The sequence below is a fragment of the Cryobacterium sp. W22_MBD10_FK3 genome (assembly GCF_052113745.1).
Lineage (GTDB): Bacteria > Actinomycetota > Actinomycetes > Actinomycetales > Microbacteriaceae > Cryobacterium.
In genome coordinates this window covers 1-56,257 of sequence record NZ_JBGQOH010000019.1, presented here as the reverse complement: position 1 = coordinate 56,257, position 56,257 = coordinate 1, and the positions used below count along the sequence as shown (strand labels likewise).

Below are 56,257 nucleotides of genomic sequence, written 5' to 3'. Positions count from 1 at the left end.
TGTGTCAGATCGAGTTGCTCCTGCCGCAGCGTCATGTGGTCTGCTGGAAGCACGTCCCGTTCTAATCCGAGAGGTTTGCCATGCACCCGTTCCCTACCCCGCCCCGAGAGGTCCTGATCGGCGGCGCCGCGGCGTTTGTCGGCATCACTCCGCGGACGATCCGCCACTACCACCAGGTCGGCCTGCTGCCTGAGCGCGAGCGGGGCAGCGACGGCCGCCGCCGGTACGGCTACGCGGAGATCATCCGGCTGCTCTGGATCCGCCGTATGGCCGACGCCGGGATCGCCCTCGACGACATCCGCGACGCCTTCGACGGCGCCGCACCGAGCGGCGCCGACGGCGAGGACGAGATCGCAGGCGTCCTCGCGCGACTGGAGGACACCCTCGCCGCGCAGGAGGCCGAGCTGCAGCGGAAACGCGCCTCGGTGCAGCGCATGCGGACCCTCGGCAGCCGACTGGGACTGCTCGACGATCTCGTCTCCAACCGCCTCGCGGGCGTGCCCGAGGGCTCGCTGCGCCAGGACGACCTGGACGTCCTGCTGGTCAACGAACGAACCTTCGGTCCCCTCGGCGCCGTCATGCTGGCGGGCCGCTTCCTCGCTTTGGCCCTCGATCCCGAGCTGCGGGCCGAGTCCGACCGCGTCGACGCCCTTGAGGACGCCCTGGACGACACTGTCGCCGTCGACGACCCCCGGGTGGCGCAGGTGGCGGCCGAGCGGCACGCCTTCGAGACCGCGCTGCTGCGCGTCATCGAGGAGTCCGGTCAGCTGGAGGAGGACGACGCTATCTTCAACGCCTGGGACGAGCTGCACCCGCCCGAGGACGCCGACCCGGCGCCCGACCCCGACCCGGCAAAGGGCTCACGCGCGAAGAGCGCGGCGGAGATCATCTGGAGCATGCCCTACGACTTCTCCCCGGCCCGATGGCGAAGCATGGAGCTGGCGGTGCAACTCGTCGCGGCGGCGCCGGCACCCTAAGTGGGCCTGCAGCCTCGGCAAGGTAGTCGGAGGCCTTGCCGAGCGCGACGGGCATCCGCCAGAGTGGGAGCACGCCCGCGTCCCCGAGGAGTCCCCGTTATGAGCACAGCACCAGGACCCATCGATCTCGAATTCACCGGCCCCATCGGGGTGGTGATCAAAGGCGACACCTGGTCGTGCGTGGAGGTGCCGGACTCGGTGGAGTTCTTCGGCACCGGCAAGGCGGTGAAGGTGGTGGCCACGGTGGATGACCAACCGCTCACGCTGGGCCTGATGCCCACCGGCTCGGGTGGGCACATGCTCTCGATCAGTGCCAAGCTGCGCAAGACGCTCGGCAAAGAGCTCGGGGACGACGTCACCGTGCACCTGACCGAACGACTCACCTAGGCGTTACCGGGCACGCAGTTCGGCCTGCTGGTTGCGGGCGCGATGCTCGACCCACACCATCACGCTGCTGTCGCGGCGGTCGAAGAGCTGCGCCCCCACATCCAGCTCGGCAGTGCGCCACTGCACCGGGGTCGGCTGGTCTGGCCAAACCCGCTCGGGCGCCCCGAGCAGGTCGCTGAGCGCGGCCAGCAAGGCCCGATACGTGGCGGCGGTGACCACGCTCTGCGGTTCGGGCACGGATGCGAGGAGAAAGATGACGCTGACGGGCTCGCCGGCCGCGGTCGTGAGGGAGGCGTGATCGATCCCCGCCGGATGCTCCAGATCGTGTTGCACCGAACCGCCGGTGAGCTGCCGGCCCGCCCCGGCCGGCACCGCGAAGCCCAGCCCCCGCAGCGCTTCGGCCGCTGCCTCTTCGCTATCGAGCCACCGGCCATCGAGTAGCGACGAGACGATCCCCACACTCTGCTCCACGGTCATGTCCCCAAGCATCCACCCAGGGGGCGTCGTTGCGACCTAAGGTGAGGCCTGGTTTCACCAGTCGGGCACCCTCTAGGGTCGGTTCGGGGCGGGGAGGGCACACGGTCTTGCTCCGGTCGACGACCGGGGGCACACTGACCGGATGACTCACATCGTGCTGTTTCCGTCGGTCCTCGGTGTGCGCCAGGGCGTGCTCGATGCCGCCGATCTGCTCCGGGACGACGGGCACGAGGTTCTCGTCGCCGACCCGTACGACGGCCGGGTCTTCGACGACTACGACGAGGCCAGCGAATACGAAGACACCATCGGTTACCCCGAACTGATGCGGCGCGCGGTCGACGTGGTGAAAGACATACCCGACGGGTTTCTCACGGCCGGCTTCTCGAATGGCGCGGCAATGGCCGAGCATGTGGCCACCCAGCGCAAGGTCAACGGCGTGGTGATGCTCTCGGGCGCCCTCGACATCACGATCCTGGGTGCGGAGTCCTGGCCGGCCGGCACGAACGCCCAGATCCACACCGCCGTCGATGATCCTTTTCGAGATCAGGCCGGGATCGACGCGGTCATCGCCCAGGTGCGCGCCGCCGGCGGCACCGTGGAGGCTTTCGACTATCCAGGCGCCGGGCACCTGTTCACCGACCGGTCGCGGGCGGCGGAGTATGACCCGTCCGCGGCCGAACTGCTGTGGTCACGGGTGCGGCAGTTTTGCGCGGCCCAAGTGGCCGCGTAGGCATCCGTTGGCCCGCGTGGGCGGTCGGTGGTTGCCTCGTGCGCGGTGAGGTCACCACACGACCGCTCACGCGGGCCGATGGGCGCGGCGCCCGATGACCGGTGCGGCCGGGCGCGGTGGAGCTACACCTCGATCGACTTGGCCGCATCCGTCTTGGACGCGGTGTCGATCTGGATCTTGCGCGGCTTGGCCTTCTCGCTCACCGGAATGAACACCGACAGCACGCCGTTGTCGTAGCTGGCCGAGATGCGGCTGGAGTCCACGCCGTCACCGAGGCTGAACTGCCGCAGGTAGGTGCCGCTCGGGCGCTCCTGCACCAGCCACTTCGCGTTCTCGCGTGCGGCGGCGGTGCGGGTGGCCCGCACGGTGAGCAGCTGGCCGTCCACATCCACGTCTACCGAGCCGGGGTCGACGCCCGGGAGGTCGGCGGCGAGGATGTACTGGTCCTGCTCACGGTACAGATCAACGGGCATGAAACGCGGGCCCGGGCGGAACTGCAGGAGGTCGCCGGTGAGGCGGTCGAGCTCGCCGAAAGGATCGAAAGACATTGCCATAATGAGGATTCCCCTTCCTGATTAGTGAGCCTGGGTGGCTCCTTTTCTGCAAAAAATGTTAGCACTCTGGAGTGAGGAGTGCCAAGTGTGGTGGGGCTGGGCATAGTGCCGCGGATGCGTTTTTCGGCGCTTTGCGGGCAAGGCGCCGCAGTGCGCGTGGCGCGCCACCCGCCTACCGGCGCCTGCCCCGCGCACGTCAAAAGTGCCGTGGCGCACGCCCCGCATAACGGCGCCTGACCCGCACACCTCGGGCGGATGGCCTGGGCTACGTTTGCGGGGCGGGTCGCGGGGTCTCGACAAGCTCGACCAGCGGGAGGGGCTCTTGGGCTGGCGGGGTGCGGGTCGCCGGGACGGCTAGGCGGGCACGACCACGTTGTGCCGGCCGATGGGGAGCATCATGGGGCGGCCGGAGGTGGGGTCGAGAAGCACCTGGCTGGAGAGGCCGAAGACCGCCTGCACGGTCTCCTCGGTGAGCACCTCGTGCGGGGTGCCGGCGGCGTGCACGACCCCGCCGGCCAGGGCGATGAGGTGGTCGGCGTAGCGGGCGGCGAGGTTGAGGTCGTGCAGCACCATCACGATGGTGGTGCCCCGGCTGTGGTTGAGGTCGGTGAGCAGGTCGAGCACCTCGATCTGGTGGCTCACGTCGAGAAACGTGGTCGGCTCGTCGAGTAGCAGCAGGTCGGTCTGTTGGGCCAGCGCCATCGCGATCCACACCCGCTGGCGTTGCCCACCGGAGAGCTCGTCCACGGCCCGGTCGGCCAGCGACGCGGTGTCGGTGGCATCCAGCGCCGCCGCCACGGCGTCGTCGTCGGCCGCGCTCCAGCGGGAGAACATCCGTTGGTGCGGGTTGCGGCCGCGGCCCACCAGGTCGGCCACGGTGATGCCCTCGGGCGCGATCGGCGACTGGGGGAGCAGGCCTAGCGTGCGGGCCAGCTCCTTGGCGGGCATCCGGTGCACCTGCTTGCCGTCGAGCAGCACCTGGCCGGCCCTCGGCGGCAGCAGCCGCGACATCGAGCGCAGCAGGGTGGACTTGCCGCAGGCGTTCGCGCCCACGATCGCGGTGATCTGCCCGGCCGGCAGCACCAGGTCCAGGCCCTCGATCACGGTGCGGTCGCCGTAGCCCAGGGTGAGGTTCTCCACCGTGAGGGTATGAATGAGTGTCACAGGGAGCCTCCGGCGCGGTTGGTGCGGATGATGAGGTAGATCAGGTACGGCGCGCCGAGCACACCGGTGATGACACCCACCGGCATGCGGGTGCCGAAGGCGAACTGGCCGAGGAAGTCACCCACGAGCACGAGCAGCGCACCCACGAGCGCGGCCGGCACGAGCAGCGAGACGCCCGGGCCCACGATGCGGGCGGCGATCGGGCCGGAGAGGAACGCCACGAACGCGATCGGCCCGGCCGCGGCGGTGGCGAACGCGATGAGGCCCACGGCGGCGATGATCAGAATCAGCCGGGAGCGCTCCACGCGCACCCCCAGAGCGGATGCCGTGTCGTCGCCCAGCTGGCTCATCGACAGGTTGCGCGACTGCCCGAGCAGCACCGGCGCGAGCACCACCAGCGCGATCAGCACCGGTAGGGTCTGCGCCCAGGAGACCCCGTTGAGGTTGCCGGTGAGCCAGCGGGTGGCCTCCTGCAGGTCCCACATCGCGGCCCGGGAGAGCACGTAGGCGGTGAGGCTGTCGAGCATCGCGGCGATGCCGATGCCGATCAGGATGAGCCGGGTGCCGAGCACGCCGCTCTTGAACGACAGGGCGTAGATCAGCAGCGCCACGCCCAGGCCGGCGCCGATGGCGAGCACCGACACCGCGGTGCCGCTGATCGACAGGGTGACGATGGCGAACGCCGCCGCGGCGCTGGCGCCGGAGCTGATGCCGATGATGTCGGGGCTGGCCAGCGGGTTGCGCAGCATGGTCTGAAAGGTCACGCCGCCCATGCCGAAGCAGAGCCCGGCGAGCACGGCCAGGGTGGCCCGCGGCAGCCGCAGCCGGCCCACGGTGAAGCCGGCACCGGGCACGTCCTGGCCCAGGATGACGCCGAGCACCTCGGCGGGGGAGTAGAAGGTCTGGCCCACCAGCAGGCTCACGATGTAGCCGAGCACGATGAGCCCGGCGAGTACGCCGATCACCCAGCGGCGGCGGGCGGTGCGGCGCACCCGGCTGCGCGCCACGACCTGCCTGGTCGACAGCGGCGGCGCATCCGCCACCGAGCGTTCGAGGGTCACAGCTCACGCACCTTGCGTCGGCGCACGATGTAGATGAAGAAGGGGGCGCCGATGAGGGCGGTGATGATGCCCACGTCGATCTCGCTGGGCCGCGCCACGATGCGGCCGAGCACGTCGGCGCCGGTGAGCAGCGCGGCGCCGAGCACGGCGGAGAACGGCAGCAGCCAGCGGTGGTCCACGCCCACGATCAGGCGGCAGGCGTGCGGAACGACCAGGCCGACGAAGCCGATCGGTCCGGCCACGGCGGTGATGGCACCGCAGAGCACCACGGCGCCGATCGCGGCGGCGGCGCGGGCGATGGCCACGCGTTCGCCGAGGCCGGCCGCGAGGTCGTCGCCGAGGGCGAGTGAGTTGAGCGACCGGGCGGAGAGCAGGCTCACGATCAGGCCCGCGAGGAGGAAGGGCGCCACGACACGGATGCTCTCGAGGGTGGCGCCGCCCACGCCGCCGATCTGCCAGGAGCGCACGCCCTCGGCGATGTCGTTGCGGGGGAGCACCACGGCGGTGACGAACGAGGCCAGTGCGGCCGAGGTGGCCGCGCCCGCCAGGGCGAGCTTGAGCGGGGTGGAGCCGCCGCGGCCGAGCGACCCAATCGTGTAGACGAACAGGGCGGTGGCGCCGGCGCCCACGATGGCGACCCAGATCATCTCGCTGGCGCTGGTGAGACCGAAGTAGGCCATGCCGCAGACCACGGCGAGGGATGCGCCCACGTTGACCCCGAGGATGCCCGGGTCGGCCAGCGGGTTGCGGGTGACGCCCTGCATCACCGCGCCGGACAGACCCAGGGCCGCCCCGGCGACCACGGCGAGCAGGGTGCGCGGAATGCGGGTGGCCACGGCAGCCGGGCCGAACCCGTCGATCGAGCCGCCGAGCGCGGCGACGATCTCAGCCCAGCTCACCTCGCGGGAGCCGATCATCACCGAGGCCAGCATCAGACCGGCAAGCACACCGAGGGAGACCAGCAACCACAACGACCGAAGCCGCTTCGGGCGGCGCACGGTGGCGACGCTCGAAGCGGCTGGGTTCAGCGTGGTGGAAGTGGTCACTTAGCGTTGGCGGCCGCGGCTGCGAGCAGCTTGGTGTAGTCGCCGAGCACGTAGGAGATCGACAGCGCGGTGGGGTTCGCCGCGGTGCCCATCGGGCCGGAGCCGGAGAGCGCCACGATGGACTTGTTGGCCACGGCGGGGATCTGCGAGAGCAGCGGGTCGCCCTCGAGGGTCGCGACCAGTTCGTCGCCGCCGTAGGTGACGATCACGTCGACGTCGTTGAAGGCATCCGCCTGCTCGGCGCTCTGCGTGAGGGAGTACTCCTTGGTGGCGCTGGATGCCTCGATGATGCTCGGCGCGCTGACCATGCCCAGGTCGTCGAAGAACATGGTGCGGGTGTCGTGCGTGGTGTAGAAGCTCACCTGGCTGAGGTCGGCTTCGTCGACGTGGGTGAGGAACATGACCGAGGTGTCGGCCAGCTCCGGGTAATCGGCGGCGGTGTCGGCGATCTCTTTTTCGAGCTCGGCGATGAGGTCGTCGCCCTCGGCGGCCATGCCCATGCCGAGCGCATTCTGGGTGATGGTGTCTTGCCACGAGGTGCCCCAGGCGACCTCGGGGTAGGCCACGACCGGAGCGATCTGGCTCAGCGTGTCGTAGTCCTCCTGGGTGAGTCCGGAGTAGCCGGCCAGAATGACGTCGGGGTTCGTGTCGGCCACGCCCTCGAAGTCGATGCCCGCGGTCTCGTCGAACAGCACCGGGGTCTCGGCGCCGAGCTCGTCGAGCTTGTCCTTCACCCAGGGCAGCAGGCCGTCGGTGTCGTCGTCACCCCAGGTGACGCCGGCCATGCCCACCGGCACAACGCCGAGGGCCAGCGGCACTTCCTGGTTCTCCCAGGAAACCGTGGCGATGCGTTCGGGCTTGGTTTCGATCACGGTTTCGCCGAAGGCGTGCTCGATGGTGATCGGCGTGAAGTCGCCGTCAGTGGCTGCGGCGGTGTCTGCGGCGGGGGAGGAGGAGCAAGCGGCGAGGCCGAGCGTGAGCACGGCGGCGGCCGAGAAGGCAATGAGTGTGGATGCGCGGGGCATGGTTTTCCTCGTGATCGTGGTGCAGGGGGTCGGGGACGGACCGGCGGCAGCTGTGATGCCGCAACCCTCGGCCGCGCGCAGAGGTCCAGGCCAGGCGCATCCGTAAGGGTTGCCTAACCTTACCAGTGCGTTCGCATACAAAAGCAAGTCCCTCCACCCAATCTCGACGGCGCCCCCGCCCGCCGGTCGAGCTTGTCGAGACCCCGCAACTCGTCCTCTCGGACCCGCCCCGGCGCATCCGCCCGAGCTGCGCGGGTCGGGCGCCGTTATGCGGGGCGTGCGCCAGGGCCCTTTTGAGGCATGCGGGGTAGGCGCCGTTATGCGGGTGGCGCGCCAGGCGCATAGCGGCGCCTTGCCCGCACGAGGAGAATCGCCCATCCGTCGGGCAGCGGCGGCAGGCAACATCGCCGCCCTGTATTACCCACTTGACACACCTGCTACTGTATCGATGACTTGATACAGAAGGGTGCCTGTCATGGGTCTCATCCCGCTCGCCATCATCACCGCCGCGCTCGCCCTCGTCTGGCTGGCGGTCGTGCGGCTCCGTCACACTGAGGCGTTCCGTCGCGTCACGGTGCCGGCCCACCTGGCGCCCAGCCTGCACGCCGCCCGGCACGCCTTCCGACGCCGAGGTGCCCTCGTCGCTGCGGCCGCCGTCGCGGTAGCCGGACTGGCCGTTGGGCTCGACCAAGCAATGCCCGACCCCTACGGTCTGCTCCTCATCCTCACCCCTGCCCTGATGAACCTGGCCGGCCTGATCGTCATCGCCGCCCTCCCGCGAGTGCCGGTGGCCGAATCCGGCAGCCAACGCAGCGCCGACCTAGCGCCGCGGCGGCCTTGGACCTTCGCCCCCACCTGGGCGCGGCTGCTGCCGACCACGGCCGGGCTGCTGTTACTCGCGGTGATAGTCGGCTTCGGGCTCACCGCCTCCGGGTCGGAAGACGGCCTGTCCCGCGCCATCCGCATCGACAGCGGCGCCTACAGCAGCACGGCGACCCCGTACCCCGGCTGGTTCTACGGCCTGCCCGTGCTGCTCCTCGCCGTGGCCCTCGCGGTGACGGCGGCTACGGCGCTGGCGCGGGTCGCCGCATCCGCCCGCCCCACCGACGCCACCTTGCGCGAGGCCGACCAGGTGATGCGGATGCTGATCACCCGGGTGATCGTGAAACTCACCACCGGCACGTTCGTCGTTTATCTGGGTGGCCTGATGTTCATGGGCGGCATCGCGTTGAGCGCGGCGAGCGGCCAATGGTTCGACGGCAGCTACGCGCAGATCGAGCCCTGGGCCGCGGTGGCAATCACCCTGTTCTGCGTCGGGCTCATCGCGGTGGGCATCGGTGTGGCGCTGGTGCTGCTTGCCGTGCTGGATGCCCTGACACCGCCGTTCACCATGCTCCCCGCGCCCGTGGCTGCCGAGCGGAACCGCGCATGATCACCATCGACGAGGCCAGCCCCACCCCGCCGTTCGAGCAGATCCGGCAGCAGCTCACCGATGAGATCCTCTCCGGCAACCTCACGCCCGGCGACAAGCTGGCCTCGGTGCGCCAACTGGCCGGCGACCTGCGGCTGGCGCCCGGAACGGTGGCGCGCGCCTACTCGGAACTGGAATCCGACGGACTGCTGATCTCCAACCGCTCGGGCACCCGCGTGCGCGCCGTCACCCCGCTGCCCGCTGCGGCACGCGCTGCCGCTCGCGACTACATCGCCGCGCTCGGCGGGCTCACCCTCGCCGACGCCATCCGCGCCGTGCGGGTGGAGTGGACCGACCCGGCGGTGTGAGGGCGAGCGTGTCACTCGAGTGGCCGACCCCTGTCGGCGTGCAGAAACCGCACCTCGAAAAGAGGAAGAAGTGAGCTCAAAAGGACGGAATCGGACATACGGTCCGTAATTCGGACCTTTGTCCTTTTTAGCGTTCGTTGCACCCCGACCTACTCCACCCCCAGCGCCGACGCAATGGCTTGCACCGGCGCATCCGCCTGCGTAGCGTCGAGGGATGAAAATCGGATACAAGCTGATCGCCGAGAGCTTCGGACCCCAGGAACTTGTTCGCCAGGCCGTGCGCGCCGAACGGGCCGGCTTCGACTTCGTGGAGATGAGCGACCACTTCCATCCCTGGGTGGAGGCGCAGGGCCATTCGCCGTTCGTCTGGAATGTGCTCAGCGCCATCGCCGCGAAGACCAGCACCCTGGAGCTCGCCACAGGCGTCACCTGCCCGAGCGTGCGCTACCACCCGGCCATCATCGCGCAGGCCGCCGCCACCCTGGCGCTGCTCTCCGACGGCCGGTTCACCCTCGGCGTGGGCTCGGGCGAGCGCCTCAACGAGCACATCGTGGGCCGCGGCTTCCCCGGCATCCATGAGCGGCACGCCACCTTCAACGAGGCGCTCGACATCATCCGGCTGCTCTGGCAGGGCGGCTACCAGAACTACAACGGCACCTACCTCAAGCTTGAGGATGCCCGCATCTTCGACCTGCCCGACGAACTGCCCACCATGGCCGTGGCCGTGAGCGGGCCCAAGTCCGTGGCCCTCGCCGCCGAGCACGGCGACGGCCTGTTCGCCACCGAGCCCAAGGCCGACCTGGTCACCGGCTACCGCGATGCCGGCGGCACCGGCCCGCTCTACGCCGAGGCACCGTTGGCCTGGGCGCCCACCGCAGACATCGCCGTGCGGGCGGCCCTCCGCACCAACGCGTGGGCGCTGAGCGGCTGGAAGGTGATGAGCGAGCTGCCGAACCCGGTGAACTTCGAGGCCGCCGCGGCCACGGTGCGCGAGGACGACATCCGCGGCCAGTTCGCCTGGCCCCGACGTGGAGCGGCACCTCGAGGTGATCGGCCAGTACACGGATGCCGGTTTCGACCACATCGCGCTCATGAACGCCGGCCCCGACCAAGACGGTTTCTTCGACTTCTTCGAAAACGACCTGCGCCCCCGACTGCTCGACGAGAGCACCCGATGACCTCGCGCACGCCCGTGCCCCGGGCGGTGCTCTTCGACATCGACGGCACCCTGGTCGACTCCAACTACCTGCACGTCGACGCCTGGCACCAGGCCTTCCAGACCTTGGACGTCGAGGTCGAGGCCTGGCGCATCCATCGCTCCATCGGGCAGGATGCCGGCACACTGCTGACCTCGCTGGTGGGGGAGAAAGACGAAGCCTGGGTCAGCCGCGCCAAAGACCTGCACGCCGAGAACTACAAGGCTCTCGCGCCGCGGCTCAGGCTGCTCCCGCAGGCCCGGCAACTGCTCGAAGCGGTTCACGGCCTGGGCATCAAGGTGGTGCTCGCCACCTCCGCGCCCCAGGCAGAGTTGGACATCCTGCTCGACCTGCTCAGCGCCGATGAGGCCATCCACGCCGCCACCAACGCCGACGACGTGGATGTGGCCAAGCCCGACCCCGACATCGTGCGGGTGGCCCTCGACCGGGCCGGTGTCGCACCCAATGAGGCCGTCTTCGTGGGTGACTCGGAGTGGGACATCGAGGCGGCGTCCCGGGCGGGTGTGCGCTCGTTCGGGGTGCTCACCGGCGGCATCGCCGGGGACCTGCTCATGCAGGCCGGTGCCGAGAGGGTTTTCGCCGGCCCGGCCGACTTCCTCGACCGGCTCAACGAGCTGGGCTGGCTCGAGTAAGACGAAGGTGCCGCCAACGCCAAACGGCCGGCCCTTTCGGGACCGGCCGCTCGTGCATCCGCCGAAGCGAACGTGTTACTTGATCATCACCTTGCCCTCGAGGGCGGTGTCGTCAGACGCCGTGCCGACGTGGATCGGCACGTTGCCGGTGGGGGTGACCCAGGCGTCGGCCTTACTGTCCCAGTAGGCGAACGCCCGCGGGTCGAGCTCGACAGTGACCTTGGACGACGCCCCGGCGGCCAGGTCGACCTTGGCGAAGCCGGCGAGCCGACGCTCGGGAGTGGCAACATCCGTGGCGAGTTCGCCCACGTAGACCTGCACGGTCTCGGTGCCGGCGACCGCCCCGGTGTTGGCCACGTCAACGGTCACGCTCACGGCGGGGGTGCCGCCGTTCTTCACCGGCTTGCCGGTCTGCTTGGCCTTGAGGCCGTCGAAGCCGAACGAGGTGTAGCTCAGGCCGTGACCGAACGCGAACTGCGGCGCGATGTCGTTGGCCAGGTAGCCGCGGTAGCCGATGTTGACGCCCTCGGCGACCGTGGCGGTGCCGTTCACGCCGGGGAACGACGCGGTAGCCGCGGTGGGCGTGGCGTCATCAGCGGTGGCGAAGGTGACGGGCAGCTTGCCCGACGGGTTCACGTCGCCGAAGAGCACGCCGGCGATCGCGGCGCCCTGCTCCTGGCCGCCATACCAAGCCTCGAGCACCGCCGGAACGTCGCTGAGCCACGGCATATTCACCGAGCCGGCGGTGGTGAGCACCACAACCGTGTTCGGGTTCGCAGCGGTGACCGCGCTGATCAGGGCATCCTGCTCGTTGGCGAGGGTGAGGGTGCTCTTGTCGCGTCCTTCACCCACGTAGTCGCGGGCGAAGACCACGGCCACGTCCGAGGCCGCAGCGGCCTCGGCGGCAGCGGTCACGGCCGGTGCCACGGCGTCGTCGGGGTGCTCCCAAGTCAGCACCAGGTCGGCGGCGCTTTCCTGGTTGGCGTCGCCGGAGTTGTTCACGTACTCGACGCGGATGTCGTGTGCTTCGCCGGCCTTGAGCTGCAGGGCTGCTCCGGTGTCGGTGCGCACCGCGTGCGGGTCGGAGCCGTCGATGATCTCTTCACCGTCGATGAACAGCTGGGCGCTGCCGAAACCGGTCAGCGACAGGGTGTACTCGCCGTCGGCCGGAGCGGTGATGCTGCCGGTCCAACGGGCCGAGAGCGGGCCGCCGAACGCGTAGCCCGGAACCTTGGGGACCGACGAGCCGTACAGCCCGTCGAGCGCAAGGAACCCGGCGCTGAGCGCGACCTGGTCCTCGGTGCGCACGGCGTTCGGCTCTCCGGAGGTGTCATTGCTGAACCAGTATTCGGCGGTGAGGCCGGTGGTCGACGGGTCGCCGGCCGGGGTGAGCACCGAGGAGGGTACCGCGGCGCCCTTCAGCGAGTGCGCGGGACCGACCGAGTCCGTGCCCTCGGCGTAGGTCACGTTCACGCCGTCTCCGACCTTGGCGCGGATCGCGTCGAGGGGAGTGGAGGTGGCGGTGGGCTTGACCACGGAGCTGCCGCCGCCGGTGGCGAGGGCGTCGGCGTCGGCACCGATCACTGCGATCGAGTCGAGGCTCGCGGCATCCAGCGGCAGGGCCGCGGTGCCGGCGTCGGCCGGGGCGTCGTTCTTGAGCAGCACGGCGGCGTTCTCGGCGACCTCGCGGGCCACGGCGGCGCTGGCGGCCTCGGGGAACTCGGTGACGGCGACGGGCACGTCGAAGGAGCCGAACTCGAACATGGTGCGCAGGATGCGGTGCACCTTGTCGTCGATGGTGGCCTCGCTGACCTCACCGTTGTTCACGGCGTCAATGAGCGGCTGACCGAAGTACGACGCGGCCGGGAACTCGACATCCAGGCCGCTGTTGGCGGCGAGCCCGGTGCTGTGGGTGGCGCCATAGTCCGTCTGAATGAAGCCCTTGAAGCCGTAGTCCTTCTTCAGGATGTCGAAGACTTCGGAGCTCTCGCAGGCGTAAACGCTGTTCACCTTGTTGAACGAGCACATCGCCGAGCCCACGCCGGCGTCGATGGCCGCTTCGATCGGGGCGAGGTAGACCTCGCGCAGCGCGCGTTCGGAGACGTCGATGTTGCCGCCGTTGAGGCGGGCGAATTCCTGGGTGTACGCGGCCGGATGCTTGATGGTGGCGACCACATCGTGGTCCTGCACGGCCGTGATCTCGTCGGCGACGAGCTTGCCGGCCAGCAGCGGGTCTTCGCCGAGGGACTCGAAGGCGCGGCCCCAGCGGGGGTCGCGCACCAGGTCGCCGGTCGGGCCCAGCAGACCGTTCTGGCCGGCGGCGCGGGTCTCCGCGCCGAGCACGTCACCGTAGGCCGTGGCCAGGGCGGTGTCCCAGGTGGCGCCGAGGGCGAGGGGTGCCGGCAGGGCGGTGGCCTCGCCGTTGTTGGTGGCCTGGTTGGTCACGCGCACGCCGGCACCGGCATCCGTGAGCAGCAGCCCCGGAATGCCCAGGCGCTCGAGCGGTGCGATGAAGAACGCGGTCTCGCCGCTGAACTCGCCGTGCAGGCGGGTGACCTTCTCGTCGAGGGTCATCTCCTTCAGCAGCAGGTCGGCGCGGGCGTCGGAGTCGAGCTTGGTGTTCATCCAGGCCGAGCCCGCGATCGGGGCCGCGGTCTTGGCCCGGCCGCGGTTGTTGGCGATGGCTTCCCGGGCACGGTCGGCGTTCGCCGCCTGGCCGGGCTTTATGCGGTCCGGGTCGGGTGCGGCCGAGGCCGCGAGGCCGCCGCCGAGGACGGTGCAGAGGGTGAGGGCGCCGGCAAGCGTGACGAGTGCCACGCGCCGGGAGCGCCGTTGTTGTCTGTTCATCAAGGGGTTCCTAGGGTTGGTATCAAATGCGCGAACGCAGGCTTGAGCCAACCCGCTACCGAAGATGCGGGTCGGATCGAACCCGCATCGGTTCAGAGCGCGCTGAGAGATCCCCGGGCCGTGATCGGCCAGCGGGGTGGGCAGCGCTAGTGCGGCAGTAAATGCGCGCGAGCGGGAGCGTCGACAGACGCTCCGGTGAGACCGGTGAGCGGCCTCAGGGGCAGGGGATTCGGACATTTTGACCCCCCAATGGGGGGCGTAGAAAATAACCTACCAGTATTTAGTTTTGCTGAGAAATCCACAAGAGCACGCCATGAGTCCACGCCCCGCGCCGTTGGTCGAGCGTGTCGAGACCTCCCCCCGCGGGCATGCTCCTGCGCGAGCGCGTCACCACCGCCCGCATAGGCGAGACTTGCCTGATGAACACCGCCTTTCCGCTCGATGTACCCCAGAACGACGTCGATGACCTGCGCGACCGACTGCGGCGCACCCGCTGGTCACCCGAGTGGCCGGTCACCGGCTGGACCGCGGGCACGGACCAGGCCGAACTGCGCCGCCTGGTCGCGTATTGGGCCGACGGCTTCGACTGGACCGCCCAGCAGACCCAGATCAACACCCTGCCCTGGCACCGCGCCACCGTCGCGGGCACCCCGCTGAGCTACCTCCGCTTCGAGGCCGAGACCCCCGGCGCCCTGCCGCTCGTTCTCACCAACGGCTGGCCGAGCACCGCCATCGAACTCGTCGACCTGGCCCGCCGCCTGGCGACCCCATCCGAGCACGGGGGAGCGGCGACGGATGCGTTCACGGTCATCATCCCGGCCCTGCCCGGGTTCCCGTTCTCCCCGCAGCGCCCCACCCATGCCGAGCAGACCCACGAGCTCTGGCACCAGCTCATGACCGAGGAGCTCGGCTTCGAGCGCTACGCCGCGCACGGCGGCGACCTGGGCGCCGGCATCACGTCACGCCTGGCCGAGGCGCATCCCGAAGCGGTGGTGGGCATCCACCTGCTCGCCGTGGCCGCACCCGGTCACGCCGACCCGGTCACGTTCACCGCGGCCGAGCAGGCCTACCTGGCCGCGGCGCAACAGTGGGTGGCCGACGAGGGCGGCTATCAGCACGAGCAGCAGACCCGGCCGCTCAGCCTCGCCCCGGCGCTCTCGGACTCGCCGGCCGGTCTGCTGGCCTGGATCGTGGAGAAGTACCGCGCCTGGAGCGACTGCGGCGGCGACCTGTCCACCCGCTTCAGCGACGACTTCCTGCTCACTCAGGCGTCGCTGTACTGGTTCACCAACTCGATCTCCACCTCGTTCCGGCCCTACTGGGAGTTCGCCGCCGGCCTCACCACCCGGGTTCGACAGGTGGATGTGCCGACCGCGGTGGCCGTGTTCCCGCACGACCTCGCCCGCCCGCCGCGCAGCTGGGCCGAGCGCAGCTACGCCGTGACCCGGTACACCGAGATGCCGCGGGGCGGCCACTTCGCTCCGTATGAGGAGCCCGCCCTGCTCGCCGTGGACCTCAGGGAGTTTCTGCGGCCGCTGCGGTAGTGCCCGCAGATCAGAACATCGTCGAGAATTTCCAGAGGATATAGGCGGTGGACGCGATGCTCACCACGAGCCCGGCGATGGCCGTACCCCGGCCGGTGATCCGACGTCCGGCGCCTTCGAGTTCCGCCGACTTCGCGATGCCGATCGCCGAAAAGACGATGCCCAGGATGCTCGGGATCGCCAGGGGATTGAGGAGGCACGAGACGAGGGCCAACACCAGCCCGGTGTAGGCCATCGAGTTGTTCCGGCGGATCTCGCGATCCTTCTCCTTGCGGGTCGGCGGGGTGGCGTACATCGTGGGCGACTGGTGCCCCGCCATGGGCACGTAGGCCGGCCGTGCGGAGGCCGCCCCGGCCGTGGGCCCATACCCGTAGGCGGGTGGCGGCGGCGGTGCGGCTTCGGCGAATCGCCGCTGAGCCGACCATTCCGTGCCGGTCCACCACCGCTGCAACGCACCATCCTCAGGGTCTCGGTACCAACCGGCTGCAGGCAGAGTCAAGGGGATTCCCGTCGTGTGGGCGCGCCAACTGACGCTGTCTCAAGCGTAGAAGTGCGCGGGTCGCACTCGCCAACCCCAGTGTGGGGTGACGAAAGCTACTGCCGGTTCATCTCGACGGTCATGGTCACGCCCAATGCCGTGAGCTCGTACGTCAGCACACCGTCCTGGTAGGTGAACGATTTGGCGGAGTCGCCGGAGGCCATGATGGCGGTCTCCATCTGCGCGACGTCGCCCTGCGAGTCCCACGAGTACGACTCGGTGTACTCGGTCGGCGGAACGTACGAGCCGATCCAGTAGACCGCCTTCGTGGCTTCAGCGTCGTTCACCCAGTCGATGGTGATTTGCTCGCCCGTGATGGTCGCCGTCTGGTAGGCGTCGGCGCTCTTCGAGTTCGTCTGCTTCCACTCGCCCGCAAGGTCCAACGGTGTGACAACGACCTCCTCGGTTGGCTCCGCCGTGGCTGCGGCAGACGGTGAGGCGGATGCTGCGGTGTCGGTTGTGGATGCGGGCGCCGTGCATCCGGTGAGGAGGAGAAGAGCGACAGCGATCGGGACGAGCGGACGAAGGTTCATAGGCTAAGGCTATGGGCTTAGACCAGCGTCCAAGCACCAGGCGGCCAACCCTGCAGGGCCGGCCGTTAGGCGCTCTACTTCGGTGCCGCCCCGATCGACCAGATCCGGGTGGGCTGAGTGCCGTTCACCACATAGTCGCCCACGATGCGCGCCTTGAACACCCACGGGTTGTGGCTGGCCGCGGTGCGGGCGTTGCGCCAGTGCCGGTCCAGGTTCTTCGACGTGGACACCCCCGACGCGGCCAGGGCGTCGAAGATGTCGGAGGTGGCCCGGGTCGCCAGCGCCACCAGCACCACCTGAGCCTGCGCCGTCGCCAGCTCGGCGAGGTCGTTGAGCCGCTCCTCTTCCACCAGGTCGCCGAGGAACGCGCCCTCGTAGGCCCCCTGCAACGCCCAGGCCGCCTTTTCCACGATCGCCTCGGCCGCGAACGCCTGCGCCGACACCTCGCCCACCACCTGCAGAATCTGCGGGTCGGTGGCGAACGACTGCGAGTTGCCGTGCGAGAAAATGCGGGTGCGCGCCTTCACCTCGGCGGCGATCTCGAGTTCGGCGGCCTTGACCGTGCCGGCCAGTACCGCCAGCAGCACCGCCTGGTAGAACGCGGTCTGGTACTTGAACCGGGTGTCGAAGTCGATCACGTTCTCCTCGGCCACGACGGCATCCACAAAGGTGCTCGTGCCGCTGCCGGTGGTGCGCTGGCCGAAGCCGTCCCAGTTGTCGCTGTGCGTGACACCGGGCTGGTGGGCGTTCACCACGGCGATCACGTTCTTGCCGGTGTCGCCCACCTGCGCGAACGTGTCGATCCAGTCCGCGAAGATGCTCCCGGTGGAGTAGAACTTGGTGCCGTTCACGACCAGCTCGCCGGGCTTGCCGTTCGGCGCCGGGCGCACCCGGGTGATCACATCGCCGATGGTGACGCTGCCCACCTCGGTCCAGGAGTTGCCCACGATCTCGTCGTTCACGAACCGGGCCAGCCACACCTCGCGCTGGGCGCCGGAGGCCACGAGGCGGTCTTCGACGAAGGCGAAGTGCCCCCGCAGGGCCTGCGCGATGTTCGAGTCCGCCGCGGCGAGTTCGGTCAGCAGCCGAAACAACTGCGGCAGGCTGGCGCCCAGCCCACCGTCGGCGACGGGCACCCGTAGGGCGCCGAAGCCGGCCTCGGTGAGTTCCTTGATCTGCTCGTACGGCAGCAGATGGTCCTGCTCTCGAGCGGATGCGCCGGCGGCGATCCGGGTGAAAATGGGCCGGAATCGCGCGGCCAGGCCGGCATAGTCGACGGGGGCAACGGGGGAGGAGGCGAGCGTGGTCATGGCTAGGACACTAGGTCAGCGGCTCCCCGTCTCGCTCGGAGATGACGGTTCGTGTCTGGCCGCGATGGCCTTGTACGCGGTCTCGGCGTCGGTGCGCAGACCGCTGCAGGTGGAGCGCGCGGAACTGTCAACGCGCCGCCGCCGGGGGCTACTCAGTGCGCCCCCTCTGGCTGGATGATCCCGCTAGAGCGGGATCATCCAGCCACACGGGGGTCAGCGACGCCCCGACGGCATACCCGCCCCGCGGCTCGGCATGCCCCGTGCGCACTCAGTCGGTGCGAGAAGCCGCCGACTGAATGGCCTGGGCGAGGTCGCCGGCACGGCTCCACATCGGCCAGTGGCCCGTCGGCAGGTCGATGACGTCGAGGTCCTCGAGGTTCGCGACCTCGGCGAACATGGGATGGCCTGCTCGGGCCAGCTCCAGCACCTGCTCGCTCGGCATCGAGCAGCACACCAGGGTAGTTGGCACAGTGCGCCGGGCGTCGTTCGTGAGCTCGAGCGGCTGACGAAGCACGGGGCCGGGCTCGGGGACCGCCCGGGCCCGGAACCGCTCGAGGACCTCGGCGCTCAGCCCTTCCAGGCTCGCCTGAGGGGGAAAAGCGTCGAACGGCGGGAGCGGAAGCTCCTTTACCCCCTCCGGGAGATCGGGGGCGAAGATGCTTCCCGGGGCCACGGGCCCGGAGTCGACCCACACCACTCGCCGGACAAGCTCAGGGTGCCGGTCGAGCACCAGACTGACGGGAAAGTTCGCCCCGCTGTGAGCGACGATGATCGCGGGCTGATCCGCGGAGACCCCGAGTCGAGCGAACAGGTCCAGGATCGCAGCGGCTTGATCGTCGAGAGTCTTCGTCGCCCGCTCGGGATCGTCCCCGTCGAGACCGGGCAGCGTCAGCGCGCTTGCCCGAGAGTGGCCGGCGTTCAGGTGGTCAAGGACGTCATCCCACGCCCAAGCGCCGAGCCAGTGCCCGGCGATCAGAACAATGGTGGGACTGCTCGTTGTAGTTGTCATGTCACTACCTTCGTTGGCGCGCCGGGCAGGTGTGTGTCACTATTTGTGTCATGAATTTGCTGCAGGCCGAACGGTGAAGCGAACAGAACGCCTCCATGCGTTGTCCGAGATGCTACGCCGCAACGGCTCAAGGGGGTGCTCGGCCGAGCGGCTGGCGAGAGAGTTCGAAGTGTCTGTGCGCACAGTCAAAAGAGACCTCGCTGCGCTAGAGAACAGCGGCGCGCCGCTCTGGTCCCGGCCAGGTCCGGGCGGTGGCTACGGGATGGCGATAGGCGCGTCCCTGCCGCCGGTCAGCCTGTCCCCGGCGCAGGCGGTGGCGCTCATGGCAGCCGTGTCCGCTGCATCCGATGCCCCCTACGCCGATCTGGCCGCAGCCGGCATCAAGAAGATCCTGGATGTGCTCGATCCCCGAACCCGAGCACGAGCCGACGAGCTGGCCAGCCGGGTCTGGGTCAACACGCCGCCCTCCTCATCACGAGCAATCAGATCGGCACTGGAGGAGGCGATGGCCGAGCAGCGAGTACTCCGTCTTCGCTACACATCGGGAGACGGGACCACGACCGCACGCGACGTCGAACCCGTGCTCTTCGCCTCCACGAACGGTCAGTGGTACCTGGTCGGGTGGTGCCGACTGCGCGACGCGATGCGATGGTTCACTGTGTCGCGCATCGAGCGGGCCAGCGTGACCAAGACGGCCTGCAGCGGCCACACGATCCAGGAGGTCGGAGAACCCCCGGCGAACGCAAGACCGGTGCACAGCCGGGGCTGAGCGTTGCCAGCCCTACTCTGCCGGGCGGAGAGTCGGCAGGATCGTCGCGTAACGGAGCAGGAATGCGCGCTCGTCGAGCTTCTTGCGGCGGAGCCACCCCGTGACTTCATTGTTGTGTTTGCTCGCGTTACAGGACGCACAGGCCGGAACCACGTTCTCGAGGGTGTACCGGCCGCCCCGGGAGATCGGCATGATGCAGTCCCGCTGCAGGGCCGGACTCGGTGATTGGCAATAGGCGCAGCCGCCCCAGGCCGCAAGCAGGTCGGCCCACTGTGCGGCGGTGAGGTCGTTGTCGACGCGGGCGAGCCGGTTTTTCCGTCGCTTCGCGTACCGAGCCCGCGCCGCCGCCGGCACCTTGGCGGGGAACTTGCGGGGAGGGCTCACAGCTCCACGGTACTCCGGCCGCGCCCAGCACATCGCTCGCACGCCGAGGTGCGGATCAGGGTGAGTAGAACATCGAGACCACGCCGCCGACCATCAGCAGTGCGAAGGCGACCAACCAGATCCACGTACCCACGCCCCAGCGCATCCGCAGCCGTCGGCCGCGCTTCGCCACCCGCCCGGATCTCGAGGCACGCTTCAGCCCGCCCGCACCCGCACCGGCATCCGTGCCCGGGGTCACCCGCGGCGCCGCGGGCAGCCGGTCGTCACGCCAGCGCTCCCACCGACCGATCTTGTCGCTCAGAGCGCCGACCGCGTCGTAGAGTCCCTGCCAGGCGTCAGGGTCGAGGGTCACGACGTCGCGGCTGCTCACCAGGAACAGCCAGTCGTCGATGATCTCCACGTCGAACCCGTGCACCCGGTCGATCAGGCGCGCCATCACATCTGGAGTAAAGAGGTACAGCGCATCCGCCTCGTACTCCTCGGGGCAGTACAGGGTGAAGTAGTCGTCAAAGTCACCCTCGAGGGAGAGCCGCTGGCCGCTGGCGGGCAGGTCCATCAGCGTGAGCCGATCGCCCGGGCCGTCGTGAGCGCGCAACAGAATGTGCGGCAAGCGCGTGCTCAGCCGCAGAGCGCAAAACCCGCCGAACTGGGCCGTGCCGGTGCCGGCAACTCCGTACCGCAGTTCGTGGTTGGCGAACTCGATCGAGCGCTCTGATACCGGTCGCATCACGCGCGTGAGCGTGAGAAGGCCGCGCGACGCCCACGGTGTCACATGCGCGCCGATGATCGGCCCGGGTTCGTAACTCAGTCCGTTGTCGGTCGCGAACCGGGAGAGCCGATAGTGCCGCTTCGGGGTGCCCCGACGCGTCGAAAAACGCAGAAAGAACCACCCGAAAAACACACCTCCCCAGATCGTGATCAATCCAGTGAAGCCCATGTAGAGGTAGCCTTCGGTTCGGTCAGGCCTCGTGTCGCTCACCACAAGGATCACGCTCACAGCTAGGAGGGGCACGCCCAAGAAGCCCAGCCCGGCAGCGATGAACATGACCGCCCGTTGCACCCGGGGGAACCGGTTTCGCACCGACGGGTACCGCGCCGCGAACGGTCGGTAGAACTCCCGCACGTCCTTGCGCTTCACCCGGTCGGTGAGCGCCGCGGTGTGCAGGCTCGTCGTGCTGTGTTCCGTCGTTCGCATTCGTCCACCCCACGCTTGCTCTGATCGCCAAGAAGCGGCCCAGTCCGAGAGTATCGGTCGGGCAGCGGATGCGTTCGCCGCCTCGGTCGAGCCCGCTTCGGGCCCCGGAACGACGTCGAGTTCCACCGGAACGCCGGCCTGCTCGAGTACACGGCGAGGTGTCTAGGCGCCGGCTAATAGAGCGAAATATCCCGGAACATGCTGCGATTGGCCGTTGGCGTTCATGGGAGTCACTTCGATGTGTGCCGGCCCGTCGGCGATCACGTGCCAGTCCGAGTCCGGGAAGGTGTTGTGCCGTTCCTGCGTACCAAAATGTCCGGGGCGGGGCAGGTTTTCCAGGGCCCTTTGCAACTGTCGTGGCATGCTTCGCCGGGTGGCGCCCAGCTCTTGCAGGTAGGCGAGACTGCTTCCGGGGAAGTTGGTTTCGGCGAGGAATACCCGGCCGGTGTTCCCGACAACGGTGCGTAGGTTGGTAGCCAGGCTGGCTTGCTGGTCTGGTTTTAGCACATGAAAAACTCCGCGAACAAAAACGTTGGCAGGCCCCACTGACTCCAGCAGGTGCTCTCCAGCATCAGGTTCCGTTGCATCCATAGCCAGGAACTCAACGTTGTGGAGGCCTGCGGCTTCCCGTCTCGCTAGCGCGATGGCGCCGACGGATACATCAATGCCGATAGCCCTCGGGAAAAGACCAGCAAGCCAGCGGGTATTGGTTCCGTTGCCACATCCAACGTCGATGACGGGAAGAGCCGGATTGAAATGGCCCAGGACGGCGTCGGTGTACTGCTCGAGCTCGGTCTGGGATCCGGAGTCCCACAGCACGTCTCCCGAACGGCCGGTGGTGCGGATTCCGCGCCAGTACCCGTCCCACGCCGCTGACGGGTCCTTCGGTGCCCGGGAGGTGAGGCGCACTACCGATGGGACAAGTAGCATCTGCCCCCAAAGCTTTGACATGCTCTCACTCTACTGACGGTGCGCGAGACTACTGAGCCGTCCCAGAACCATCTCGGGCGGTAGCGGGCGGTCATAGAAATAGCCTTGTCCGTATAGGCAACCCATCGTCTGCAGGAGAATCGCCTGTTCGGCGGTCTCAATGCCTTCGACGATCGCCTTCAGGCCCGCCGAGAAAATCAGTTGGAGAATGGCAGCAACGAATTTTTGCTGCTGTGGGTCCGATGCCATGTCCTGAATCAGGGAACGGTCGACTTTGACCGTGTCTGCTGGAAGCGTTCGGAGATAACTGATGGACGAATAACCGGTGCCGAAGTCATCAATTTGCAGCCCGACACCGAGATCTCGCAGCTCGCCCAAGACCTGTTCTTCCGCCGTTCCCTTCGACATCAAGACGGTCTCGGTGATCTCCAGAACCAATCGCGGCGGAGCCACATGATTCCTAGCGAGCGTCTCCCTGACATCTTCCAGCAGGTCACCGCGCAGCAGTTCGGCGGCGGAAAGATTGATGTGTAGGCAGAAGTCTGTGAGCTCAGGCTCGGTTTCGCTCCAGCGTCGCAGCTGGGCGACTCCTTCGTGAAGCACCCAACGTCCTAATTCCAGGATCAGGCCGGTTTCTTCCGCGATGGGGATGAAGCTATCCGGCATGATGAGTCCGCGCACCGGATGGTGCCACCGAAGGAGGGCTTCGAAACCTATGACTGTTCCTGAGGCCAATTCGACCACCGGCTGATAACGCAGCGCCAGCTCGCCGCCGGCGACGGCGTTACGAAGCTCGGCTGTGATGCGTGAGCGTTCACGGACAGAGTCGAGCATGTCGGGGTGGAACAGCTGGATGTTGTTGCGGCCATGCGCCTTCGCCTGGTACATGGCGATGTCAGCATCCCGAATCAGCGACTCAGCTGGATGGCCCGGCGTGCCGATACGAACCCCGATGCTGGCCATCGCCCAGACGGTTTCGGTTCCAACCTGCACGCTGTCCTGAAGCTGCGCCGACGCCCGGTGCGCAATATTCAGGACTTCCTCTTCTGTCGCTTCGATGACGAGGATGGCGAACTCATCCCCACCCAGACGTGCCACGGTATCGACGGCCCGTACGGCGCACTTGAGGCGCCGGGCAACCTCGATCAAGACTGCGTCACCGGCCCCATGGCCCAGAACGTCATTGACGGCTTTGAAGGAATCCACGTCCAGCACCAGCAGAGCCGGGGGTTTTCCACTGTCCGTGCTGGCCAGGATTGCCTCGTTGATTCGCTCGTTGAGCAGGGTCCTATTCGCAAGGCCCGTCAAGTCGTCAGTCTTTGCCATCTGTTCCAGCTCGGCCTGAGTTTGCCGCAGCATGGCGGTACGGTCAGAAACCTGCTGTTCCAGATTCGAGTAGATGTAACTGAGTTCCTCGGCGAGTAGGTTGACGCCGGTGATCACAGCGTCGATGTCATCCCTCAATTCAGACGGCTCTATCCGCGCGTCCAGGTCGCCGGCAGCCAACCGGACAACACCTTCCACCAACTGCTGCAAACGAGGGTCGTCGGCGTCGTCTCCCGAGTTCATATCACCCGAAGATGCACTCTGCGCAGCGCTTCTGCACGCCTAGGCACCGGCAGTGAGCCATTCCATGGCTTCGCTGCGCGAGGTGAAGAACTTAGTCGGACACGGCGGAATGTGCACACCGAGAAAGAAATTCGCCAAGACTCGGTCAACAGGTGATTTGCCCAGAAGAGCAATGCGCGAGGCGCTGCAGGGAATAGACCACACGGCCCTGGCCTCTCGGCTCACCGACCCGACCGCTGCCATATCGACGAGCATGCCCCGCCGTTCGTTCCCGCACGCGTCGTTAACTTTCGCCATCGCGACGTGGGCATCTTCGACCTCAATGTGAACCCCGGGCTGCCAGCGCAGATGGAGAATTCCATCGACCGTTTCGAGAGTCTCTTTTGCGCCGTCTGCAGGGACCGGACCCATTGCAACGTCCTCCCCCGGGCACGCAGCCGAACCGTTCAGCCACTCCTCAAAGCTACTCGTGTTCAGGTGCTTATCAAATCAATCGCCGACCGATATTCACGGCAGTGTCATCGACGGCGAAGACAGCTTCGCATCGGGCACCAACCCCCAACCGGGGCCGACACCGGCGATGGCGCCACGGATGGTACGGGCGTTGCTCCGCCCTTACAACCACTTCCGCCGCTTGAAGATCCCCCACAGCCCCAACCCCATCACGCCCATCGCCGCCACCGCCACCGGGTACCCGAATTCCCAGTGCAACTCCGGCATACTGTCGAAGTTCATGCCGTAGATCGTGCCCACCAACGTCGGCGCGAACAGGATCGCCGCCCACGACGAGATCTTCTTCACCTCCTCGTTCTGCGCCAGACCCACCTCCGACAACCGCCGGGTCTCCTCGTTCTGGGCCAGGCCGGCCTCCGAGAGGCGGCGCATCTCGTCGTTCTGCTGCTGAGTCACCAGGGTGGCGTGCACGGTGAGCGCATTCTCCAGCAGCGCCCGGAACGAGGCGGCGTGCTCGGTGACCCGCAGCACATGGTCGAGCACGTCCCGGAACGAGCGCTGCAGTTCCACATCCACCTGGTACTTCTCCGAGCCGCGCAGCAGTGCCTCGAGCATGCCGCGCAGCGGCCCGGTGGCGCGCTGGAAGTCGATCACCTCGCTGAGCAGTTCGTAGATGCGCCGCGACACCGACGGGTCGCCGCCGAACAGCTGGTTCTCGATCTCGTCGATGTCGTTCTCCAACCCGGCAACCACCGGCGCATAGGCGTCGACGACCTCATCGAGCACGGCGTGCAGCACCGCTTCGGGGCCGAGCGCGAGCAGCGCCGGGTTCGACTCCATCCGCCGGCGCACGTTGGCCAGGTCGGGGTTCTCGGCGTGCCGCACGGTCACCACGAAGCCCGGGCCGATGAACACGTTTACCTCGCCGAACTCCACTCGCTCCTCGGCGTCGAGGTACCAGGCCGGCCGCAGCACCACGAAGAGGGTGTCGCCGAAGCGCTCCAGCTTGGCCCGCTGGTGACCTTTCAACGCGTCTTCCACGGCCAGCGGATGCAGCGAAAACTCGTCGGCAACGCTACGGATCTCGTCCGCATCGGGCCGGTACAGCCCGATCCAGGCCATCCCCGCGCACTCGCGTAACTGCTGGTACGTCTCGTCGAGGCTCTGCGGGCTGGAGGTGCGCTGCCCGGTCACGTAGATGCCGTTGTCGATGAGTGCCATGGTCCTACTCCGTCGTTCGGTCGACGAGAGCACGTAAGCAAGCCCAAGGTGACCGCGGGCGCGTCAGGAATCGACGGCACACCAAAGGCCACCTCGCAAAGGAGGTTCAGTAGCGCGCCACCCCAGCGCGACGCCCGACCTAGAAGGTCAGAGCGAAAACGACAATCGCGAAGGGAGTGGAGCGCGGACTATCACCAGCCATGGCCGCTCACCCGCCTTCGATCGAAGATTGTCGTGGCCCTGCCTGGGCCTCGCATACCGTACCACTCCAGGGCAACGAGATTAGTGTATGTCGACGATCGCAGCGGATTTACAGGCCTAGTAGCCGATCCAGTCGCCGTTGGAGTCCATCTCGTAGTCGGCGACGCTCGCCTCGATGATGGTGAGGGTGCCGTCCTTCATGACGGTCATCTCCACAGTGGCGAACGCGTCGATCGAGCCGTCGGTTTCGAGGGGGAAGTCGAACTGATTCGAGCTACCGTCGTCAAGCGGATCGGAGGCGCAAGACTGCACGAACGTCAGGGTCTTGGAATCGTCGGAGACGTACTTGCCTGTCTCGGGGTCGGAGGCGTCGAGATCGTCGATGGGAGTCGCGTCCAGCATCCACCACGCCGGCTTGGCGGAATACGGCGCCTGCTCCAGGTTGCCAACGATCTCTTCCACCTCCGCGGCACCGCCCGGGGCAGTCGCCTCGGCTTCCTCCACGGTCTCGACGCCGAACTGCCGCATCAACACACTTTCGAGTTCGGCTTCGCCCTCGGCGGCGTATTCCTCTTTCGTCATCGACGGTCGGCTCAGCGTGTCGAGGCCATCTCCTTGATAGTCGATGACCAGGTCGACAGCGCACGACTTGGACGAGTCCAGTTTGCGTGCTTTCGCCGTCACCTCGCCCACCAGCAGCCCGTCGGCATCGGATCCCGCGGCGTCGACGAGGGCCTCAGGAACGCGGATGACCAGCTCGCCTTCGGAGCCGTACGCGGGGGTCTGAAATTCGAACACCCCGGCCTTGGGGGCTCCATCAGTACTTGCGTTGTTGTCGACGCCGTCGCCGGTCGGCGCGGTGGAACAGCCCGCAAGCAGGAGCGCAGTTGCTGCCGCCAACGTGGTGGCGGTCAGCATGGATGTCTTGTTCAAAGTCTGCATGTATGCCCGCGCCCGGATACCGGACGCGTTCCCCCTTGTATCTCCCCGTGGCGATCCGCCGCTCCACTTGGAACGGCCACCACTGACGATCCTACGAGAAAGCGTGCCCAGCTTGGGGTTGGGTCAACGGCTTCGACTGGACCGACCGGCAGGCCGAGACCAGGGGAGACGCCGGTACGTGTTGGCCGCCGGCCGTGCAGCCGCTCGGCGTGCTTCAGCTCTCGCGGTTGGCGAGACCGTCGAGTCGCAGCGTCGAAGACTCGTCCCGGTGGCTGCCGTCCGCGCCCACATGCTTGTCGGGGACCGCGCCCTCTGCGCCGTTCTTGAGCACGCCATACAGCGCCATGGCGTGCCCGCGTCCAACGCCGTAATCGTCACGGAGCCAGGCAACCACGTCGGCGGCCTTCGTTGTCGCATCGAAGCCGCGGGCGCTGGCCTCGTCGAGCAACTCCTGGGGCGTTTTGCCCGTCTTCGTTTCGATCGCGTCGAGGTAGGCCTGGTATGACATTGCTGTTCCCTTCCGAGGCGTCGGTGCCGTTTCGTTAGAACTCTAGCCGCCGGTCCACCGCCAACCCCAGCCGATACCGGCGTGCAGCAGCGGGCCCTAAAGCGACAGCGCGATCGCGCCGCCGATCAGCACCACTGCGAAGATGAGCAGCCCAATCCGCTCACCCCAGCCCAGGCGCATCCGCAGCCGTCGGCCGCGCTTAGCCACCCGCCCGGTCGGCGCGGCATGCTTCGCCCCGACCCAGTCCGCACCAGTGTCCACGGCGGCAGCAACGACCGGCGGCACCTCCGGCAGCCGGTCGTCGCGCCAGCGCTCCCACCGGTCGATCTTGTCGCTCAGGGCGCCCACTGCATCGTAAAGTTTCTGCCAAGATTCCGGGTCGAGGGTCACCACGTCGCGGCTGCTGACCAACAACAGCCAATCGTCGATGATCTCCACATCGAATCCGTGCACTCGATCGATCAGGCGCGCCATCACATCCGGGGTGAAGAGGTACAGCGCGTCCCGCTCGTACTCCTCGGGGCAGTACAGGGTGAAGTGGTCGTCGAAGTCGCCCTCGAGGGAGAGCCGCTGCGTGCCGTCGGGCAGTGCCGCGAATGCGAACGGGCCGTGCTGAGCGCGCAACAGAATGTGCGGCAGGCTCGTGCGCAGTTGCATGGCGCAGAAGCCACCGAACTGGGCGTTGGGGCTGCGCAGAGTGTCGACCTTCAGCTCGTAGTTGGCGAACTCGATCGTGCGCTGCGATGCGGGCCGCATCACCCGCGTGAGCCTGAGAAGGCCTCGCCGGGCCCACGGTTTCAGGTGCTTGCCGGAGATCGGCCCGGGCTTGTAACTCAGGCCATTGGCGGCGGCAAACCGGGCCAACCGGTAATGCCGCTTGGGGGTGTCCCGGCGCTTGAACGTGCGCACAAAGAACCACGCCAACATGATTCCGGTGCTCAGCATCAGAAGGCCGACACCGGCCGGCGCGACGATATCGGCGACCGGTGCGCCTCCTCTCGCCACCTCCGCCGCGGCGTAGGCCAGGGCGAAAACTCCGATGGGGGCGCAGCCGATACCCATGAACATGGTCGCTCGGCGGATGATCATGTCCGGGTTGCGCACCGACTGGTACCGCGCCGCGAACGCCCGGTAGAACTTCCGCACGTCCCTGCGCTTCACCCGGTCGGTGAGCGCCGCGGTGTCCAGGCTTGTCGTGCTGTATTCCGTTGTGTGCATCCGTCCACCCCACGTGTGCTTTGCTCGGCCACGATTGGCCCACCTGAGACTAGCGTTCAGGCAACGGATGCGGCCGCCCGCCTGGTTATCCGCCCTGGTGGAACAGCGAGATCACACCGCCGACCATCAGCAGTGCGAAGGCGACCAGCCCGATCCACGTACCCACGCCCAGGCGCATCCGCAGCCGTCGGCCGCGCTTGGCCACCCGCCCGGATCTCGGGGCAGGCTTTCGCCCGACCGCGGCTGCACCGGCATCCGTGCTCGATGTCGCCGGCGGCACCGCGGGCAGCCGGTCGTCGCGCCAGCGCTCCCAGCGGCCGATCTTGTCACTCAGCGCGCCGACCGCGTCGTAGAGTGCCTGCCAGGCCTCCGGGTCGAGGGTCACCACGTCGCGGCTGCTCACCAGAAACAGCCAGTCGTCGATGATCTCCACATCGAACCCGCGCACCATATCGATCAGGCGGGCCATCACATCCGGGGTAAAGAGGTACAGCGCATCCCGCTCATACTTCTCGGGGCAGTACAGGGTGAAGTAGTCGTCGAAGTCACCCTCGAGGGAGAGCCGCTGGCTGCTGGCGGGCAGGTCCGCCAAGGTGAACCGATCGCCCGGGCCGTCCTGGGCGCGCAACAGAATGTGGGGCAGGCGCGTGCTCAGCCGCACAGCGCAGAAACCGCCGAACTGGGCCGTGCCGGTGCCGGCAGCTCCATACCGGAGTTCGTGGTTGGCGAACTCGATCGAGCGCTCGGATACCGGCCGCATCACGCGCGTGAGCGTGAGAAGGCCGCGCGACGCCCACGGTGTCACGTGCGCGCCGGTGATCGGACCGGGCTCGTAACTCAGTCCGTTGTCGGTCGCGAATCGGGAGAGCCGGTAGTGCCGCTTCGGGGTGCCCCGACGCGTCGACAAGCGCAAAAAGAACCACCCGAAAAACAGGCCTCCACCGATCATGCACACGCCACAGATGACCATGGCTACGAGGCCGTCGACTCGGTCGGCCCTCGTGTTGCTCACGATAAGGATCACGCTCAGAGCCAGGAGAGGCACGCCCAAGACGCCCAGCGCGGCACCGATGAACATGACCGCCCGCTGCACCTTCAGGAACCGGTTTCGCACCGACGGGTACCGCGCCTCGAACGGCCGGTAGAACGCTCGCACGTCCGTGCGCTTCACCCGATCGGTGAGCGCCGCGGTGTGCAGGCTCGTCGTGCTGTACTCCGTCGTTCGCATTCGTCCACCCCACGCGTGCTTCGCTCGGCCACAATCGGCCTACCCGAGACTAGCGCTCGGGCAACGTCGGTCTCGCTAGCGAGGGTCGGATTTCCCCTCGGCGCGCACGCGAGCAAGGATCGCGCCGTGCGGCCGATGCTCGAGCCCGGCTCGGGTGTGGGTCTCGATAATGTCGAAGTTCGCGGCGTGCAGCTCGTCGCTTAGCAGGTCGACGGGCCAGCGGTAAGCGGCCGTGATGGCGTGCTCAAACTGTTCGAGCACCGGGCCCTCGAAGAAGCCGAGTAGCAGCTCGCCGCCCGGGCGGAGCACCCGGGCGAACTCGGCCAGAGCGTTCCGCAGCGTGTCGGGCTCGTGGTGAATGAGCGAATACCAGGCGAGCACGCCCGCGACCGTGCCGGCTGGCTCCGGGAGCACGCCGATGTCGCCGAGCTCGAAGCGCACCCCGGGATACGCCCGTCGGGCGTGATCGATGAAGCTCGGCACCAGGTCGACTCCGCGCACCTCGACACCACGAGTGGCGAGATGACCCGTCCAATGACCCGTCCCGCAGCCGGCATCTATCACGGGCCCGTCGAGCCGTTCGGCCCATCCGGTGATCAGCTGAAGATCCGCCGGATGCACCGACGTCATCGAGCCCAGCTTCTCGGTGTACTCCGCCGCACGCTCGCCGTACGCCCCGGTGATCTCGAATGACATGCGTCCGAGCCTAGGATGCTTCGCGCCCTGGGGCGGTCGATCGCAGCGGTGGCTCGACATCGAAACCATCCAGAGGTCAGATCATCTCACTCTGATACGATCCAACCATGCCCGCCCCAGACCCCACCCCGCCCACGGACACCGCCCCCGAGATCGACTGGACCTCCGACGGTATCGAAACCGAACTGGGCTGGTCGCTCACCTCCATGTACCAGGGCTACTCCCGGGCCGGCAGCGTCGCCGTGGCCGATGTGCCCGGAGGCCCCCGCGGCTACCAGGTGCTCGTGGCCATCACCACCGAGCAGCCCACCTCGCAGCTCGCGCTGGCGCACCGGCTCGGCATCGACAAGACCGCCATGACCTACATCATCGATGCGCTCGAGACGGATGCGCTCGTCGAGCGCCGCCCGGACCCGCGCGACCGGCGCATCCGCCAGGTGTACCCCACGGAGGCCGGTCGGGCCCGGCTCGCCGCCGCCCGGATCGCCCTCCGCACGGTGGAGACCACCCTCATGGGCGGCCTCACTTCCGACGAGCAGACCCAGCTGCGCCAGCTGCTGGCCAAGGCCGCCCTCGGCGCCGGCGCCACCGCGGCAACCGTCCCCGCTGCCCCGCACGACTCGAACCTTCCGGTGCCCACTCCCGAGCGCTCCCGCCGCCCCGCACCTTCCACAGAAACAGAGACCCGCTCATGACCACATCCGTTCTCGTCGCCGGCGCCACCGGCGACCTCGGCCAGCGCATCGTGCGCGACCTGCTCACCCACGACACCCGCATCCGCGTGCTCACCCGCCCGGGCAGCGGCGCCGCCGCCGCCCTCTACGACGCCAACGACCGCATCGACATCGTCACCGCCGCGTACACCGACCCCGCCGCCCTCACCACGGCCGTCACCGGTGCCGACGTGATCGTCTCGGCCGTGAGCGGCACCCGCCCGGTGATCGTCGACGCGCAGCGCGCCCTGCTGGCCGCGGCCGTGGCCGCCGGGGTGCCCCGCTTCATCCCCTCCGACTACTCGTCGGACTACCGCCAGATCGCCCTGGGCAGCAACCGCAACTTCGAGCTGCGCCGCGAGTTCGCCACCGACCTCGACGCGGCCCCGATCCAGGTCACCTCCGTGCTCAACGGTGCCTTCGCCGACATGCTCACCGGCACCGCGCCGATGATCGCGTTCGGCCGGCGCAAGGTCATGTACTGGTCCTCCGCCGACCAGATCCTCGACTTCACCACCAAAGACGACGTCGCCCGCGTAGTGGCCCTGGTGGCCCTCGACGCCGACGCGCCCCGGGTCGTGGAGATCGCCGGCGACCGGGTCACCGCCCGCAGCGTGGCCCAGACCATGTCGGAGCTGACCGGCACCCCGTTCAAGCTGCAGTTCGCCGGCACCACCGGCACCCTGTCGCTGCTGGCCAAGGCCGTGCGTCGCTTCTCCAAGACCACGGATGCCGCCTTCCCCGCCTGGCAGGGCATGCAGTACTTCGTGAGCATGTTCAGCGGCCAAGCGCAGTTGCGGCACGTCGACAACGACCGGTACGGCGACCATGACTGGACGACCGTGCGCGACGTGCTCGCCGCGCATCTGGCCAGCCAGCCCGAGGCAGCTCCTGAGCCCGCTTAGTAGGTAGGTCGAGAGGATGCCCGAGCCCCTCCTTCAGGGGCGGCCTCGGTCTATGGACGCACACGCAATTGAAGCTCGGTGCCCCGAACTGGGGCACCAGCTGCCAGGCGATGATCGCTTCCCGACTGGCGTGCGCTGCTAGCTTGTGGGTGCTGCGCCCTTCCGACCTGTCAGAGACCCATGAACTCGCGGCCCGTGCGCGGGACCATTCATAATCTCGACCGCGAAGGTATCACTTGCGCACTCTAGGCCATTTGCCACCGTACGAACTAGAACCCGCGGTTCCGGCGGATAGCCTGACGGCTGCCCTAACGTTCGTATTTGTCGCAGTTGTTATCGTTCTTGCGATTGCCCTTGCCTGGGCGCTGGTGACACTCAAGCGGCGGCAGCTCGTGCGCGGTTCGAGCGACGCCCTGAAGCGCCTCGAGGAGCTAAACGTGCGATCTCAATCACTCGTGCCGAGCACCGCGCCGATTCACCACTCCTACTCTGTGTCGGTCAATACCAAGGCGAAATTCGATCGCTTCGATCTGGCTTCACGGATGAGTGTGAACGTCCTCGAGGGCGAGCTGTGGTATCTCCAAGAGATCGAGGCGCGGCTGGCGCCGACGAGACATTTCAGAACCTACAACCATGACGTTGAAGCGATCGAATTCGGGTCGCTCGGCAGGAGCAGTCACCCCCGCCTCAGCGACGAGAGGTTCGCTGCAATCGAAAAGAAGGACTTCAATCGCCGTAAGTTGCCGTATCCAACTCCGACAGCCAAGGTCACTACAACGGTGAAGTACACGAGCCCGAAGGGCCAGAACTCGTATTCGCGGCACGTCAACTGGAACTTCGAACAGCTCCAGCAGGGCCTTCACGCTGCACAGGCGTCTCGTGCGCGACAGTCCACGACAGCTGCTCTGCGGCAGCGGGAGCGGAGCCTGATGACCGCTGGTCTCCGTGTGACGATCTTGCGAAGAGATGACTACCGATGCCGGATGTGCGGCGCCTCGGCAGCCGACGGCGCGGTCTTGCACATCGACCACATCACGCCGGTAAGCCGTGATGGACTGACAGTGCCGGAGAACCTGCAAACGCTTTGCGAGTCGTGCAATCTCGGGAAGAGCAACAGGTTTATCGGCTGAACGCCTGCGTCTCGTAGGGAAGGCGAGATTCATCCGTCGCGGTCCTACGCGGGCGCCCGGGGCGAGTCCCGCGGGTGGGCTCCCGACCGGCAACTGACCATGCAATGGCCAGGGCTCGGGCTCAGGTGGCTGACGAACCTTTCACACGGAGAGAGATAACGGGGCTCCCACCTACCGAGCGCGTAAGTGAACGCGAGTCACAGCGGGTCTTTCAGTTAGGAACCGTCACGTCGGACTCGAACCGGCTCCAACTGAGTGATGCGTGGGCTCCAGCCACCTTCGCGAGGCCGTCCAACATTGCTTCAGTGCTCGTGCCGCCGAATCGGGGGGTGACCCAGGTGATCCCATCTTCAATGATGTCGAGGTCGAACCAGAGATGAGCGGGTGTGCGGGCTGGGTGTTCGCGAATGAATGCAGCTTCGACTGATTCATTCGGGGCCGGCTGGACAGCAAGCCACCGCCCAGGCTGCGTGACTGACTGAAGTTCCTCGAGCGGGACGCCGGCGCCCCAAAGCTTCTGCAGGGCGAGCTTGACTGCGGCTTGCTTGCTCAGATTGGGGAAGATCAGGCCCGCCAGCTGGAGGTTGTATCGCGTGAAATCTCGGCCTGCTGAGATTCCGGCAGTGACCGCGGCCCCCTTCTGACGTTGCTGAATTTGGAAGTCTTTTGCTTCTGGGAGGGGAATGATTTGCTGCACATCGAGCAGCACGTCTTTGTCCAGTCGGTAAGCGACGAGGCGGAAACAGGAGATGTCTGTGCTGTAGTTTTCGTTTAGCCAAAGGACGGTGCTAGTAATCTCGGTGCTGAAGTCCGCAGCAACCAGGACAATTCGAACGTGATTAGGTAGCTCTTCGATAGGTTCATCCAGCCAGTTGAGGATGGTATCCCTGGCCTCAGTTACCGGGATCTTGCGAGAATCAGCAAGTGTTTGTACGAGGTGGTCCAGGGTCACAGTGGAGACCATGGCTGCATAGCGCAGCGCCTGGAGCTCCATATGCCCACCATCCTCCGTTCGCTTCAATTCCATGACGACCAAAGTGCCCGTGCGATCGATAGCGAGAATATCAATCCGCCGGCGGGAGTCCTTGAATAAGTTGTATTCCTCGGCGATGACAAGAAGGTCATCGCTGATGATGCTCATCCGCTCGATCAGAAGGCGCTGCAGGTCGTCGCGCTCTCGAATGTGCTCAGCCGCCAGAGTTGTACGCACTAGAGGTTCGATCTTGGAAGTTGAATAGCGGTACAGGGGCATGGGCTCAGTCTGGCGGACTCGAGCAGTAACCGGGTGCATCGTTTGGCTAGTCAACCTGGGGATCGTGTCAACCGTGAGCAGATCTCGTCACTTCCTCACTCGGTGCCAGGCACGCAGCGGAGGTTGGTGGTCTTTCTTAGGGGTCGACGGAATCTGTTGATGCACCAACTGCTAGGTTGGCCGAATGGTCGATCAGACAGTCCGGCAGGAGATCGCAGCTTTCGTAGCGGAGCGCGATTGGGCGCAATTCCACACGCCGGAGAACCTCGCAAAGAGCATCTCCATTGAGGCAAGCGAGCTCCTCGAGTGCTTTCAGTGGAACGCCGACGCAGACATGGATCGAGTGCGCGAAGAACTCGCCGACGTTCTCACCTACTGCATCATGCTGGCTGACCGCATCGGTGCGGATCCTGACCAGATCGTTCGCGACAAGCTCGTGACGACGAGAGCGAAATACCCTGCCGACAAGGCCCGGGGGCGCAGCACCAAATATGACGCCCTTTAGGATCGAGCATCTGAACTTCACCCAAGCGGCTATCTCGACGTGGGCCCCCGGCGACCACCGCAACACAAACTGGCCTGTGGTGTACGTCCTGGACGATGCCACTGCCAGCCGCCCGACTATGCGAGGCGGGCGACTAAGCGACGTGTACGTCGGTGAGTCCAGAAATGCTGTCGCGCGGATGCGTCAGCATCTGGTCGCCCCGGAAAAGAGGCACCTCAGTACCGTCAGGGTCATCGTCGACGAGTCATTCAACAAGTCTGTCTGCCTCGACCTCGAGTCCTACCTTATTAGGATGCTCGCCGGCGATGGTTCCTACCGGGTCCTGAATCGCAACGATGGAATAACCGAATCGGACTATTTCGATCGAGACCGCTATCAAGCCTCCTTTCTGGAGGTGTTTGACCAGCTCAGGCGAGATGGGGTTTTCACGCGGAGCATCCCGGAGATTGAAAACAGCGACCTCTTCAAGCTGTCGCCCTTTAAAGCACTGACGTTGGACCAAGCAGTCGCGGTTGAGGGCATCCTCGAGGGTCTATTCGAAGACCTGGGTTCTGGAGCCACGAGTACAACAGTCGTGCAGGGTGAGCCCGGCACTGGTAAGACCGTTGTCGCTATTTACATGCTGAAGCTGCTCGTGGATATCGCGAATTCTGTTCCGACCGAAGACCTTGATAGCGATTCCCTCTTCTCCGAGTTCTTCGGCGGCGAATACAGGAAACGCCTTTCCGGAATCCGAATCGGCCTGGTGGTTCCGCAACAGTCGTTGCGGAACTCGATCAAGAAGGTGTTCAAAAAGACGCCAGGATTGAAGCCCGACATGGTGATGACGGCGTTCGAGGTTGGGGAGTCGGACGAGCACTTTGATCTGCTGATTGTCGATGAATCGCATCGGCTGAACCAGCGAGCCAATCAACCGTCAGGCGTGCAGAACAAGAAGTTCCAGGTCATCACCGAGAAACTGTTCGGCACCGATGACACAATGAAGACCCAGCTCGATTGGATCCGGGCCAAGAGCACACACCAGATTCTCCTGCTTGATGCCGCACAGAGCGTTCGGCCCGCGGACCTTCCTCCCGAAGTTCTCTCGCAGCTTGTGGAACGTGCGCGCGCGGCCAATCGCAACTACCCCCTGGCTACCCAAATGCGGGTGCGCGCCGGCGCGGACTATGTGGGATACGTCCGACGGATACTCAGCCCCGATGTCGGGGGAGTCTCGGTACCAATGCATCCTGAGACTTTTGAAGGGTATGACCTTCGAATGTTTGACAGCGTCGCTGACATGCACTCGGAAATCCGTCGTTTGGATGCCGAGGTCGGACTCTCGCGGCTGTTGGCCGGATTCGCGTGGGCATGGACCACCAAGACAGACAAAAGCGCCTACGATATCGAGCTTCCGGGCGTTCAGCTTCGTTGGAACGGGACTCAGACTGACTGGATTGCTTCTGCGACATCGCTTGAAGAGGTCGGGTCTATCCACACCGTGCAGGGGTACGACCTCAACTACGCCGGGGTCATCATCGGCCCCGACCTACGCTACGACGCCAGTGCAGGGCAGCTTGTCGTCGATCGGTCACAGTATTTCGACAAGAAGGGCAAAGAAAACAACGCGGTCCTCGGCAAGGTCTACACGGATGAAGATCTCTTGCGGTTCATCACCAATATTTACGCGGTCCTGCTGACGCGCGGCATCCGAGGCACCTTCATCTACGTATGCGATCCAGCGCTCCGTCTTCACCTGCAACGGTTCATTCCGCACAACTAGAGGCAGCTCCCATTGCGGGCGGCCGCTGCGGGAGACGGGATGCCCGCATGGAGTGTGCGTTAGACCGGAAGCAACCCGTGAGCATCCTCCAGCACGTCGCTGGCTAAGCTGACACTACGCATCGACGGCCAAGCAACGGAGTGTACTTGTGAAGAAGAGAATCAATGTCGTCGGTGCTGTTCTCACCAGGGGTCAGACAATTCTTGCGGCGCGTCGTAGTTCCACGATGTCGCTGCCCGGCATGTGGGAATTCCCGGGGGGCAAGATTGAGCCGAACGAGTCGCCAGAGCAAGCTTTGCTCCGCGAGCTGGACGAAGAGCTGCTTTGCTCGGCAGAGATCGGCGAGCACGTCGAAACCACGGAGCATGAGTATGACTTCGGGATTGTGATTCTCACCACGTACTACTGCTCGCTGGTTGGGGAGGAACCTCGCCTGACCGAGCACTCAGAAATCCGCTGGGTACAGGCCACCGAGTTAGACCAGCTGGAGTGGGCACCCGCTGACGTGCCTGCTGTGGAACGGGTCATGAAAGACTTTCGGGTTTGAGTTCGACTAGCAGGCAGCTAACCCGCGACAACGCGTTTGGATTTCTCGATTCACGGTTCGAGGCCGATCAAGTATTCAATCCCACCCTGGTCTCGAACACCGACGGCAATACGATGCTTCGGGCTATTCGCGATGAGCTGAAGCGCTCAGAGCGATTCGTCTTCTCTGTCGCATTCATCACACCGAGCGCGATCGCCATGCTCAAACAGGCCCTCCTCGATTTTCGGGGAACCGGCACGATCATCACGTCCACCTACCTCGGATTTAACTCACCCGCCGCATTCTATGAGCTGCTCAATCTAGAGGGCATCGACGTCTACGTGCACCCAGATTCGGCTGCAGGCTTCCACGCCAAGGGCTACATATTCGAGCAAAAATCAAGCACCACAGCCATCGTGGGAAGTTCCAACCTGACCGAACGCGCGCTACTTCAGAATCACGAGTGGAACCTGCGCTTCTCCGCCCTTCCCGACGGTGACATCGTGCAGCAGCTGAAGCGAGCGGCTCAAGCACACATTGACGCTTCGGCTTCTCTCACTCGGGCCTGGGTGGACGTGTATGCATTGACCTGGTCGGCACCACCTCGGGCTTCTCTGGCCGTAACCGGAGGGGCAGAACCGTCTGACGGTTTTCCGCCGAGCGGAATGATCTTCCCGAACGCAATGCAAGTCGAAGCACTTGCTGAGATTGCTGCGCTGCGGGATACGGGTGAGCACAAGGCTGTCGTCATTTCTGCAACAGGGACAGGAAAGACAATTCTCTCCGCCCTGGATGTGCGTGCCTATTCACCGAAGCGGATGCTGTTCGTTGTGCACCGTGAACAGATCCTCGACCGTGCAATCAGTGAGTTCAAGCGAGTGCTAGGCGCCCCTGATAGCGACTTTGGCAAGTTTGTCGGGTCAAAGAAAGAACTTGACCGCCGCTACGTCTTTGCTTCGATTCAATCGCTGTCACAGGGAGAGAATCTCGAAGCGATCTCGCCCGAAGCCTTTGACTACGTCCTGATCGACGAAGTCCACCGCGCCGGTGCCGCCAGCTACCGACGGCTGATCGAGTACCTCAAGCCGGACTTCCTCCTCGGGATGACCGCGACGCCCGAGCGCACCGATGATTTCAACGTGTTCGAGCTTTTTGACTTCAACGTGCCGTACGAGATTCGTCTCCAGAAGGCCCTTGAGGCTGACATGTTGGCGCCGTTCCATTACTACGGGGTGACCGACTTTGTTCAGGCGGACGGCGAGGTCATCGATGAAGTGGCAGAGCTCAGTCGGCTTGTGGCCTCCGAGCGGGTGGATCATCTCGTGTCGACAATCGAGCGGTATGGTCACGCTGGGGTTCCGGTTCGGGGGCTGATTTTTTGCAGCAAGAACGCTGAGGCTGCCGAGCTCACCATTCTTCTGAATAAAAGGGACGTTCATGGACACCGGCTGCGCACCCGCGCACTAAACGGCACAGACTCGGTCGAGGAACGCGAGCTGGTTGTTCAAATGTTGGAGCGCGGAGAGCTTGACTACATCGCGACTGTAGACATCTTCAACGAGGGCATCGACATCCCATCGGTGAATCAAGTCATCATGCTCCGGCAGACGCTCTCCAGCATCGTGTTCACCCAGCAACTCGGACGCGGACTTCGAAAGGCTGCAGGCAAGGACCACCTCGTGGTCATCGACTTCATCGGTAATTACGACAACAACTACCTGATCCCTATTGCGTTGTTCGGCGACAGCACCCTCAACAAGGACTCGATTCGCAAAAAGATCATCGACGCCCAGGAATCGGGCGCGATCGCAGGTCTATCGAGCGTCAACTTCGACGAGATATCGAGGGAGAGGATTTTTGCGTCGCTAGCGACCACGACTCTCGACAGCATGACCAATCTGAAGAAGTCCTTCCTCGAGCTCAAGAATCGATTGGGTCGGCCACCGGCGCTTCTCGACTTCGCTCGTTTCGATCTGGTTGACCCTGTTGTCATCGCGACGAAGCAGAAAAACTACTGGCGGTTCCTGTGCAAAGTTCAGGCGGTGAAGGTCGAGGCCGACGCCTACCAGAACGCTGTTCTCGATTTTCTCTCGGGCGAGCTCCTAAACGGTAAACGCCCCCACGAGCTCCTTCTGCTCGCTGAACTTCTGTCTACCCCGCACAGAATGACGGTTGAAGAATACAAGGCAATCTTGGCGGCGAGCGATCTATCCGGCGAGCCGGCGACTCTCGATTCAGTGCTCGCCCTGCTGAGCCTGTCTTTTTTCACGGATGCGGATGTCGCAAAGTACGGGTCCTCCCCGATTGTCACACTCACGGACGGAATCTATTGCCTGGGCGAAGATTTGTCTGCGGCGTGGGACAAAGACGTGATGTTCCGCGAACAAGTGCGGGATGTCGTGGACACTGGGCTGTATCTTGCCCGGCACCGCTACAAGTGGACGGGACTGCTTGAAGTCGGACAACGATATTCCCGCAAGGACGTCTGCCGACTCCTCAACTGGAAGTCGAATCAGCAAAGCACGATCTACGGCTACAAGGTAGACACCTTCTCGAACAGCTGCCCAATTTTCGTCACCTATCACAAGGGCGATGAGGTGTCCGAGAGCACGAGATATGAAGACGCTTTTCTCAATCCGTCAACTATGACCTGGTTCACCCGAAGTCGGCGAACCCTCGCAAGCGGCGAGGTGAAGGCGATTGTGGAGAATCGACTACCGCTTCACGTGTTCGCCAAGAAAGATGATGCAGAAGGCACCGACTTTTACTACCTCGGGCCAGCTCAGGCACGTGATGCCCTCCAAACGAGCATGTCGGGAAGTGGGGGCGGGACACTTGATGTCGTGTCCATGACGTTAGGTCTCGCGAGCCCGATTGAATCCAGCCTCTTCGAGTACTTGTCGGCGAGAAGTCGGTAATCGTCATTGGGCGAGAGCCCACGCCAAATCCGCTGCAGCCGCAGTCACATCCGCATGTCCAGTGCTGCCCTGCCGGCGGAGTACCCCAGTTCGGGATGAAGAGCGAGATTTGCCCTCTGACGAGGTGATTCATCGCTAAGGTTCAAGCATCAGCACTCAGCGCAGAGTGCGACTCTGGAGGAAGATGTCTTCTACCCATTTCACCGTTCAGTACGTCCATAATTCGGCATGCGAAACAGCCTCCATGGCAGATTGTCACTGCTACTGTCACGGCGCAGGACATCAGAATGATCTAGTTGTTCGAGCCGCGTCGTGCACCAATGATGCTGACTATGCAACCCTCCTCAACAACCTAGAGAAGGTCCTAGGCGGCTTTCACAAACGTGTCCGCGATGTCACTACGCCGACGCGCGGCGCTCGAAACGTGCCGTCACCGAGAGAGATCGTCAGCCTGCGGACTTCGGTGGGTAGCGGAGCCACCTGGTTCGAGACCCTGATGGTGGACGAAGCGCTCCACGCCGCATTTATTGAAGTAGCTCAGCGAAGTCTCGCTAGCGGCCCCGTCGTTCGGCGTGTGCAGGCGGACTTCGTTAATAGGGTTACGCATGGTGCGATTGCCGTTATCGGCTCACCAGTAGCTTTCACAAACGTGGTTGAGTCACACGTGTGGTGCAGCATCGTCGCTGAGAAGCTCAGTTCGCTCACGCCAATGAGCAGTGGGGCATTGCCACCTAGTGGTTTTGCAGATATCTGCTACCCGAGGAAATCTACGGCTAAAGCTCCAAGCTCGCTGGCAGTTGTGCGATCGAGCGGTCTCGCGCACATCGACGCTGCCTACGCAGCCGCAGCGGCAGAGCCCATTCCGAGTGAACAGCTTCTCGCGTTGTTGCGTCTTGTCGGGGCAGCAACTTGCCCAGATCTTTGGCACCATGCTGCGGCTGTGCGATTCTGCCTGACTCCGTTTGTCACCGCGGTCGGTTGGGCGCCCGCGAACACGACCGCCATCGCAACCCGAGCCAATTTTGCTGAACTGCGTGGTCGCTGGTACCGAAGGAACCACTGGAGGTTCTGAAATGGCGAAGTTCGCTTGGCCGACTTCGTTTAGCTGCGCCAGTCATTCTCCAAGGGGCGGCCCCGGCATTGCCTCTCAGCACCGCACACGTGCGCCGGTGAGAGACCTCGTGATCTGGCTTCACAGGTGTGGGGCTTAGCAGGTGGCTCCCCGTGACGATGCCCCAGACCAGAACCGGGGCCAGGCGGTGTCCGCCGATGCTGGCGAGATCAGGACCGCAGGCGGAGCAGAACAGGACCGGTTGGGCTCTTCCTCTCGAGCTCAACGACCGTGTGGCGCGACTTCAAAAAGTCCGAAAACTGGCGGAATCCCAGAGTTCGTTCCTGAAACGACGGATCCATACGTCGCATCTGCAGCTTCAGCGCCGAGGCGTGTTGCCATTCCTGATCATTGTTCGCCAGCAGGTCCATCGCCCGAACCAGCAGGGCGGTCGCGGCCTTGCGCGCGGCCGGGCTGACGGCCGGGTTTGCGGGCGCGCTTGCTTCGGCACCGTCCGGTTCTTCAGCGATCGTTGGCACAACGTTTGAGACCGCGGATGCTGCTGCCGGCGCATCCGTTGACTCGATCACGGGTGCGGTGAGTTGTGCTGCGCTCACCACGCCGGGGAGGGAGTCGTAGTCGGCGAACTCGTGGCAGGCCGCTGCCAGGGCGGTGCTGGTGGCGCCGGACACTCCGATGCCGATGACGTAACGGCCGAGTCGCTTGCAGCGTTGGGCGAGTGGGATGTAGTCGGAGTCGCCGGCGACGATGACGATGTGGCTGAGGTCGGCGGACCGAAACGAATCCTCCATCACGTCGATGGCCAGGCGGATGTCCGCCCCGTTCTTGAGCGACGCCACCGTGGGGAAGAGCTGGATGAGGTCGACGGCACGGTCGGTGAGTTGTCGTTGGTAGCGGGCGTTGACCGCGGCCGACCAGTCGGCATAGGCGCGGCTGATGACGATGGCGCCGAACGAGGAGGCGTAGTCGAGCACGGCGCCGACATCGATCATCGCTAGCTGGATGCGTGCGGTGACCGCCGGGTCGGCTTTGGCGTTGCCGTTGGTGTGGTGGCGCGCCTTGTCTTTGGCGAACTGATTGGTGCCGTGTAGTTGGTTGTAGCGGGAGATGACGATGTTGTCGAAGTCCAGATAGACCCCGACCTGATCTTCTGACTGCTCGGACATTCGGCGCTCCTCTTTACTGGGTGTTGCGTCCATCCCGTCGGGACGTGGACAAGAGATTGAATCGTGAAGGGCCGCTTTCGCGAAAGCGCTGCACCCGACTAAGCGGGTAGGAACGAAGCCGCAAGCAGGCCATGAACGAGTCGCGCGGTCTGTTCGGTCAGCGGTCCGGGCTTCAGGAGGATATCGACGGCCTTCTTGGGCCACACGACGTGCACGCCATCGATGACGAAGGCGCCACCGATGAGGGGCCAGTCGGCGCCAATGAAACACAGCATTCCATGCACGGGAATCTCTTCCATGCCCGCGTCTCTGAGCGCAGACTTCACGAGACTGACCTGCTTCTGCACACCGGCGACCTGCTTAGTGCGGTCCCTCGATCCGACCATAAGTTTCTCTGTTCGGGGGCTGAACAGTCCACCTTCAACTCTCAGGCTCGGACGACCCTGATACTTCTTGGCGTCGACGACGAAGACCCCCGCTGCAGTCACGGCGATGTGATCGATGTTCGCTTTGGAACTCGGGATTCGACGGTCGTGCAGAACGTGAACGCCACGTTCGCTGAGCGTATCGAGGCGTTGGCCGAGGACTTCCTCTCCGCGCGCTCCTATCGCCCAGGCTTGAGTGCTCTGCGGATCATCGGACAGCGCGAGTATTAAGTTCCCCAGGTGCGGGTGCTTGTCGCGGATGCCCGTGGCGCGCTTCTCTCTGAGGCGCTCGTGTTCCCGCCTGGCCGACGCACCAGCGGTGCCCCTGAGGACCTCGAGGTGTTCTGTTTCTTGTTCCAGCTCCACGACATTGAGCGTCTCGGGAGACGGAATTACCACCGGGCTGGCGGCTACCGGCGCGGCCTGGGTCGAATGGGCCGGGCATTCCACGCACGTAACGGTCTTGGACTCTCGCTCGTACACCGCCACGGTCCCGGCGGGTATGGCGGATCCACAGGCTCGGCAGCGTGCTGCGTAGCGCAGCCGCATTCCGGTTGGCGGCGGCGCCGCTTCGTCGCTCATGCCGTTGCCCCTTGCGCTGCGATGCAGCCGACCCACACGCCGTCGCGGGCACGAGTGACGCCGACGAACAGCTCGCGCCGGTCGCGCTCGTCGCGTTCGATCTGGGAGTCGGTCCACTCCGCGTCGGCCACAACTGGGGACATCAGGCGTTCGGCGACCCAGGGCAGCAGTACCTGTTTGAACTCCAGGCCCTTGGCCCGCTTGATGGTGCCGACCTTCACGGCATCCGTGATGGAGCCGTCGTAGTCGGTGAGTTCGATCACGGGGATGCCGGCGGTGCGGAGCAGCATGACCGCGTCGCGCACCTGCCAGGTGGTGGAGCAGAGCACGCCCACGTCTCCCCAGCCCACGCTGACGCTCTGCGTGGCCCGGCGAATCTGCTGGATGAGTTTGCCGTCGTGGTCGGTTCGGGTGCGGGCCCGGGCGAAGAGCGGGCGCTCGCCGTGGCGCGGCGAGGTGATCGCGGTGGCGTTGGTGCTGGCACCTTCGATGTCGACGTAGCTGGCATCGCCGACCACGTGGGACGCCAGGGCGAGGATCTCCGCGGTGTTGCGGTAGTTGACGTCCATGATCACACCGCGGCCGTGGACGGAGAGGCCGGCCTCGGCGAGGGTATAGCCGCCGGGGTAGATGGTCTGTTGGCCGTCGCCGATCAGGGTGAACGCATCCGCACCGTCGCCGGCAACGGAGGCGAGCATGCGGATCATCGCGCAGGACAGGTCCTGGGCCTCGTCAACGATCACGGCGGTGTATCCGACCATGGGGGTGGCGCGCAACGCTGCCTCGGCGAGCAGGATCAGGTCAGCGAAGTCGTGCACCTCGCGGGTGCGCAGGAACGATTCGTAGCGCTGGTAGAGCGCCCACACCGAGCGGCGCTGGTCGATGGTGAGGCGACGGCGCCGGCCGATGCGGGCGCAGTCGGCGTACTCGTCGAAGGTGGTGAGGCCACGGCCCTTGATCACGTGGTCGAGCTCCTCCCGCCAGTAGCGGGAGCTCGTGTCGATGGTCACGAGCGGGCCGGAGGTCGCCTTCCAGGCCTCCTCGAAAGCTTGATCGGCCAGTTTGGGCTTCACCTGCACGTCGATGCCACGCTCGTCGAGCACCTTGCGGGCGAACTGGTGCACGCCGGTGAACTCCACCCGGTCGGCGACATCCGGCGCCATGCGCCCGAGCAGATTGTTGAGCACGTCGGGCAGCGTGCGCACGAACGTGGTCACCAGCACGCGCGCATCCGCCTGCGACCGGGCCAGGTAGGCCGCGCGGTGCAGCCCCACGACGGTCTTGCCGGTGCCGGCCGCCCCACGGATGCGGGAAGGACCGTTGAAGCTGCGGCGCACCAGCTTGGCCTGGTCGGGGTGCAGGAACGTCATCCATTCCTCGATGGGTGGGGCGAGGAGCCCCTCGAGGATCGCGGCTGTGATGTCGCTCTCGGTGGGCAGGTGGTCCAGATCGAGGGCCGGCTCCGGGCCGATGATCGGTTCGGGCAGGGTGACATCCACCTGGGCGGGCGTGCCGATCAGCGGGAAGTGCTTCATCGCGGCGGCCAACACCTGCTCGACCGCGGACGCCGTGAGACGCTGCCCGCGGCGGGCGATGTGCCGCACGATGTCGCCTTCGCCGACGATCTCGACTCCGCCGACGGATGCGTTGACGCCCTTGTGCCCGGCGAAAACGACCACGGGGCGCACCTCGCCCGGGGCGAGGCCGATTTCGGCCAGTGCCGCCTCGGTCTTCCAGGCGAGGTCGGCCAGCCCGTCGAATTCATCGGTGACGTCGGCTTGGCCGCGGAACACCCGGCCGGCGGCGATGACCGGGTCCTTCCAGGCCTTGGTGTCCACGATGAACAGGCCGCCGGGGCCGACGACGACCATGTCGACCTGAGCGCGACGGCTGCCGGGCCACTGGCGGTCGGGGAGAAAATGGTAGCCGGCGGCGGCCAGGGGAGCGAGTACGTGGGCGATGCGCTTCTCGCTGTCGGCGGCGGCGAAGTAGTTCGCCGCTTTCGCCCTCGAGGACTCTGCGGCCTGCGCATGCGCTTCCGAGAGGGCCAGTTGGCGTGTGGCCTCGCTCCACGCCGATCCGCCTGCCGACATCCGTCCCCCGAACCTAGATATGCGCTGAGCTTAGCGGCAGGCCTATCGGGCGCTTTGCAGATTAGGCACGGGGATAGATCTTGGTCAACCAGCCGCTGAGACCGGGCCGGTCACATTCGCCACGAACGGCTGGCCGTGCCTGGGTCGAGGCAGGCGTCTTCTTTAGTGCCGGATAGCCCGCTCGCGCCGCGAATCGCCCCTGTTCTGGGGCATGACCGACGCGCAACCGCACGGTTCGGGCGTTCCCGCCTCGGTAAAGTCAACAAAGGCAGGTCAACGGGGGATTGACGGAACTACCAGGGCCTGCGCCGCGCTGATCCATCGCCGCGACCGCGCCCCCAGCATCCCGCCGCATCCTCGTGCGGATGCAAACCTTCACGCGGCCATTTCGACCGCTCCCGAAAGGACCCCCTTGACCGCGTCGACAGATCCGCCCCAACCACTGCACATCCAGGGCGCGACGCCGCCGGGATGGTACGACGACGGTTCCGGCACTCAGCGCTGGTGGAACGGATCGTCGTGGACCGAGCAAGTGGCGCCTGCTCCTCGCGGGGGCCCCGGTCAAACGCGATTCGGCTGGTTCACGCCCACCCGTAGTACCTGGATTGTCGGCGCGGTGCTGCTCCTTCTGCTGCTCTCGACGGCGATATCGGGTGGAATTCCGGCCGTCCTCGGCCTCGTCGGCGGCGTCGGATTCTTCACCGCGTTGTACGTGGTCATCACCGGACGGCGCTCGTGGGCGTCGATTCCGACGCGCAAGATCGCGGCGATCACTCTGGCCGCCAGCCTGGTGGCAGCGTTCTTTGGTGGTGTCACTGACACCGCCCTCAACGGCACCGACCTCGTGAGCGCGGAATCGACGCCGGTCGCCGATGCGACGCCCAGCACCAAGCCAACACCGACGCCCACTGCGACCCCGACACCTGCGCCCACGTTCTCGGCGGAATCTGCCGCTGATCCCGCGACCGTGCTGGCGCCCGATGAAGATGCCTCAGTCGTCGTCGCGGACACCGACGTGACCAACACCACGGCGCTGGCGCTGCTGGCCACCGTGGCGGTCAAGGGCAAGGCCCCGAAAACCGGCTACGACCGCACTGGCATGTTCGGCTCGGCCTGGCTCGACGTCGACCGAAACGGATGCGACACCCGCAACGACATCCTCGCTCGCGACCTGACCGATGTCACCAAGTCGGGCGCGTGCAAGGTGCTCACCGGCAGGCTGATGTCTCCGTTCACCGCGTCGAGTGTCGCCTTCGTGCGCGGCCAGGACACATCCGCTCTCGTTCAGATCGACCACGTAGTTGCCCTGTCGAATGCGTGGCAGACCGGCGCTCAGCAGCTGAGTCAGGCGCAGCGCGTCTCGTTGGCGAACGACCCGATCAACTTGCTAGCCGTGGATGGTCGTTCCAACGCCCAGAAGGGCGACGGCGATACCGCCACCTGGCTGCCGTCGAACAAGTCCTTCCGGTGTGGCTACGTTGCCCGCCAGGTGTCGGTGAAGGCGACCTACGGTCTGTGGGTCACCCAGGCCGAGCACGACGCGATCGCCAACGTTCTCAACTCCTGCAGTGGCGAAATGGCGGTGACTTCATCGTTCGCTCCACTGCCCGCGCCGCCCGTCGTGGTCGCCCCCGAACCCGTGGCAGCGCCGGAGGTGGAGCCGGAACCAGAACCCGTGGTCGAGGCCCCGGCCCCCGAACCCGAGCCAGCCGCGCCGGCACCCGCGGTCGAGGTCTATTACAAGAACTGCGATGCCGTGCGCGCTGCTGGAGCCGCACCCATTTATGCCGGCACCCCCGGCTACGCAAGTCACCTGGACCGCGACAAGGACGGGATTGGCTGCGACACCTAAGCCGTCGTCGCCCATCGCGAACGTGAACTGCCCCGCAGCTAGTGAATCTTGCTGCGGGGCTTTCACACCCGTGACACCAATTAGTGAAGGTGTCGCCCGGACGCTGCGGCCATTACACTCCGATAAGGCGGAGGTCGGCCGGGCAGCGCACGGGTAACTGTGCCGCGTCACGGGCGCCGACTCAGACACAGGGGGAACACGGCTATGGCCAACGACATACGCGACATCCGGAACTCTCTGAATAACAGCGAACGTCACCTCAAGGACACCGCGCGCTCGACGGCGCAGTCGGCTCAGAGCAACGCCGCAACGAGCCAGGCCGCACAGAGCGCCGCGACCGGCGCCTGGGTCGGCGCTGGTTTCCAGGCCGCAACCGCCTTCCAGGCAGCACGCGCGGCGCGGGCCGCCGAGGAGCAGCTGGCGCTGCAGCACGTGATGGCCGAGCGCCAGAATGAGCTGGCCGAGCAGATCACCTGGAACGAGTTCGCCAGGTGGCGGCAAACACCCGAAGGCGTCGCGTTTCTGGCCTGGCGGCAGCCGGCCTTCGCGCTTGCGCAAACCCTGCGCGATCGTGATTCTCAGTGGTTGCAGGGCTGGGCACGGGCCATCGGGCAAGCCCAGGCCGAGATTCCCGCCGAGGAGAAACAGCGACTTATGCGACGCCCCGCAAGCCTGCGGCAGTCCGGTCTGAAAGTTGCAGCCATCGTGAGCTTCGCTGTGGCCGGCTTGTTCCTGCTCGGTCTGCTGGTTCAGCTGTTTGCGCTGAGCGTCACGGATTCCGCGCCGGCCGCCGGCGGCTTCACCTACGAAGAATGTCTGGCGACCCTCGCCGACCCATCCAACGCCCTGCTCAGTGAAGCCGATTGCGAGGCCATCAATCCGGGGACCACGGGATCGATCATTCCGCAGGTGATACCCCTGGCCCTGTTCCTGGGGCTGGGCGTGGCTCTCACCGTCATGCGCCGGAAGAAGCAGACGGCAGCACGGAACGACCAGACCGTGGAGAACGAGGCGAGGGCACGGGTCGAGCGCTGGCGCTTCGATCCCCTCGCCGTGGAGCCTGGCTACACCGGGTTCTCCTGGTACGAGTCACCGCGCACCGAAGGCTACGCCGATCGGCTCATGCAGCTCGCGCTCTTCGACGGCCACGGGCGGCCCCCGGCGCAGTCGGACCTCATCGCCGTGGAGATGCCACTTGCCCGGGCACCGCACTCAACCACCCCGGCGGAAGTGAACCAACTGCTCGGGGACTTCGGGCAGCAAGCTCGATGACTATTCCCTACGACCCGGCCATCCTGAACCCCGGAATTCGCTACGTGCGACTGGGCTATCTGACGGCATTCGAGAGCGGCCACACACTCACCGTGGGTGACCGGGCCGGCGGTGACAAGCGCGGGGTGAAGCTGACTCCGGCGTATTACACCGTGCTCAGTTCGCTCGACCCCACCGTCGGCGACCGGGAATTCACGGCCGAAGAGTTAGGTCTGCTCGGATGGTTGGCCGGCCAGGGTTTCCTTGCCCTGGTGCCGGGCGACGCCGGCCTTGACGGCCTCACCATGGTGCCGGTGCCGCGGCGGGAGATCGCCGTGGTCGAGGACCCGGACGAGGGATTCCTCATCCGCGCCGGCGACGACGTCCCCTTCGCGGTCTCCGAGCTTGGCGCGCGTTTTCTGCCGCTTGTCGACGGCGAGCGCACGCTGGGGGAGATCGCCCAAACGGTGAAGACAGAGGTTCTCGCCGACCACGAGGGGCGGCTCAGCGTGGAGAGGAATGAAGGCCAGGGGCGAATGTTCGACTCGGTGCTGGTGGATGAGGCTCTCGTGCTAATCCGGGATTTCACCAGGTCGGGCGCGATCACGTTCGAGCCGACGACTCCTTAGGGGTCGGGGCACGCAGGGACCTTCTGGTCTGCACCGCACCACTCTTGGACAGCAGGAGGTGGGGGAGCGTGGCTACTGGGCGGTCTGCGCGTTGCGCACGGCAAGTTGGGCGAACGCGTGGCGCAGTTCCGGCGGGCCGACCACGTCGATGGGCGTATCGAAACGGCCGAGGGATGCCGCGAGGGCGATCCACGACCACGACCCGACGGTGTACCGGCAGCGGTCGGGGCCGAGGTCTTCCACGGTGCCGTCGCCGGCGAACGGGAGCACGGCCGTGGCGGGCAGGTGCAGCACGACGGTGCCGGTGCAGGGCCAGGCGTTGGCCTGCTCTGACCCCTTGAAGCGGGCGGAGAGGTAGTCGCGGGCGTCGCCCCCGGGGATGGTTCGCGGGGTGAATCGGGGCCCGGTGGGGCTGCGCGGGGCCATGCGGTCGGCGCGGAAGATGCGCCAGTCGTTGAGGTCGAGATCCCACGCCACCAGATACCAGCGGCCGTAGGAGTTGAGGAGGGCGTGCGGCTCCACCCGCCGAGGTGGCGTTGGCGCGGCTTGGGGCTCGGCCTCGTGTTCGTCACGGCGCATCGGGTAGTCGAACCGCAGCACCTCGCGGGCGCGCACGGCCGCCGAGAGGGCGATGAGCACGTCGGGCGAGGCCTGGGTGGTGGGCCCGTCGGCGGTGCGCGGAACGGTACTGAACTCGACCGCATCCAGTCGGTGACGCAGTCTCGACGGCATGACCTGCCGGATGGTGGTGAGTGCGCGCAGCGCCGCTTCCTCGATGCCCGCCCCGGTTACGGTCGCGGCCTGCAGGGCGATGGTCATGGCCACGACCTGGTCGTCGTCGAACAAGAGCGGGGGCAACTCGCTGCCGGCGTCCAGCCGGTAGCCGCCATCCGGGCCCATCGTGGCCTGGATGCTGTAGCCCATCTCGCGGAGGCGCTCGACGTCACGGCGCACGGTGCGGTGGCTGATCTCCAGCCGCTCGGCGAGGAGGGCGCCCGGCCAGTCGCGTCTGGTCTGCAGCAGAGACAACAGATTCAGCAGCCGCGAGGTGGTCGTTGTCATGGGTCTCAGACTACGTCGAGTGTAGGACCGAAACTGACCTACACGGTTGGGAGAGTGGGTGTTGTCGGGGAGAAGCCCGGCGACACCACACTAGGAGCACACATGAGCATCACGACCACCACCCACCTCAACTTCCGCGGCGACGCCCGCGCCGCGCTCGAGTTCTACCAGTCCGTGTTCGGCGGCACCATCACCATCGCGACCTATGGCGACTTCGGCATGCCCGCGGACGCTCCGGGCGCCGAGAACGTGGTCTTCGGTCAGGTCGAGACTGCCGACGGTTTTCGGGTCATGGCGTACGACATCCCCGGGCAGGCCGCGCAGGCCGGCGGCTCGGCGGCCAGCGTGGGCGCCACCCGCCGCGAGAACGGCGTCACCCTCACCGACCAGCCGTTCTTCGTGTCGGTGCGCGGCGAGACCCTCGAGGAGGTGCAGGGTTTCTGGGCCGCGCTCTCCGCCGGCGCCTCCGTGGTGGAGCCGCTCGCGGCATCCGCGTGGAGCCCCGGATTCGGCATGCTCACCGACCGGTTTGGGGTGACCTGGATTCTCGACGTGGCCGCCGCCTACATCCCGGAGTAGTTCCCCTCGAGGTACGGCGACCGAGGGCCGGGATGCGGTGACCGCGCCCCGTGTGGTTGAGCGCGCCCGCTATAGCGGGCGCGCCGGCCCGCACGGGGCGCGGTGACGGCGCGCCAAGAGTGAGGATTTCTCTTGACTCTGGCGACCTTAACCGGTTTAGTTGGGGGATGACGTACTACGATGTTCGATCACACCCCTGTCCATCCACTCGCTCACGGGCGGGCCGGTTCGCCGTGGCCGCCACGCTGTCGGTTGCCCTGGTCGGCACCGGCGCAGTCGGGCTGGCCCCCGCGGCAGCGGCACCCGGCACCGCGAGCGGCGCGCCGTCGGCCGTGCCGGCGGCCGACGCATCCGCCCCGCTCACCAATCTCAGCCACCTCAACTTTCTGCTCGACGAGGTGCCGCTGCCCGTGCTGGCCGGGCACACCACCTACCAGGCGGCGGAGAATCCGGTGGTTGAGGCACCCTGGACCTACGCCGATAAGAACGACGACGGCAGCTACGCGCCCATCGGCGGCGGCGAGCTCGACCCGGCCACCGGGTATTACAGCCAGGGCGCGTTCAACGCCGACGACACCTCCCGCGCGGCCGTGGTCTACCTGCGGCACTGGCAGCAGACCGGCGACCCGACCAGCCGCGAGCACGCCGTGCAGACCCTGCGCTCGCTGGCCTACCTGCAGACCACCGAGGGGCCCAACGCCGGCAACGTGGTGCTCTGGCAGCAGATCGACGGCACCCTGAACCCCAGCGCCGAGCCGGTGGAACTGCCCGACCCGAGCGACTCCGACGAGTCGTACTGGCTGGCCCGCACGGTGTGGGCGCTCGGCGAGGGCTATGCCGCGTTCGCCGACGACGACCCGGAGTTCGCCGCGTTCCTCGAGGAGCGCCTGAGCCTCAGCCTGGCCGCCGTGAACCGGGGGTCGCTCGGCGAGTACCCCGCGTATGACGTCGCCGACGGCGACGAGGTGCCGAGCTGGCTGATCGCCGATGGGGCGGATGCGTCGGCCGAGGCCGTGCTCGGCCTCGCCGCCTACCTGCAGGCCGAGCCCGCCGGGCCCACCGCCGCTACCGCCGAGACCGCGCTCAGCCGGCTCAGCGAGGGCATCGCGGCGATGTCCACCGTGGAGGGCGCCAGCGGCGACTGGCCGTTCGGCGCGATCATGCCGTGGACGCACTCGCCCAGCCTGTGGCACGCCTGGGGCGGGCTGGCCCCCGCGGCCGTGGCGACGGCATCCGAAATTCTCGACGACCCCAGCCTGCTCGCCGCCGCGGTGCAGGACACCGCGCAGTTCACCCCACAGCTGCTCGCCGCCGGCGGACCGGACAACGCCTGGTCGCCGACCCCCGGTGAGGCGCAGATCGCCTACGGCGTCGACTCCCGGCTGCAGAGCCTGGTCGCCACCGCCGACGCGGCCGACGCCCCCGGGCTGCTCAATGTGGCGGCCATCACCGCCGGCTGGTACTTCGGTGCCAACCGCAGCGGCCAGCCGGCGTACAACCCGGCGACGGGCGCCGCGATCGACGGCATCGAACGGGACGGCCGGGTGAACGACAACTCCGGCGCCGAATCGACGATCCACGCGCTGCTGTCGATGCTCGTGTTGGATGCGCATCCCGAGCTCAAGGCCGCGGCCCTGGGCATCACCGCCACCGTGGGCACCCACGGGCTGAGCGTGGTCGAGGCCGAGTCCGGCGTTCTGGCCGGCGGCACGGTCACCACCCCGGCGTCGGCGTGGACCGGTGAGGCCAACTGGTCCGGTGGGGCGTACGTGGACCTCGCGGCGGGCGGCACCCTCCGCATCACCGTGCCGGCCGACGACCAGGCCCGCCGGGTGCATCCGATCGTGAACCAGGCTGTGGACCCGTCGGGGACCACGACCTGGACCACGGGCAAGCCCGGCAAGCCTGGTGCGGGCCGGTGGTTGACGCTCGGAACCACCGCCAACGGCGGCGCCGGTGAGCAGGGCGTCACCGAGGCGCCCGGCCAGTTGCTGCCGCTGCCGCTTACCGGCACCCTGCCGGGCCGTGCGACCGAGGTCGTCGGCACGACGGATGCCGCGGCGCAGCTGGACGCGCTGCTGATCCAGCCGCTGATCTCCACGGTCACGGTGACCGGGCCGGCCGGCGACTCGACGCTGTTCGTGAGCGCCGATGTCGCTGACAGCCAGCGGCGCATCGACGTGCCGCGCGGCCAGCAGCTCGTGCAGCAGGCGTTCGACGCCACCGGGCAGCCCGTCGCCGACGCGCACCGCGGCAAGGGCGAGGCGCGCAGCGGCAAGGTGTTCATCGCCGCCGGCGGGTTCACCCAGGTGTGGTTCGAGGCCAGGAAGTAGCGGACCCGCGACGGCCCCAAAGTAGGACGGCAACGGCCGCAAATACGGAAAAAGGCCGCAAAAAAGGACGAAATCTCTGATTCCGTCCTTTTTTGGTGCCTTTTTCCTTTTACGTGACCTAGAAACCGGCGCGGTCGAAGGCCTGGAGCAAGGTGGGCCGGCGGTAGTGGTCGTCGCGCAGCTCCGCCATGATGATCGGGAACTGATCCGCGGCATCCGTCGCGATCAATGCCTTGCGCAGTTGTTTGAGGCGCCGCACCGCGGACGTGTAATTGTGCGGTTTGGCGACCTCGAGATCGGTCTGGATGAGCCGGATGAGCACCGGAACAACGACTGCCGGATCGGTCTTCTCCCGTGCGGCGACGAGTGTCGTCCACAGGCCCGCGTCGGCGGTGAGCCGCTCGGCTGCCGTCCAGGCACGCTCGGGGAGTCCGCGCCCGAGCAGTGTCGTAATCACCTCGTGCGGATGCTGCGTCTCAAGCCGGGCATAGACCTCCTCGGCGATCGAGCTCCAGGCCACGATGCTGTCGGGGGCGTCGGTCGTCTCGGCGAGGGACAGCGCGTTCTTGGCCGACGGCCACCGCTCGAAGACCAGCCGCCGAGCCGCGAGCTCGGCCTCGTGTGGCTTGTACTCGCGCAGCAGCTCGCACCAGTAACGGCCGGCCTGCTCGGCCTGCCGGCTCGTCTCGAGCAAGGTCGCCCGCTCCGCATAGGCGAGGGCCGAGTCGACGGCGCCGACCTCGACCAGGGCCTTGGCCAGGTCGTGCACGCGATAGGAGCGTGTCAACTCACCGAAAGCAGCGACGACCGCGAACGTGTCGCCGCCAGCGACCGCAATCCGTTCCCGGTAGTGCGCGATCATCGAGCGGGTGGTGTCCCAGTCCTTGGTCTGCGGCGGGAGTGCGGCCTCGAACGCATCGAGGCGTTCGCCCAGCAGGGCCAGGCCGGGCGTGCCGAGAGCATCCGCATAGTCGGCGACGTCGGGTTCGAAGTAGTCCTGGGTGCAGTCGAAGGTGAAGTCGATGAGCCACGTGACGAGGGTGGCGGTCTTCGGCGGTGCGGCGTTGCACAGCTCGGCGTGCAGCGCGAGCAGCGTACCCGCCAACCCGCCGATCTCGCCGTTGGAATCGTCGGTGCGTAATGACACCTTCACGACGCTGTCGAGCGCCTTCTCGGTGGTGTGGATGACGGCGGCGCTGCCCCAGATCAGGGCGGCTCGGCGCAGCTCATCCACTCCGGCGAAGGCCCGGTCGGCGTAGTCGGAGACGTCGCTCCACCGGATCAGGTCGCGCCGGGTGCGAAAGAACGGCAGGATGCGGCGGCGCGCCTGGGCGAGGGTCTCGGCGGCTGGCTCGGCGGGCGCGGCGACGGAGCGCGCGCGCGGCGCATCCGTGGGCCGGTCGGTCGGGGTCGGGCACATGCGCCTAGTCTCTCAACCTCGGCCGGATGTGTCATCACCGCCGTCGGCACGCACCGCGCCTACGACCGCTGAACTTCCGCAACCGTCGTGAGCGCGGCCTTCAGCTCGTTGTCGGGCAGCGCCATGCGACTCGCAGGAAGTCCGCACTGCTGGGGGAGTAGACCTCCCGGTGTTCACCACGGGGACTCTACGCGGCTGGCGGTGCGGTCGGGGATTCCCTAGGTGTGCTCCGCGCCTAGTGGTGAACGGCCTCGTCGATTTTCTTTGCGTTGCGTTTGGCCAGCTTCTGCAGCTTGCTCCGGGCCTTCTTCGACTCGGGGGAGTGCCACACCTCGAGGGCGCTGTCGCGGAGCTGCGTGGACCGCTTGCGGCCGGTCCTGGTGCCCAGGAGGTAGAAGAGGAGCGCGATGGCGGCGATGAGGACAAGGCGAGGGACGGTCATGGCGGCCTACTTTCTGGGGGACTCGGTGTGTGGTGCGGGCGCTTGGTGCGAGTGTTGGTGCTGCCCCGCGCAGTGAGTGTAGCTCCGTGTCCGCCCCGCTTTGCGGGCGCGCGATGCGAGGTGCGGGGCACGCGCCGCGAGGCAGGTGGCGCGCCACCCGCCTAGGGGCGCGTTGCCCGCCTAACGCCGCGAAGGCGGCGCGTTGCCCGCGCAGCGCTCGATGCGAGCGCGGGGAACCCGCGCGAGCCAGGCTGTGGCGCCCAACGGACGAGACCGGGAAACAATCCGCCCCTGCGAGCGTTACCCCTTCCTATGAAAGCCATTGTGTACAGCCAGACCGGTGCCCCGTCCGTGCTTGAGCTCGTGGATCGACCGGTGACCGAACCCGGTGCCGGTGAGGTGCGGGTGCGCATCGTCGTGGCCGGGGTGAACCCCACCGACTGGAAGTCCCGCGCCGGCTCGGCGCCGGGCGAGAAACTCGCGTTCGACGACGTGGTGCCCGGCCAGGACGGTGCCGGCATCGTGGAAGCGGTCGGCGCGGGCGTGGATCACCTTGCCGTCGGCGACCGGGTCTGGCTGGCGCTCGCCGCGTACCAGCGCGCGAACAGCGGGTCCGCGCAGGAGCAGGCCGTGCTTCCGGCCGAGCGGGTCTTCGCATTGCCGGCCGGTGCCAGTTTTGACCAGGGCGCGAGCCTCGGCGTGCCGGCGATCACGGCGCACCGCGCGTTGACGGTGGCCGAAGACGGTCCGTCGCGGCTGAGCCCCGGAGCACTCGCCGGTAAGTCGGTGCTCGTGGCCGGCGGTGCCGGTGCCGTGGGGCACGCCGCGATTCAGCTGGCCCGGTGGGCCGGGGCATCCGTCATCACCACCGTGAGCTCGCCGGAGAAGGCGGCGCTCGCCACCGCTGCCGGGGCGCAGCACGTGCTCATCTATACCGACTCGGGCATCGTCGAGCAGATTCGGGCGATCGCCCCGGACGGGGTGGACCTGATCGTGGAGGTCGCGCCCGCCCAGAACTCGGACCTCGACCTGGCCGTCATCCGCAACCGCGGGTCGATCGCCGTCTACGCGAACAACGGCGGCGACCGGATGACCCTCGACGTGCGCAAGCACTTCAGCCTCAACGTGCGCTACCAGTTCCTGCTGCTCTACACGGTGGGGATGGCTGAGATTCGGGCGGCGGCCGAGGACATCAACGCCGCCCTCGCCGACGGCGCCCTCGCCGTGGGGGAGGAGGCGGGTCTGCCGCTGCACCGCACCGACCTGGCGCACACGGCGGATGCCCATGCGCTGGTGGAGAGCGGCGTGGTGGGGAAGGTGCTGATCGACGTTTCGGCCGGCGAGCAGTAGCGGTTTTCGGCCGCCGGATGCCGTGACCGCACCTCGTATGGGTGACCGGGGGAGGGGGGGGGGGGGGGGGGGGGGGTGGGGGGGGGGGGGGGGGAAGGGGGGGGGGGGGGAGGGGGAAAGAGGCAAAAAAAGAAACCTCCCTTCCC

50 protein-coding genes are annotated in these 56,257 nt (G+C 66.6%); 21 read left to right on the top strand and 29 right to left on the bottom strand.

Going from position 1 to position 56,257, the window contains the following annotated elements:
• The first annotated feature begins 80 nt into the window (after positions 1-80).
• The gene (locus ACEN2M_RS15200; RefSeq protein WP_441648986.1) at positions 81-977 is read left to right on the top strand and encodes a MerR family transcriptional regulator; all 897 of its coding nucleotides are present in this window, start codon (positions 81-83) and stop codon (positions 975-977) included.
• A 99-nt stretch (positions 978-1,076) separates the two neighbouring features.
• On the top strand, positions 1,077-1,364 hold the full coding sequence (locus ACEN2M_RS15195; protein ID WP_441648985.1) for a DUF1905 domain-containing protein: 288 nt from the start codon (positions 1,077-1,079) through the stop codon (positions 1,362-1,364).
• Between the two features lie 3 nt (positions 1,365-1,367).
• Here the strand turns inward: ACEN2M_RS15195 and ACEN2M_RS15190 are convergent, their stop codons facing one another.
• The gene (locus ACEN2M_RS15190) at positions 1,368-1,841 is read right to left on the bottom strand and encodes a hypothetical protein (RefSeq protein WP_441648984.1); all 474 of its coding nucleotides are present in this window, start codon (positions 1,839-1,841) and stop codon (positions 1,368-1,370) included.
• Between the two features lie 142 nt (positions 1,842-1,983).
• Between ACEN2M_RS15190 and ACEN2M_RS15185 the strand changes: the two genes are divergently transcribed.
• A complete protein-coding gene (locus ACEN2M_RS15185; protein WP_441648983.1) occupies positions 1,984-2,571 on the top strand; it encodes a dienelactone hydrolase family protein in 588 nt (195 codons plus the stop codon).
• Positions 2,572-2,693: 122 nt separating this feature from the next.
• On the opposite strand, the gene ACEN2M_RS15180 is transcribed toward ACEN2M_RS15185, so the two are convergent.
• The 5 genes from ACEN2M_RS15180 to ACEN2M_RS15160 form a co-directional block, all read right to left on the bottom strand.
• Positions 2,694-3,125, bottom strand: coding sequence for an Hsp20/alpha crystallin family protein (locus ACEN2M_RS15180; protein WP_441648982.1), 432 nt, complete (start codon positions 3,123-3,125; stop codon positions 2,694-2,696).
• 354 nt (positions 3,126-3,479) lie between these two features.
• A complete protein-coding gene (locus ACEN2M_RS15175; protein WP_441648981.1) occupies positions 3,480-4,289 on the bottom strand; it encodes an ABC transporter ATP-binding protein in 810 nt (269 codons plus the stop codon).
• The gene (locus ACEN2M_RS15170) at positions 4,286-5,350 is read right to left on the bottom strand and encodes a FecCD family ABC transporter permease (RefSeq protein WP_441648980.1); all 1,065 of its coding nucleotides are present in this window, start codon (positions 5,348-5,350) and stop codon (positions 4,286-4,288) included. The genes ACEN2M_RS15175 and ACEN2M_RS15170 overlap by 4 nt, the downstream gene beginning before the upstream one ends.
• A complete protein-coding gene (locus tag ACEN2M_RS15165) occupies positions 5,347-6,396 on the bottom strand; it encodes a FecCD family ABC transporter permease (RefSeq protein ID WP_441648979.1) in 1,050 nt (349 codons plus the stop codon). The genes ACEN2M_RS15170 and ACEN2M_RS15165 overlap by 4 nt, the downstream gene beginning before the upstream one ends.
• Complete coding sequence (locus tag ACEN2M_RS15160; protein ID WP_441648978.1) at positions 6,393-7,421, bottom strand: iron-siderophore ABC transporter substrate-binding protein; 1,029 nt, start codon at positions 7,419-7,421, stop codon at positions 6,393-6,395. Before ACEN2M_RS15160 ends, ACEN2M_RS15165 begins: the two co-directional genes overlap by 4 nt.
• A gap of 475 nt (positions 7,422-7,896) precedes the next feature.
• Between ACEN2M_RS15160 and ACEN2M_RS15155 the strand changes: the two genes are divergently transcribed.
• The 3 genes from ACEN2M_RS15155 to ACEN2M_RS15145 all read left to right on the top strand — a co-directional run bounded on the left by ACEN2M_RS15155 (position 7,897) and on the right by ACEN2M_RS15145 (position 11,049).
• Positions 7,897-8,853, top strand: coding sequence for a hypothetical protein (locus ACEN2M_RS15155; protein ID WP_441648977.1), 957 nt, complete (start codon positions 7,897-7,899; stop codon positions 8,851-8,853).
• Positions 8,850-9,200, top strand: coding sequence for a GntR family transcriptional regulator (locus tag ACEN2M_RS15150; RefSeq protein ID WP_441648976.1), 351 nt, complete (start codon positions 8,850-8,852; stop codon positions 9,198-9,200). Before ACEN2M_RS15155 ends, ACEN2M_RS15150 begins: the two co-directional genes overlap by 4 nt.
• A 214-nt stretch (positions 9,201-9,414) precedes the next feature.
• On the top strand, positions 9,415-11,049 hold the full coding sequence (locus tag ACEN2M_RS15145; protein ID WP_441648975.1) for a TIGR03557 family F420-dependent LLM class oxidoreductase: 1,635 nt from the start codon (positions 9,415-9,417) through the stop codon (positions 11,047-11,049).
• A gap of 75 nt (positions 11,050-11,124) precedes the next feature.
• Here the strand turns inward: ACEN2M_RS15145 and ACEN2M_RS15140 are convergent, their stop codons facing one another.
• The gene (locus tag ACEN2M_RS15140; protein ID WP_441648974.1) at positions 11,125-13,896 is read right to left on the bottom strand and encodes a glycoside hydrolase family 3 protein; all 2,772 of its coding nucleotides are present in this window, start codon (positions 13,894-13,896) and stop codon (positions 11,125-11,127) included.
• Between the two features lie 419 nt (positions 13,897-14,315).
• On the opposite strand from ACEN2M_RS15140, the gene ACEN2M_RS15135 reads away from it, so the two are divergent.
• Complete coding sequence (locus ACEN2M_RS15135) at positions 14,316-15,440, top strand: epoxide hydrolase family protein (RefSeq protein WP_441648973.1); 1,125 nt, start codon at positions 14,316-14,318, stop codon at positions 15,438-15,440.
• Positions 15,441-15,450: 10 nt separating this feature from the next.
• On the opposite strand, the gene ACEN2M_RS15130 is transcribed toward ACEN2M_RS15135, so the two are convergent.
• From ACEN2M_RS15130 to ACEN2M_RS15115, 4 genes are all read right to left on the bottom strand, one after another.
• The gene (locus tag ACEN2M_RS15130) at positions 15,451-15,939 is read right to left on the bottom strand and encodes a DUF4190 domain-containing protein (protein ID WP_441648972.1); all 489 of its coding nucleotides are present in this window, start codon (positions 15,937-15,939) and stop codon (positions 15,451-15,453) included.
• A 95-nt stretch (positions 15,940-16,034) separates the two neighbouring features.
• Positions 16,035-16,511 carry a hypothetical protein gene (locus ACEN2M_RS15125; protein WP_441648971.1) on the bottom strand — a complete coding sequence of 159 codons (477 nt, stop codon included), beginning with the start codon at positions 16,509-16,511 and terminating at the stop codon, positions 16,035-16,037.
• A gap of 74 nt (positions 16,512-16,585) precedes the next feature.
• Positions 16,586-17,821 carry an acyl-CoA dehydrogenase family protein gene (locus tag ACEN2M_RS15120; RefSeq protein WP_441648970.1) on the bottom strand — a complete coding sequence of 412 codons (1,236 nt, stop codon included), beginning with the start codon at positions 17,819-17,821 and terminating at the stop codon, positions 16,586-16,588.
• 268 nt (positions 17,822-18,089) lie between these two features.
• On the bottom strand, positions 18,090-18,830 hold the full coding sequence (locus ACEN2M_RS15115) for an alpha/beta fold hydrolase (protein WP_441648969.1): 741 nt from the start codon (positions 18,828-18,830) through the stop codon (positions 18,090-18,092).
• A gap of 73 nt (positions 18,831-18,903) precedes the next feature.
• Here ACEN2M_RS15115 and ACEN2M_RS15110 point away from each other — a divergent pair, with 73 nt between their 5' ends.
• A complete protein-coding gene (locus ACEN2M_RS15110; RefSeq protein ID WP_441648968.1) occupies positions 18,904-19,599 on the top strand; it encodes a helix-turn-helix transcriptional regulator in 696 nt (231 codons plus the stop codon).
• A 12-nt stretch (positions 19,600-19,611) separates the two neighbouring features.
• Here the strand turns inward: ACEN2M_RS15110 and ACEN2M_RS15105 are convergent, their stop codons facing one another.
• The 11 genes from ACEN2M_RS15105 to ACEN2M_RS15055 all read right to left on the bottom strand — a co-directional run bounded on the left by ACEN2M_RS15105 (position 19,612) and on the right by ACEN2M_RS15055 (position 30,144).
• Complete coding sequence (locus ACEN2M_RS15105; protein WP_441648967.1) at positions 19,612-19,983, bottom strand: HNH endonuclease; 372 nt, start codon at positions 19,981-19,983, stop codon at positions 19,612-19,614.
• Positions 19,984-20,038: 55 nt separating this feature from the next.
• Complete coding sequence (locus tag ACEN2M_RS15100) at positions 20,039-21,178, bottom strand: hypothetical protein (RefSeq protein ID WP_441648966.1); 1,140 nt, start codon at positions 21,176-21,178, stop codon at positions 20,039-20,041.
• A gap of 162 nt (positions 21,179-21,340) precedes the next feature.
• Entirely contained in the window at positions 21,341-22,129 is a 789-nt protein-coding gene (locus ACEN2M_RS15095; protein WP_441648965.1) for a class I SAM-dependent methyltransferase, read from the bottom strand.
• 9 nt (positions 22,130-22,138) lie between these two features.
• Positions 22,139-23,677 (bottom strand): putative bifunctional diguanylate cyclase/phosphodiesterase, encoded by a 1,539-nt coding sequence (locus ACEN2M_RS15090; RefSeq protein WP_441648964.1) that lies wholly within the window; start codon positions 23,675-23,677, stop codon positions 22,139-22,141.
• Between the two features lie 39 nt (positions 23,678-23,716).
• Positions 23,717-24,088, bottom strand: coding sequence for a DUF7793 family protein (locus ACEN2M_RS15085; protein WP_441648963.1), 372 nt, complete (start codon positions 24,086-24,088; stop codon positions 23,717-23,719).
• Positions 24,089-24,292: 204 nt separating this feature from the next.
• Positions 24,293-25,351 (bottom strand): magnesium and cobalt transport protein CorA, encoded by a 1,059-nt coding sequence (locus ACEN2M_RS15080; RefSeq protein ID WP_441648962.1) that lies wholly within the window; start codon positions 25,349-25,351, stop codon positions 24,293-24,295.
• 318 nt (positions 25,352-25,669) lie between these two features.
• Positions 25,670-26,470, bottom strand: a complete 801-nt coding sequence (locus ACEN2M_RS15075) for a hypothetical protein (protein ID WP_441648961.1) — start codon at positions 26,468-26,470, stop codon at positions 25,670-25,672.
• 238 nt (positions 26,471-26,708) lie between these two features.
• The gene (locus ACEN2M_RS15070; RefSeq protein WP_441648960.1) at positions 26,709-27,002 is read right to left on the bottom strand and encodes a DUF4287 domain-containing protein; all 294 of its coding nucleotides are present in this window, start codon (positions 27,000-27,002) and stop codon (positions 26,709-26,711) included.
• 96 nt (positions 27,003-27,098) lie between these two features.
• Positions 27,099-28,220, bottom strand: coding sequence for a hypothetical protein (locus ACEN2M_RS15065; RefSeq protein WP_441648959.1), 1,122 nt, complete (start codon positions 28,218-28,220; stop codon positions 27,099-27,101).
• A gap of 85 nt (positions 28,221-28,305) precedes the next feature.
• Positions 28,306-29,448 carry a hypothetical protein gene (locus ACEN2M_RS15060; protein ID WP_441648958.1) on the bottom strand — a complete coding sequence of 381 codons (1,143 nt, stop codon included), beginning with the start codon at positions 29,446-29,448 and terminating at the stop codon, positions 28,306-28,308.
• A gap of 75 nt (positions 29,449-29,523) precedes the next feature.
• Positions 29,524-30,144 (bottom strand): class I SAM-dependent methyltransferase, encoded by a 621-nt coding sequence (locus ACEN2M_RS15055; protein ID WP_441648957.1) that lies wholly within the window; start codon positions 30,142-30,144, stop codon positions 29,524-29,526.
• A 107-nt stretch (positions 30,145-30,251) separates the two neighbouring features.
• On the opposite strand from ACEN2M_RS15055, the gene ACEN2M_RS15050 reads away from it, so the two are divergent.
• From ACEN2M_RS15050 to ACEN2M_RS15040, 3 genes are all read left to right on the top strand, one after another.
• Positions 30,252-30,839 carry a MarR family winged helix-turn-helix transcriptional regulator gene (locus tag ACEN2M_RS15050; RefSeq protein ID WP_441648956.1) on the top strand — a complete coding sequence of 196 codons (588 nt, stop codon included), beginning with the start codon at positions 30,252-30,254 and terminating at the stop codon, positions 30,837-30,839.
• Positions 30,836-31,762: an NmrA family NAD(P)-binding protein gene (locus ACEN2M_RS15045; protein WP_441648955.1), complete on the top strand. Its 927-nt coding sequence runs from the start codon at positions 30,836-30,838 to the stop codon at positions 31,760-31,762. The genes ACEN2M_RS15050 and ACEN2M_RS15045 overlap by 4 nt, the downstream gene beginning before the upstream one ends.
• Positions 31,763-32,016: 254 nt before the next feature.
• Positions 32,017-32,892, top strand: coding sequence for an HNH endonuclease (locus ACEN2M_RS15040; RefSeq protein WP_441648954.1), 876 nt, complete (start codon positions 32,017-32,019; stop codon positions 32,890-32,892).
• Positions 32,893-33,103: 211 nt separating this feature from the next.
• On the opposite strand, the gene ACEN2M_RS15035 is transcribed toward ACEN2M_RS15040, so the two are convergent.
• On the bottom strand, positions 33,104-34,144 hold the full coding sequence (locus tag ACEN2M_RS15035) for a hypothetical protein (RefSeq protein WP_441648953.1): 1,041 nt from the start codon (positions 34,142-34,144) through the stop codon (positions 33,104-33,106).
• Positions 34,145-34,328: 184 nt separating this feature from the next.
• On the opposite strand from ACEN2M_RS15035, the gene ACEN2M_RS15030 reads away from it, so the two are divergent.
• The 4 genes from ACEN2M_RS15030 (at position 34,329) to ACEN2M_RS15015 (ending at position 39,855) form a co-directional block, all read left to right on the top strand.
• On the top strand, positions 34,329-34,649 hold the full coding sequence (locus ACEN2M_RS15030) for a nucleotide pyrophosphohydrolase (RefSeq protein ID WP_327017347.1): 321 nt from the start codon (positions 34,329-34,331) through the stop codon (positions 34,647-34,649).
• 178 nt (positions 34,650-34,827) lie between these two features.
• Complete coding sequence (locus tag ACEN2M_RS15025; RefSeq protein WP_441648952.1) at positions 34,828-36,411, top strand: DNA/RNA helicase domain-containing protein; 1,584 nt, start codon at positions 34,828-34,830, stop codon at positions 36,409-36,411.
• A gap of 148 nt (positions 36,412-36,559) precedes the next feature.
• Positions 36,560-36,958 carry a (deoxy)nucleoside triphosphate pyrophosphohydrolase gene (locus ACEN2M_RS15020; protein ID WP_441648951.1) on the top strand — a complete coding sequence of 133 codons (399 nt, stop codon included), beginning with the start codon at positions 36,560-36,562 and terminating at the stop codon, positions 36,956-36,958.
• On the top strand, positions 36,955-39,855 hold the full coding sequence (locus tag ACEN2M_RS15015) for a DUF3427 domain-containing protein (protein WP_441648950.1): 2,901 nt from the start codon (positions 36,955-36,957) through the stop codon (positions 39,853-39,855). The genes ACEN2M_RS15020 and ACEN2M_RS15015 overlap by 4 nt, the downstream gene beginning before the upstream one ends.
• A 1,281-nt stretch (positions 39,856-41,136) precedes the next feature.
• Here ACEN2M_RS15015 and ACEN2M_RS15010 read toward each other — a convergent pair.
• The 3 genes from ACEN2M_RS15010 to ACEN2M_RS15000 form a co-directional block, all read right to left on the bottom strand.
• Positions 41,137-42,093, bottom strand: coding sequence for an NYN domain-containing protein (locus ACEN2M_RS15010; protein WP_441648949.1), 957 nt, complete (start codon positions 42,091-42,093; stop codon positions 41,137-41,139).
• 98 nt (positions 42,094-42,191) lie between these two features.
• Positions 42,192-43,100 (bottom strand): nuclease-related domain-containing protein, encoded by a 909-nt coding sequence (locus ACEN2M_RS15005; protein WP_441648948.1) that lies wholly within the window; start codon positions 43,098-43,100, stop codon positions 42,192-42,194.
• Entirely contained in the window at positions 43,097-45,193 is a 2,097-nt protein-coding gene (locus tag ACEN2M_RS15000; protein WP_441648947.1) for a UvrD-helicase domain-containing protein, read from the bottom strand. Before ACEN2M_RS15000 ends, ACEN2M_RS15005 begins: the two co-directional genes overlap by 4 nt.
• Positions 45,194-45,404: 211 nt before the next feature.
• Here ACEN2M_RS15000 and ACEN2M_RS14995 point away from each other — a divergent pair, with 211 nt between their 5' ends.
• From ACEN2M_RS14995 to ACEN2M_RS14985, 3 genes are all read left to right on the top strand, one after another.
• Positions 45,405-47,045, top strand: coding sequence for a GmrSD restriction endonuclease domain-containing protein (locus ACEN2M_RS14995; protein WP_441648946.1), 1,641 nt, complete (start codon positions 45,405-45,407; stop codon positions 47,043-47,045).
• Between the two features lie 204 nt (positions 47,046-47,249).
• Positions 47,250-48,317, top strand: a complete 1,068-nt coding sequence (locus ACEN2M_RS14990; RefSeq protein WP_441648945.1) for a hypothetical protein — start codon at positions 47,250-47,252, stop codon at positions 48,315-48,317.
• Positions 48,314-48,925 carry a hypothetical protein gene (locus tag ACEN2M_RS14985; protein ID WP_441648944.1) on the top strand — a complete coding sequence of 204 codons (612 nt, stop codon included), beginning with the start codon at positions 48,314-48,316 and terminating at the stop codon, positions 48,923-48,925. The genes ACEN2M_RS14990 and ACEN2M_RS14985 overlap by 4 nt, the downstream gene beginning before the upstream one ends.
• Before the next feature lie 72 nt (positions 48,926-48,997).
• Here ACEN2M_RS14985 and ACEN2M_RS14980 read toward each other — a convergent pair whose 3' ends face one another.
• Entirely contained in the window at positions 48,998-49,987 is a 990-nt protein-coding gene (locus tag ACEN2M_RS14980; RefSeq protein WP_441648943.1) for a helix-turn-helix transcriptional regulator, read from the bottom strand.
• A gap of 102 nt (positions 49,988-50,089) precedes the next feature.
• On the opposite strand from ACEN2M_RS14980, the gene ACEN2M_RS14975 reads away from it, so the two are divergent.
• Positions 50,090-50,566, top strand: coding sequence for a VOC family protein (locus tag ACEN2M_RS14975; RefSeq protein ID WP_441648942.1), 477 nt, complete (start codon positions 50,090-50,092; stop codon positions 50,564-50,566).
• Between the two features lie 167 nt (positions 50,567-50,733).
• The gene (locus ACEN2M_RS14970) at positions 50,734-52,899 is read left to right on the top strand and encodes a hypothetical protein (RefSeq protein ID WP_441648941.1); all 2,166 of its coding nucleotides are present in this window, start codon (positions 50,734-50,736) and stop codon (positions 52,897-52,899) included.
• Positions 52,900-53,017: 118 nt separating this feature from the next.
• Here the strand turns inward: ACEN2M_RS14970 and ACEN2M_RS14965 are convergent, their stop codons facing one another.
• Positions 53,018-54,319: a hypothetical protein gene (locus ACEN2M_RS14965; protein ID WP_441648940.1), complete on the bottom strand. Its 1,302-nt coding sequence runs from the start codon at positions 54,317-54,319 to the stop codon at positions 53,018-53,020.
• A 235-nt stretch (positions 54,320-54,554) separates the two neighbouring features.
• The gene (locus ACEN2M_RS14960) at positions 54,555-54,761 is read right to left on the bottom strand and encodes a hypothetical protein (RefSeq protein ID WP_441648939.1); all 207 of its coding nucleotides are present in this window, start codon (positions 54,759-54,761) and stop codon (positions 54,555-54,557) included.
• 312 nt (positions 54,762-55,073) lie between these two features.
• Here ACEN2M_RS14960 and ACEN2M_RS14955 point away from each other — a divergent pair, with 312 nt between their 5' ends.
• Positions 55,074-56,111, top strand: coding sequence for an NADPH:quinone reductase (locus ACEN2M_RS14955; RefSeq protein ID WP_441648938.1), 1,038 nt, complete (start codon positions 55,074-55,076; stop codon positions 56,109-56,111).
• Positions 56,112-56,257 lie beyond the last annotated feature (146 nt).

Bases quoted from the DNA above. Each gene is read 5' to 3' on its own strand.
- ACEN2M_RS15145 (WP_441648975.1), top strand. From the start codon at position 9,415: ATGAAAATCGGATACAAGCTGATCGCCGAGAGCTTCGGACCCCAGGAA.
- ACEN2M_RS15085 (WP_441648963.1), bottom strand. From the start codon at position 24,088: ATGGGTCCGGTCCCTGCAGACGGCGCAAAAGAGACTCTCGAAACGGTC.
- ACEN2M_RS15065 (WP_441648959.1), bottom strand. From the start codon at position 28,220: ATGCACACAACGGAATACAGCACGACAAGCCTGGACACCGCGGCGCTC.
- ACEN2M_RS15115 (WP_441648969.1), bottom strand. From the start codon at position 18,830: ATGACAACTACAACGAGCAGTCCCACCATTGTTCTGATCGCCGGGCAC.
- ACEN2M_RS15120 (WP_441648970.1), bottom strand. From the start codon at position 17,821: ATGACCACGCTCGCCTCCTCCCCCGTTGCCCCCGTCGACTATGCCGGC.
- ACEN2M_RS15095 (WP_441648965.1), bottom strand. From the start codon at position 22,129: ATGTCAAAGCTTTGGGGGCAGATGCTACTTGTCCCATCGGTAGTGCGC.
- ACEN2M_RS15010 (WP_441648949.1), bottom strand. From the start codon at position 42,093: ATGTCCGAGCAGTCAGAAGATCAGGTCGGGGTCTATCTGGACTTCGAC.
- ACEN2M_RS15070 (WP_441648960.1), bottom strand. From the start codon at position 27,002: ATGTCATACCAGGCCTACCTCGACGCGATCGAAACGAAGACGGGCAAA.
- ACEN2M_RS15025 (WP_441648952.1), top strand. From the start codon at position 34,828: ATGCGTCAGCATCTGGTCGCCCCGGAAAAGAGGCACCTCAGTACCGTC.
- ACEN2M_RS14975 (WP_441648942.1), top strand. From the start codon at position 50,090: ATGAGCATCACGACCACCACCCACCTCAACTTCCGCGGCGACGCCCGC.
- ACEN2M_RS14980 (WP_441648943.1), bottom strand. From the start codon at position 49,987: ATGACAACGACCACCTCGCGGCTGCTGAATCTGTTGTCTCTGCTGCAG.
- ACEN2M_RS15030 (WP_327017347.1), top strand. From the start codon at position 34,329: ATGGTCGATCAGACAGTCCGGCAGGAGATCGCAGCTTTCGTAGCGGAG.
- ACEN2M_RS15200 (WP_441648986.1), top strand. From the start codon at position 81: ATGCACCCGTTCCCTACCCCGCCCCGAGAGGTCCTGATCGGCGGCGCC.
- ACEN2M_RS15160 (WP_441648978.1), bottom strand. From the start codon at position 7,421: ATGCCCCGCGCATCCACACTCATTGCCTTCTCGGCCGCCGCCGTGCTC.
- ACEN2M_RS15190 (WP_441648984.1), bottom strand. From the start codon at position 1,841: ATGACCGTGGAGCAGAGTGTGGGGATCGTCTCGTCGCTACTCGATGGC.
- ACEN2M_RS15180 (WP_441648982.1), bottom strand. From the start codon at position 3,125: ATGGCAATGTCTTTCGATCCTTTCGGCGAGCTCGACCGCCTCACCGGC.
- ACEN2M_RS15155 (WP_441648977.1), top strand. From the start codon at position 7,897: ATGGGTCTCATCCCGCTCGCCATCATCACCGCCGCGCTCGCCCTCGTC.
- ACEN2M_RS15150 (WP_441648976.1), top strand. From the start codon at position 8,850: ATGATCACCATCGACGAGGCCAGCCCCACCCCGCCGTTCGAGCAGATC.
- ACEN2M_RS15135 (WP_441648973.1), top strand. From the start codon at position 14,316: ATGAACACCGCCTTTCCGCTCGATGTACCCCAGAACGACGTCGATGAC.
- ACEN2M_RS14965 (WP_441648940.1), bottom strand. From the start codon at position 54,319: ATGTGCCCGACCCCGACCGACCGGCCCACGGATGCGCCGCGCGCGCGC.
- ACEN2M_RS14970 (WP_441648941.1), top strand. From the start codon at position 50,734: ATGACGTACTACGATGTTCGATCACACCCCTGTCCATCCACTCGCTCA.
- ACEN2M_RS15140 (WP_441648974.1), bottom strand. From the start codon at position 13,896: ATGAACAGACAACAACGGCGCTCCCGGCGCGTGGCACTCGTCACGCTT.
- ACEN2M_RS14990 (WP_441648945.1), top strand. From the start codon at position 47,250: ATGGCCAACGACATACGCGACATCCGGAACTCTCTGAATAACAGCGAA.
- ACEN2M_RS15080 (WP_441648962.1), bottom strand. From the start codon at position 25,351: ATGGCACTCATCGACAACGGCATCTACGTGACCGGGCAGCGCACCTCC.
- ACEN2M_RS15000 (WP_441648947.1), bottom strand. From the start codon at position 45,193: ATGTCGGCAGGCGGATCGGCGTGGAGCGAGGCCACACGCCAACTGGCC.
- ACEN2M_RS15100 (WP_441648966.1), bottom strand. From the start codon at position 21,178: ATGCGAACGACGGAACACAGCACGACGAGCCTGCACACCGCGGCGCTC.
- ACEN2M_RS15195 (WP_441648985.1), top strand. From the start codon at position 1,077: ATGAGCACAGCACCAGGACCCATCGATCTCGAATTCACCGGCCCCATC.
- ACEN2M_RS15125 (WP_441648971.1), bottom strand. From the start codon at position 16,511: ATGAACCTTCGTCCGCTCGTCCCGATCGCTGTCGCTCTTCTCCTCCTC.
- ACEN2M_RS14955 (WP_441648938.1), top strand. From the start codon at position 55,074: ATGAAAGCCATTGTGTACAGCCAGACCGGTGCCCCGTCCGTGCTTGAG.
- ACEN2M_RS15185 (WP_441648983.1), top strand. From the start codon at position 1,984: ATGACTCACATCGTGCTGTTTCCGTCGGTCCTCGGTGTGCGCCAGGGC.
- ACEN2M_RS15090 (WP_441648964.1), bottom strand. From the start codon at position 23,677: ATGAACTCGGGAGACGACGCCGACGACCCTCGTTTGCAGCAGTTGGTG.
- ACEN2M_RS15005 (WP_441648948.1), bottom strand. From the start codon at position 43,100: ATGAGCGACGAAGCGGCGCCGCCGCCAACCGGAATGCGGCTGCGCTAC.
- ACEN2M_RS15060 (WP_441648958.1), bottom strand. From the start codon at position 29,448: ATGCGAACGACGGAGTACAGCACGACGAGCCTGCACACCGCGGCGCTC.
- ACEN2M_RS14960 (WP_441648939.1), bottom strand. From the start codon at position 54,761: ATGACCGTCCCTCGCCTTGTCCTCATCGCCGCCATCGCGCTCCTCTTC.
- ACEN2M_RS15050 (WP_441648956.1), top strand. From the start codon at position 30,252: ATGCCCGCCCCAGACCCCACCCCGCCCACGGACACCGCCCCCGAGATC.
- ACEN2M_RS15035 (WP_441648953.1), bottom strand. From the start codon at position 34,144: ATGCCCCTGTACCGCTATTCAACTTCCAAGATCGAACCTCTAGTGCGT.
- ACEN2M_RS15075 (WP_441648961.1), bottom strand. From the start codon at position 26,470: ATGCTGACCGCCACCACGTTGGCGGCAGCAACTGCGCTCCTGCTTGCG.
- ACEN2M_RS15045 (WP_441648955.1), top strand. From the start codon at position 30,836: ATGACCACATCCGTTCTCGTCGCCGGCGCCACCGGCGACCTCGGCCAG.
- ACEN2M_RS14995 (WP_441648946.1), top strand. From the start codon at position 45,405: ATGACCGACGCGCAACCGCACGGTTCGGGCGTTCCCGCCTCGGTAAAG.
- ACEN2M_RS15055 (WP_441648957.1), bottom strand. From the start codon at position 30,144: ATGTCATTCGAGATCACCGGGGCGTACGGCGAGCGTGCGGCGGAGTAC.
- ACEN2M_RS14985 (WP_441648944.1), top strand. From the start codon at position 48,314: ATGACTATTCCCTACGACCCGGCCATCCTGAACCCCGGAATTCGCTAC.